We start from the raw sequence: 56,938 nt of genomic DNA, 5'->3' as shown, positions 1-56,938 counted from the left end.
AGCGGGCGCGCCGAGTTTCGGGCGAGCCGGTTGCCGGATTCCATCCTGCCCGAGTGCACCAGCCACGCGGAGCAGATGCAGGATCAGCCCGTGCTGCTGCTGCAGAGCCTGCGCTCCCACGATCAGTACAACACCACCATCTACGGCATGGACGACCGCTACCGCGGCATCAAGGGGCGGCGCAACGTGGTCTTCATGAACGAGGAGGATGCCCGTCGCCTGGGGCTCGCCGAGGAACAGCAGGTGGACATGACCGCCATCTGCAACGACGGGCGCGAGCGGGTGGTGCGCGGCTTTAGCGTCATCTTCTACGAGATCCCCAGGGGCAACATCGCCGCCTACTACCCGGAGACCAACCCCCTTGTGGCCATAGAGAGCATAGGGGAGGGCTCCTTCACCCCCACCTCCAAGTCGGTGCCGGTGCTGGTGACTCCAAGCCAGCCACAGGCCGCCAGCCTCGCCGCCAATCTGTAAGCGACCACGCCCGACCCCCTGCCCAGGCAGGGGGGTTTTCATGTCCGGTATTCGCCCGGCGCCATCCTTTGGCGAAGCTGTACGGCGATTGTATGGCGCACCATCTTGCGGTGGCTGGGGGCGGGGGATGCCGCTATGCTGCGGCCCTCTCCTGGCCCCGCGATGCAAGGTGGCGGCCGGCAACCTGAACCTCGACGCGCCTGCCGGGCAGGGTGGCCTCGCGCCGCCGGTTTGCCGTGCGCGATCCTGTGCGGATATCACACATGCGCAATGCAATTTCCCCCCTGATGGCCGGCCTGGTCCTCACCCTGGCGGCCAGCCCCGCGATGGCGGCGGATCCCGCCGGTGTAGAGACACAAACGCGTCAGGACGACAGCGAGGCGCAGGGAGCGGCCAAGCAGGGCGAGCGTTCTCCCTGGCTGTTCGTGCCCTTGTTGAGCTCCAGTCCCAAGCTGGACACGGCGGCAGGCATGATGGTGGGTTACCTGCACCAGTTCGATGAAGGCTCGCGCCCGTCGCTGTTTACCCTGTCAGGCAAGTACACCACCTCGGAATCCCTCATCACCAGCGCCTTTGCCAAGACGTCGTTCGGAGCGGATCACCACCGCATCGTCGGTGGCGTCATTCTTGGTGACATCAACAACAGCTACGAGGATTACCTCGGCACCGGCCGTGCCCTCGAGACCAACGACAACTTCCGCTCCGCCTTCCTGCGTTACCTCTATCGGGTGGAGGGGGACTGGTTCGTCGGCGGCATGGCGGCGTACTCCAACTACGAGATACAGGGACAGGATCTGCAATCGGATCAGATCCTCGATGAGCTGGGGCTGGAGGGCTTCACCTCGGGGGGGTTGGGACTGGTGGTACAGCACGACTCCCGGGACAGCGACTTCAGTGCGACCCGGGGCTGGTACCTCAACGTCAACAACCTGGCCTACCGGGAAGGACTGGGGGGAGAAGCGGATTTTGACATCTACCGGGTCGACTACCGGGGCTACTGGAGTCACGGGGATGGTCATGTGCTCGCCTGGCGCAATCGCAACCAGTTCTCCCACAACGCACCGAGCGGCTCCTATTCCCCCATCTACCTGCGTGGCTACACCCCGGGGGAGTATCTGGGCCAGCACATGTCGGCGGTGGAGGTGGAGGAGCGCTACAAGCTTGCCGAACGCTGGACCCTCACCGCCTTCGCCGGGGTAGCCTGCCTGTACGGCGATGCCGTGAACGGGGAGTCCCTCGACTGTGGCGACCGCGACAACGTCTACCCCGCTTGGGGGACTGGGATCCAGTACCTGCTCAAGCCGGAGGCGGGCATAGTCGCCAACCTCGAGTATGCCATGGGCAAGGACGACAACGCCGGCATCTATCTGAAGATGGGCTACAGCTTCTGACGTGGGGCTGTGTCAGGCGCCGGCCACCACCACGCAGTTGCGGCCTCTGTGCTTGGCCTGATAGAGCGCCTTGTCCGCCTGCTTGAGCACGGCACCGAGATCGCTGGCATCTCCCGGCCAGTGGGCGACCCCGAGGGAGATGGTGATGCACCCGGCCTGCCCCATCTCGTGGCCCGCCACCGTCATCCGCAGCCGCTCGGCGATCCGCTCTGCCTGTACCCCGGAGACCCCGGGCAGCAGCAACAGGAACTCCTCGCCACCGCTGCGGCACAGGGCGGCATCGGCACGCAGGTCCTGCTGCATCAGGGTCGCCAGGGAGACGATGACGGCGTCCCCGACGTCGTGGCCGAAGTGGTCATTGATGGTCTTGAAGTGATCGATATCGAGGGCGATGACCGCCAATGGCAGGGACTGCGCCTGATAGTCATCCAGCATCTGCTGCATCGCCCGCCGGTTGAAGAGGCCCGTCATGGGGTCGGTGTGACTGTCGTTGTGCAGCTTGTCGATCTTGGTGTTGAGCAGCCCCAGCCCCTTGAGGATGGCCTGCTTGAGCTGGGCCGCCTCGAAGTACCAGGCGCGGATGCTGGAAATGTTGGAGGCCGCCTCCTGCTGATCCATCAACCTGGCCCGGTTGGCCAGTTGCCGCAGGGGCCGGGAGATGACGGTGGCCGAGAGCCAGATGATGAAGAGGATGAAGAGGGTGACCGGGATCATCCCCTTCAGGATGTCGAGCATCTGCTGATCCAGCCCGGCCAGGGTGGCGTTGCGGGGGCGCTGGGCCACCACCCCCCAGCCAGCCCCGGTCACGGGGGCGAAGCCCGCCAGCATCTCTGTTCCCCGTGTGTTGAGCACGGCTTGTGCCCCTTGCTTCCCTTGCAACACCTCGTCCACCACCGCATTGTCACTTATCTTCTGGCCGATGCGTTTGGGGTCCGGGTGATAGATCAGGGTCTTCTGCCGGTCGACCACGTAGAGGTAGGAGCCATCCTGGTAGTAGTGCTGGCCCAGCAAGCTGGAAAGCACGCTGGCGGACTGCAGGTAGATGCTGCCGGCGACAAAGCCGAGAAAGCGCCTGTCCGCCGAAAACACCGGGTAGGAGAGGCTGATGAGGTAGTTGCCCGAGAGGGAAACGAGAGGGTCCGAGATGAGTGGCTGCTGGCTGGCGAGACTCTGGCGGGCGCTGCGGGAGGTGAGCTTGGCCCCCTTGATCTTCAAGGTCTCGGGGGAGACGGCGACGACGACGGACTCGGTATTCACGACGGCTACCGAGTTGAAGGTGTTGGTGCGCTCGCGCAGCTGGGTCACCTCCTGTTCCAATCCCTTGACGTTGTTGGCCTGCAGCAGCGGCGCCAGCTGAGTGGCGCTGTAGGCAAGCTGCCCCTGGGCCGCGCTCAGCATGGTGTCGGCGGAGGCGGCGAGCTTGGCAGCATAGACCCGGTTGGCCTCCAGGGTACTGTCGATCAGCAGTTGCCTTTGTGCCTGATGGATGGCGTAGAAGCTGTTGCCGAAGGTGGCCAGCACGCCGAGCACGGCCAGGGCCAGGATGAGGCGATGGAGATCAAACCTCAGCAGCCAGTGGGATAGCATTGGAGAAACGAGTCCTTGTCGGTTGGCGCCGAACGCCGGGGCCATGGTGCAATTTTACGGGGGCTGCCCGCTCAAAAGCTACCGTTAATGTGGTTCTCGAACGATTCCATGTCGTGAATGACGGCCATGGCTGCGTCATGATCCTGCACCGCCCTGATCACCCAGGGCGGTGAGAGCGGGATCACCGAGCTCGGCCACCGTCTGCCAGAAGGGGGCGATGAGGGGGTTATCCCCTCCCGGCGGGCGAATGAGGCCGATGATCCAGCTCGCCTCGGCCTCCCCTAAGGGCAGGGTGATCACGTCCGGGTGCTCTATGGTGGTGGAGGAGGGCACCAGGGTCCAGGCGATGCCCGCCGCCGCGGTGGCGATGCCGGCGGCGAAGTCGTTGACGTACTGGATCTCCTGAAACCTCAGTCCGCTCTGTGCCAGGTAGTGCACGAACTGATCGTGGAAGGAGGGGGCCTTGTCCCGGCGCAGGATGGCGAGCGGCTTGTCCAGCAGATCCGCGAGTCCCGTCACCTCCTGGTAGCTGGCGGGCAGCACGGCGACGAAATGGGCGCGCACCACGTGCAGTACTGGCCAGCCCCTGGGGGCGGGCAAGCGGCAGAAGCCGAGATCCAGCCTGCCTTCACTGAGCGCCAGCAACTGGTGATGGGTGGAGAGATCGTTGAGCTCGATGCCGACCCCGGGGCGGCTGGCCCGAAAACGGGCGATGGCGGCGGGCACCAGCAGCTTGGTGGCGACCCCGAAGCCGATGCGCAGGGTGCCACCATTGCCCGCCAGCACATCGCGGGCGGTGCGACCGAGCTGCTCGCTCTGGGCCACTAGGGCGCAGGCATCCCCGTAGAGGGCGCGTCCGAGGGGGGTGAGCCGGGTACTGCTGGCGTTGCGCTCGAACAGCTCGCCGCCAAACGCCACCTCCAGTCGCCGGATCTGTTTGCTCAGGGCCGACTGGGTGATGTGCTGGCGCGCCGCCGCCTGACCGAAGTGCAAGACCTCCCCCAGGGTGACGAAGGCCTTCAGATCCCGCAACTCCATCACGACTCCTTCATTCCTGCTTGGAATATTGAATGGCAAAAATTGTCATTGGACGGAATTCTAGAACTGTTCGATGCTGATGCCAATTCGTTTTGACGCTCGCCAGTGCCCCCAGGGGGAGAGGCGGCACCATCCTCAAGCAGCAGGAGACAAGCCAGATGCACCATCCCAAGTTCAACGACTTCCCCGCGGATTTCCTCTGGGGGGCCGCCTCAGCCGCCTATCAGGTGGAAGGGGCCTGGAACGAAGACGGCAAGGGCCCCTCGGTGTGGGATCTTTTCACCAAGTTGCCGGGCAAGACCTTCGAGGGCAGCAACGGGGACGTGGCGGTAGATCACTACCACAGGGTGGAGGAGGACGTGGCGCTGATGGCCGAGATGGGGCTCAAGGCCTACCGCTTCTCGGTGAGCTGGCCGCGCATCTTCCCCAATGGGCGCGGTGAGGTGAACGAGGCGGGGATCGCCTTCTACGAACGGCTCATCGACGCCCTGCTGGCCCACGGCATCGAGCCTGTGCTGACCCTCTATCACTGGGATCTGCCCCAGGCGCTGCAGGACGAGTACGGCGGCTGGGAAGACAGGCGCATCATCGACGACTTCGAGCGCTACTGCGTGACTCTCTATCAGCGCTTCGCTGGTAAGGTGAAGTACTGGGTGTCCCTCAACGAGCAGAACTACAACCTGACCAACGCCTACCAGCTCGGCACCCATCCGCCCGCAGTGCAGGACAGGAAGCGCTTCTTCGCCGCCAACCACATCGCGTTTCTCGCCAACGCCCGGGTCATCAAGGCGTTCCGCCAGCATGTGCCAAACGGCCTCATCGGCCCGAGCTTCGCGTATTCCCCCGCCTATCCGGCCTCCTGCGCCCCGAGCGACATGCTGGCGTTCGAGAATGCCGAGGAGTTCACCAACCTCTGGTGGCTGGATGCCTACTGCTTCGGTCGCTACCCCCAGGCGGCGCTCGCCTACCTGAGAGAAACCGGTGAGGCACCCGAGATACTGCCAGGGGATCTCGAACTGCTGCGCGAAGGCACCCCCGACTACATAGGCGTCAACTACTACTACACCCTGACCTTCACCGACAATCCCCTCGGCGGTCAGACCATGCAGCGCATCAACACCACGGGGCAGAAGGGCACCACGCCGTCGAGCGGCGTTCCCGGTCTCTACAGGACCACCCCCAACCCGCACCTGGAGACCAGCAACTGGGACTGGGCCATTGATCCCACCGGGATGCGCATCGCCCTGCGTCGCCTCTCGTCCCGCTACGGCCTGCCGCTGATGATCACCGAGAACGGCCTCGGCGAGTTCGACAAGCTGACCGCGGACGGCCGGGTGCAGGATGACTACCGCATCGCCTATCTGCAAAGCCACCTCAAGGCCTGCCAGGAGGCGATGCAGGACGGGGTAGCGCTCATCGGCTACTGCGCCTGGTCCTTCACCGACATCCTGAGCTGGCTCAACGGCTATCAGAAGCGCTACGGCTTCGTCTATGTGGAGCGCGACGAGCAGGGGGGATCGCTGCGCCGCATCAAGAAGGAGAGTTTCCACTGGTACAGCCAGGTGATCGCCTCCGGTGGCAAAACCTTGTAAGGCGCCCAGTGCGCAGCGCATGTTCTGCCAAATGCCAGAAGGCCCCCTCAACTGAGGGGGCCTTCTGTTTTTGTGTTGTTGGCGCAAGGCGGCCTAGATAAACATGCCTCCCGAGGCCTCGATGCGCTGGGCGGTGAGCCAGCGGCAGTCATCGGAGAGCAGGGCGGCGATGGCACCGCCGATGTCGTCGGGCTGGCCGACCCGGCCGAGCGCCGTCTGGCTCGCGATAAAGGCGTTGACTCCCTTGTCGTCGCGCACCACGCCGCCGCCAAAGTCGGTCTCGATGGCGCCGGGGGCCAGCACGTTGACGGCGATGCCGCGGGGGCCCAGCTCCTTGGCCAGATAGTGGGTCAGCACCTCGACGCCCCCCTTCATGGCGGCATAGGCGGCATAACCCGGCATGGCGAAGCGGGTGAGGCCGGTGGAGAGGTTGATGATGCGCCCGCCATCACGAAGCAGCGGTAGCAGCTTCTGGGTCAGGAAGAAGGTCCCCTTGAGGTGGATGTTGAGCAGGGTATCGAACTGCTCCTCCGTGGTCTTCTCGAAGCTGGCACGAATGCCGATCCCGGCGTTGTTGACCAGATAGTCGAACTGAGGACGTTGCCACTCCCGAGTGAGCAGTTGTTTCACCTCCTCTGCGAAGGCGACAAAGGAGGCGCTTACCCCCACATCCAGCGCCAGGGCATGGGCCTGAACCCCGAGCGCCCTGGCCTCGGCCACGACGGCCGCCGCCTCGTCGGCCTGGCTGCGGTAGGTGATGATGAGATCCACCCCCTTGGCCGCGAGGGCGAGGGCGCTGTGTTTGCCGAGGCCACGACTGGCGCCGGTGATGAGGGCGATGGGTCTGGTCATGGTGTGACTCCTGTGGGTGACAAGGGCTCGGTACGAGCCGACCGGATCACTGTATTGTTCCTTTATTGCCGGATAAATAGCGCGATAATGAAATCACTGTTCCGTTTGAAGAGACAATCAGGCCATGGATCAACTGGATGCGATGAAATTGTTCGTGCGGGTCGCCGAACTCGAGAGTTTCACCCGCTGCGCCGAGCAGCTGGGCATCCCCAAGGCGACCCTCTCCGCCGCCATCCGCAGGCTGGAGGAGCGCATGGGCACCCGGCTCCTGCTGCGCACCACCCGGCGGGTGCAGCTCACCACGGATGGCCAGCTCTGCTACGCCAGGTGCCGGGATCTGCTGGCGGACATGGAGGAGTTTAACGGCCTGTTTCGCCAGGGGGGCCAGATCTCGGGGCAGTTGCGGGTGGACATGCCGAGCCGGATGGCGCGCCATCTGGTGATCCCGGCGCTGCCCGCCTTCCTGGCGCAGCACCCCGACTTGCAGCTGATGCTGAGCAGCACGGACCGGCGGGTGGATCTGGTGCGCGACGGCTTCGACTGCGTGGTGCGGGTGGGGGCGCTGGAGCCCTCCAGCCTGGTGGCGCGGCCGCTTGGCCACTATCGCCAGATCAACTGCGCCAGCGCCGCCTACCTGGCCCGTTACGGGGTGCCGCAGACCCTGGCGGATCTGGCCGGGCACCGGCTGGTCCATTATGGGTCGGGGCAGGGACGCAGCGAGCCGGGGTTTGAGTACCAGCTGGAGGATGGCAGCCGCGCCCTCTTGCCGATGGCGGGGGCCCTGATGGTCAACGACAGCGAGACCTACCTGGCGGCGGCGCTGGCGGGGCTTGGTATCATACAGATGCCGAGGGTGGGGGTGGAGGGGCTGCTTGGGCGCGGCGAGCTGGTGAGTCTGTTGCCCCGGTGGCAGGCGCCGCCGCTTCCCATCCACGCCCTCTATGCCCATCGCCGCCAGCTGGCGCCCAGGGTCCAGCTCTTCATCCACTGGCTGGCGGAGCTGCTCGCCAGGGCCCTGGTCGAGGGATCAGAGCCGGCTGCGCCTTGAGCGGTATTCGCTGGGGGAGAGGGCGAATGCCTCCTTGAAGAAGCGGGTGAAGCTGCTCTGGCTGGCAAACCCGAGGCGCCCGCCCACCTCCTGCACCTGCAGGGCTGGGTCTTGCAGCAGCCGGCAGGCCTCCTCACGTCTCACCTGCTCCAGCAGGGCCGAGAAGTGGCACCCCTCCTCGCGCAGGTGGCGGTTGAGGGTCCAGCGAGTCAGCCTGAGAGTCTCGCAGACCCCCGCCAGCAGGGTGGGGGAGTCGACGCTCTCCTGCCAGAGCCGCTGACGGATGAGCCCGAGCACCCGCTCCCTGTAGTGGCTGCTCGGACGCAACAGCCGCATCTGGCTGTCTAGCTCCCCCAGCAGCAGGGGTTGCAGGGGGCCGTTGCAGCCGCCGTGGGCGAGATCGAGCAAGGCCGCGGGGAAACGCAGCTCAAAGCGCTCTCCCCGTTGCAGCCGCTCTCCCAGCCAGGCCCCCAGCTCGCGCCACAGTCTGGGCCGCACCGGAGTGGGCAACACCAGCTGGCCCTGGCCGGGGTGGTAGAACTGCAGCAGGGCATAGAGGTGACCGAGATTGGCCAGGCTACTCATGGCGATCACGTCCGGGTGATCGGACTCCGAATGGTAACTGAGCCTTGCCTCTCCCTCTTCCTCCCGCAGCACTATCCGATCGCACTCGCCGATGAGGGGGCGGTAGGCGAGAAAGAAGTGCAGGGCCTGGCGCAGGGTGGCGGCGTTGCAGCAGAGGCTCGCCAGCGGCAGGTAGTCGGCAAAGAGCCCCGCGAGCGAGGGGGGCGACCACTTGTGGGACATGTCCAGATGGGGGGCGACCCGGGTCAGCAGCCGGAAGTGGCGCTGGGCATCGATCCGCCCCTGGGGGAGCAGCAGCTCTTCTCTGGCAATACCGGCTTCTTGCAGGAGCTGGGCCGGATCCCGGCCCTCTCTCTGCCAGTGGTTGAGGCAGTGCAGGGCTATCCGGTTGGAGACTGTCTTCACGGCGAAAATCCTTGTCGGCGGTGGCCCACCATCATCCGCCAACGGCCATGAATTGCCGTGAGCCAGGTTCGGCTTCATGTTTCAGAAATGTAACCAAGGGTAACCCTGCAACCCTTTTCACACTTTTCGAACTTGCTCCCAACCGGCAATTCCCTGCACCCGCAGGGCAAGTGAGGCGGGCCGATTTTGCATACAGTGGCCATTCCGACACACACAAGGACGATAACAATAATGAAACACCACTCGCTCTCCCGAACCCGCGTCGCCCTCAGCATAGGGGCCCTGCTGCTGGCAGGGTGCAATGACAACGACTCCACCCCCAAGCCGGCGCAGCCCACCCTGGGCCACCGCACCGTCAGCCTGATCGAGCAGGATGGTCTGCAATTCAAGGATCTCGATGGCAGCGGCACCCTGACACCTTATGAAGATTGGCGCCTCGGCGCCGCCGAGCGGGCCCGGGATCTGGTGGGCAGGCTCTCCCTGGCCCAGAAGGCGGGCCTGATGATGCACGGCACCCTGGTGCTGGACGCAGACGGGCGGGTCAACCTCACCGCCATGGACAAGATGTTGCGCGAGGATGGCGTCAATACCTACATCACTCGCATGGCGGGGGATCCGGCGGCCATCGCCGACGACAACAACCGGCTGCAGGCCCTGCTGGAAGGGGTGGGGCTCGGCATCCCCATGACGGTGAGCACGGATCCCCGCAACCACTTCACCCATGATCCCAACGCCACCAGCATAGGCGCCGGGGCCTTCTCCCAGTGGCCCGAGACCTTGGGGCTCGCCGCCATCGGCGATGCCGCCCTGGTGCAGCGATTTGGCGACATCGCCCGTCAGGAGTACAGGGCCGTCGGCATTCACGAGGCCCTCTCTCCCCAGGCGGATCTCGCGACCGAGCCGCGCTGGGGCCGCATCAACGGCACCTTCGGCGAGGACAACCTGCTCGCCAAATCCCTGGTCAAGGCCTACATCGAGGGCTTCCAGCAGGGGAGCGACGGCATAGGCCCGGAGAGCGTGGTCACCGTGGTCAAGCACTTCGCCGGGGCAGGTCCTCAGAAAAACGGCCTGGATGCCCACAACCCCTGGGGCAAGGAGCAGGTCTACCCGGGCGGCCAGTTTGCCTATCACCTGGTGCCCTTCGAGGGGGCCTTCGAGGCCAGGGTGGGGGCAGTGATGCCCTATTACGCCCTGCCCGAGGGGCTGACCTACGAAGGGCAGACCATCGAGGAGGTGGGCTTTGGCTTCAACCGCCAGATCCTCACCGACTTGCTGCGGGGCCACTTCAAGTTCGACGGCGTGGTGCTGAGCGACTGGGGCATCGTCAACGACTGCGACAGCCGCTGCGAGCAGGGGCTGACCCAGGATGAGGTGACGGCGGGCGTCAGCCCCTGGACAGTGCCCTTTGGCATGTCCTGGGGGGTGGAGAAGCTCACCAAGGCCGAACGCTACGCCAAGGCCATCGACGCCGGGGTGGATCAGTTCGGCGGCGTGGAAGATCCCGCTCCCTTGCTGGCGGCGGTGCAGAGCGGCCTGGTGACCGAGGCGGCCATCACCACCTCGGCCGAGCGGATCCTGGAACAGAAGTTCGCCCTGGGACTGTTCGAGAACCCCTATGTGGATACCCAGGCCGCGGTGGCCCTGGTGGGCAAGGCCGAGTTCCAGCAGGAGGCCCAGGCCGCCCAGGCGGCGTCCCACGTGTTGCTGAAGAACGAGGGATCCCTGCTGCCGCTCAAGGCGGACGGCAAGCGGGTCTACCTGCATAACGTCAATGCCGAGGTGGCCGCGGCTAACGGTTACACCGTAGTGACTGAGCTGGCCCAGGCCGATCTCGCCATAGTGCGGGTCAATGCCCCGGGTGAGCAGGATCCCCGTTTCCCGTTTGGCAGCATCCACTTCGGTCAGCTTGATTTTGCCAGCGCCGATCAGGTGGTGCAGGAGACGGCCCACGAGGGGGTCTACCGCGGGGCGGACGAGTACGCCGCCATCCAGAACATCGCGCAGGCCGGGGTGCCCATGGTGCTCTCCGTCTATCTGGACAGGCCCGCCATCCTGACCGAGGTGGCACCGGCAGCCCAGGTGCTGCTCGCCAACTTCGGGGCCCTGGATCAGGCGCTGTTCGACGTCATCATCGGCAAGGTCAAGGCCAGCGGCAAGCTGCCCTTCGAGCTGCCCTCCAGCTGGCAGGCGGTGCAAAACCAGCACCCGGACGTGGCGAAGGACTCCGCGAACCCGCTCTACCCCTATGGTGCCGGTCTGGCCTATTGAGGGCGAGCCCGACATCCATCATCAAGGCGCCTCCGGGCGCCTTTTCCATGGGGATCATCCATGGGGCATAGCTGATTGCCCTGCCCGGGACAGGCGCCGCATCCTTGAGTACCCCACGAGGGGAGGGGCATGGGTCCTTTTTCCGGTTGGAGGATCCCGAGGTTTTGATCCGCGCGATGGTGGGGGCTGCGGGAGAGCGGGTTGTCGCCGATATGCGCGGACTTCTGTTTGGTATCAATGGCCATCGACGGGAACATGTCGGCAATCAGTTCACTGAATACCCTAGCTAAAGATGAGATACGTTCTCAACTGATCCTTGCCATTAATGTCAATGATGTAGTTAATGGGGTGCTATTTGCTCAAAAATGGCAGGCATATAACAAACATTTCAGATCACTGTTAGTTGTTATACTCTTGAGCAGGAGCATATGGAGATGTCAGTGACTGCTATCCGGACTCCTGAAAGCTGCAAATCCAAATAGTAATAAAAAGCAGTGTGAGGTGTACATGTATAATGAACGAACATTCGACCCCAATTTCTTATCTGAAATCGGCCCCGACAAGAATATCAATATCCCCGTTTCTTTTATCCAGGATCTTACCCAGGCTGCGTCACTTCAGGATGTATTGAATGTCATGGCTAATTGGATTTTCTATCTTTTTTCTGCGGAGCGGGCCAGCATAACAATCAAGGAAAATGATACCTCTTTGAAACTTTATTCCGTGATGGGAAGCAATGCCATACCAATGGAATCTCTGGTGCCGATAAAGGGCACTATGGTAGGACGAGTATTTTCAACCAGCATGTTGACCATATGCGATGACCTGAGCCAATCCAGTGATCTGGATTGTAATATATTGTCCCGGTATGGCATGGGGTGTTGCATGGATGCGCCAATGATACAGGGGCTAGGGTGCATAGGGACGCTAAATGTAGCGCATCGGGAGAAAGCCTACTACACCTCTGAACATGCGATAATATTGCAATGTTTGGCGAACTGGCTTGCGCTTAATATAAAGTTGCATCTTCAATTTACCGAGATGGAATTGCAGGCATCGACAGATTACCTGACAGAAACGGCAAACCGAAGGGCCTTCATGAGTGAGGGTGAACGCAGGCTGATGATATCCAAATCGACCAATATACCTCTGGCCATCGGTATACTGGATCTGGATCATTTCAAGAGCCTCAATGACAAATATGGCCATGATGCCGGTGATTACGCCTTGAAAGAAGTCGCTAATGTTGTCAAGAAAAACATGAGAGCCGAGGATATCTTTGCCCGTATTGGTGGTGAAGAATTTGCAATGATTATTACGGGTCACCCTCCTGACAATCATGCAGACTTATTTGATAATATCCGGGCAGTTATTGAGGCACAGGTCATTTATTATGATGGGGCGCCAATAAAATTAACCGCCAGTATAGGTTTTTCATCGCTGCTGCGTCAGGATACAGAATTAAGCTCAATACTCAAACGGGCAGATGATGCGTTGTATGCTGCGAAAAGGAATGGCCGTAACCGGGTTGAATTCAACGATGGATAGCCTCCTCTGCACCGTTCTGGTTATGGTCGGGACATCCTGATATCGGGCTCGCATGAGCGAGAATAGCCGGTTTCTCCCCTGTACCCGTATCATCCCTCCGCTGGTTTGATGGTGCAAAACCAGCATCCGGACGTGGCGAAGGACGCCGAGAGTCCCCCTGTCCCTATGGTGCCGGCCTGTCTATTGACAGGCAAGCGAGGCCATCGACCATCTCCGCTTGGGAAAGCAAAGGGTGATTTCAGCTATTCTCCGATGCATTAAGGGATATCATCCGCGACTGCGGGTGGTGCGCTGGCTGGTCGAAGGCTGTCACCAGCTCTGGAAAAGTGCAGGCACCCGGGTCGATGTGTCGAGAGTGCCGCGCCGGAGCGATATTGAGCACATGTGCGTCATCATGGCGTTTATCACGGTGTGGTTGCGACAACTGTGCGTTATCAGGAGCGCGCAGCGTGGTGAAAAGGGGCTGAGCCCGAACGGCGGGCAGTGGCTGTGATTGAAGGTGGAGAAAACAGCATTACCGGCGGCGACACCGGCCATGCATTGGGTCTGCAGGATGCTGGCCATCCTGGGCGGCAGGAAAGACAGGAAACGAGCGGGAGGCCTCCATCGAAAGGTGATGGGAAGGATGGTTCAAGTTACAAACCATCCTTGAAGGCTAAGAGTGGGCCTTGTCTCTTGTCCACGACGCGTCGTGCTCAAGAGACCGGCCCGGGGCTGGTTTCGTTGGGCCGAAGGCTCGTGCCCGTCAGAGCTGCTTGTAGAAGAACTGGGTCGCTGCCAGGGTGCCGTCGGCGCTCTTGGCGAAGTTCGGGATCTGGCCTGCCTCTTGGTAGCCCAGCTGGCGGTAGAGGGTGGAGGCGATGTCACCGACCCGGGTATCCAGTACCAGCAGGGTGCGCCCGGCCTCGCGGGCTCCTTGCTCCATGGCATTCATGAGGGCGCGGCCCACCCCCTTGCCGCGTGCCTGGCTGTGTACCATCAACTTTTCCACCTCGGCCCTGTGGCCCCCGTTGGCCTTGGTACACAGGGAGAGCTGCAGGGCGCCTACCAGATGGTGCTGATCGAAGGCCACCCAGAGCTTGCGCACTCCGTCGGCCAGCTCCCCTTCGATACCTTGCCAGTACTCCAATCCCCGCTCTTCCTGCAGGGGAGGCAAGAAGCCCACCGAGGCGCCACTGGCCACGCAATCTTGCAGCAGGGTGATCAGCGCAGGCTTGATGCCTCTGGTGCTATCGACCTCAAGGATCTCCATTGAAACTCCTCTTCTTGTATTCCATTGCCAATCAATTCGGGATTAACGGTTCAATCTTGCTCTGTCAGCCGGAGCTAAAAGGCTGTCCACGAGTCATCTCCCTAACGGATCAAGCCCTGCTCTGCCAGCCATTGAAACAGCAGGCGGGAGACCGGCGAGATGTCATCCAGATGGCGGCTGTCCAGCCAGCGTAGCTCGGCGATCTCCGCCGAGGCGGTGGGGCTGCCGTCAGCCTCGCCGGTGTAGCAACGCAGATTGACATTCACCCCTTGCGGCTTGCCGTCGGCCTGGGCGCTGAACTCGCAGGCGAGGCGCAGGGTCTCGGGTTTGAGGCTGACCGCCAGCTCCTCCGCTATCTCGCGCACCAGGGCCGCCTGGTCGCTCTCGCCCGGCTCACGCTTGCCGCCGGGGATGTAGTAGAGGGCCTTGCCGTGGGAGCGGGCACAGAGCAGTTGCCCCTCCTTGAAGGTGAGCCAGGCGAGTTTGTCGATCATGGGGCTGATTCCTCTTGTAGAAGGTGGGCTGACTGCTCGCACAGGGTACGATAGGAGCGGGTCTCCCGCATCTCGGGGCCGAGCCCCAGCCGGGTGGCCAGCGCCAGCAGTTGCTCCCGGTAGACGGGCAGCGCGGTCTCCTCGTCGGTCATGATGGCGGGCTCGGCAAAATCGCCGATCCCGGCAAGGTGATCCACAGTGACGTGGAAGGGGCCAAGGAAGTAGATGCTGCGCCGCTTGTCGATGGTCAGCACCGGCTGGTAGCCCAGGGTGCACACCATGCTGATGGCCTTGTCCGAGTCCGTGATATTGACCGCCTCGCAGCGATCGGGCCCCGGTCCCTTGACGATCCAGAGCCGGATGCCGGAGGGGGCCATGGTGCGGATCACCAGGCTTTTCTGCTCCCTCGCCAGGGCGCGGTCCGCCGTGTCGAAGTAGCAGTCCTGCTCATGATTGTCCGCCACTATCACCTCGGGGCCGAGGGACTCGAGGGCACGGAGGAAGGCCGCGCTATCCGCCAGGCGGTATTTGAACTCCACCTCGAAGCGACCCTGAAAATGTGTGGTCATGGCTCGGCACCGGCACCCAAACGGAAAATGAATAGGGCAGACTAGCAAAAGCGCGGGGCTCGCCCAAGCACCGGGATCACAGCCTGGCGCCGACTGCTCTCTTTATGACCATCTGGTGAGGGAAAATCCGCCCTGGTGCACAGCTTGCGGCCGGGCAACTGGGCGCCGCCTGGGGGCTGTGCTCTAATAAGCTCCCTCTTTGGCGGTAGTGCTGCCGCCCTGAACATCGACAACGAGGCGGCGGCCCGGGCCGCGCCAATGGAGCCACAGATGCAGATCACCAGATTGAACCGCTTTATCGGATTGGGGGTGGCGGGCAACTTCGCCGGCCATCTGGAGCAGGCAGGGGAGGCGGCAGATTTCGTCGCCGTCAAGGTCGCGGACAAGGTTGCCCCCAAGGCGCTGTTCCCCTTCTATGTGCCGGATCATCCGGGCCAGCTCGGCGTCTTCCCATTGAGCGGTGAAGCCATCTTCCTGCCAGAGGCGGCGGTGAGCGGTGACGAGAAGGTGCAAATCGAACCCGAGGTGGCGCTCTGGTGCGAGCTGGAGTACGCAGGGGAGCAGGTGGTGGCCATCCATCCCAAGGCGTTTGGCGCCTACAACGACTGCTCCATCCGTCGCCCCAACGCCAAAAAGATCAGCGAGAAGAAGAACTGGGGGGAGGAGAGCAAGGGACTGGCCGCGAGCCTGCTGCCGCTGTCCCACTTCGGCGCCGGGTGCGAGCTAGACGACTATCGCATCGCCTGCTACCTGGGACGGAATGGCGAGCTGCATCCCTATGGGGTTGACAGTGCGGCGGTGGATTACAGCTACTTCCATCGGCAGCTGCTCGACTGGGCCATCGACAAGTTCAACCATCAGCAGGATGAGGGCCCGGCCGAGCATATCCAGGGGCTGCTGGCCCAGGCGGGGCAACCGGCCCATGCGCTCATCAGCATAGGGGCCACCCGCTACACCCCCTTCGGCGAGACCCACTTCCTCGCGCCTGGTGACACTTCCTGCGTGGTGGTCTACCCGGCCAGCCGTTACGGCGAGGCGGATATTCGCGAAGCCATTCGCTGCCGCACCTTTGGCCCGGATGTCTCTGCCCTGTTGCAGGCGGTCAGGGTTCGCTGATCTCTTCCTTCCCCCGCGCCCGTGGGGGAAGGTTTGCCACCTCTTCCTCTTCGCCAGCTGCGGCGCCGGGCTGACATACCGTCATGAGTTGTTTTAACATTCAGCCTCTGTCGCACCCCTGCTAGAGACCCATGATGCTGGAGTTCAAAACGATCGGACTGTTTCTGATCACCGCGGTGGCCGAGATCGTCGGCTGCTATCTGCCCTATCTGTGGCTGACCCAGGGGCGGAGCCCCTGGTTGCTGCTGCCCGCGGGTCTGAGTCTTGCCCTGTTTGCCTGGCTGCTCTCCCTGCATCCGACCGCCGCCGGCCGTGTCTATGCCGCCTATGGTGGCGTCTATATCTTTGTGGCCATCCTCTGGCTCTGGGCGGTGGATGGCATCAGACCCACTGTGTGGGACTGGGTCGGCTCCGGGGTCGCCCTGACGGGCATGGCCATCATCATGTTTGCCCCCAGATCCGCATAGGGCGGCGCTGGGGAACACAGAAGATCAGGAGGGTTGTCATGGCGGTGATCAGAGAGTGCAAGGAGCAGGATCTGGCGGGTTTGCTCGGCCTTTACGCCGAGCTCAGGCCCCGGGATCCCGTGCTGACGCCATCGGTGGCGAGGGCGGCGCTCAGGCAGCTGCTGGCCGAGCCCGGGGTGCGGATCCTGGTGGCCGAGGTGGAGGGTCAACTGGCCGCCACCTGCCAGCTCGGGGTGATCCCGACCCTGACCAACGGCGGCAGGCCCTTCGCCATCATAGAGCACGTGGTGACGGCTTCTGCGTTTCGGCGTCAGGGGTTGAGCCAGCGGGTATTGGCACAGGCCCTGACCCTGGCCTGGGAGCTGGATTGCTACAAGGTGATGCTGCTGTCGGGGGAGGGGCGCGAAGAGGCCCATCGCCTGTACGAAAAGCTGGGCTTCAAGGCCGGCATCGAGAAGGGCTTTGTCATCAAGCAGGCCGAAGCCAGGGCAACCCCCTGACGCTGGGCCCCGCATTGCCAACTTTTACCAGAGATTGAGTCACAACATCATGAAGATTGAGCAAGCGCAAGCCGCGGATTACCAGGCCCTGATCGCTCTTTGGGAGGCCTCGGTGCGCGCCACCCATCACTTCCTGCAAGAGGCGGATATCATCGCCCTCAAACCCCTGATCCTGGAGCACTATTTTGCGGCAGTGGATCTGGTCTGTGCCAAGGGAGAGAAGGAGGAGATAGCCGGTTTTTGCGGCGTGCACGATGGCAATATCGAGATGCTCTTCATCGCCCCCGAGGCGAGAGGGAGCGGGGTCGGCCGCCTGCTGGTGGCTTACGCCATCAATGGGCAAGGGGCGAGAAGGGTGGATGTCAACGAGCAGAATGCCCAGGCCCTCGGCTTCTATCAGCACCTGGGTTTCGGGGTGACGGGGCGCTCCCCCCTGGATGGTCAGGGCAAGCCCTATCCCCTGCTGCACATGGCCCTGGCCGCCGAATAAGGGCGCCAGAGCATAAAAAAACCGCCCGAAGTGGGCGGTTTTTTGTGTCAGGTCGGCAGGAGGTTGCCTCACTCCTCGCTGGAGTTGTCCTGATAGTCGTCGCGTTGGGCCTTGGGCAGGCGGCGCATGGGGGTGAAGCCGATGTCTTCCCCCACGACCTCGCGCTTGCGAGCCGGGGCCGGCTTCTTGGGGCCGTCCCCTTTGGCCTTGCCTTTGGCCACGTCAGGCTTGCCCTTGGCATTGTTGCTCTTGGCGTTGGCATGGCCGCGGGCACGGGGCGGGTTTTGCACCGGCTTGCTGCCTGGCAGGGTCTGGCGGCTCGGTTTGCCGCTCGGCTCGTACCCTTCCATGATCTCCACTGTCAGGGATTGGCCGATCAGGGCTTCGATATCCTTGAGCTGGCCCAGCTCGTCCTGGCTCACCAGGGAGATGGCTTCGCCACCACGGCCGGCGCGGCCGGTGCGGCCGATGCGGTGGATGTAATCCTCCGCCATCTGGGGCAGCTCGAAGTTGATCACATGGGGCAGCTGATCGATGTCCAGGCCGCGTGCGGCGATGTCGGTGGCGACCAGCACCCGCACCTTGCCCTCGCGGAAATCGGCCAGCGCCCGGTTGCGGGCACCCTGGCTCTTGTCGCCGTGAATGGCGACCGTATTGAGGCCATCCTTTTGCATCTGCTGGGCGAGGCGGTCGGCGATCTGCTTGGTTCGCACGAACACCAGCACTCGCTGCCAGTTGCCACGGCCGATCATGTGGGAGAGCATCTCGCGACGGCGTTCCCGGTCGACCTGGATGACGCGCTGGGTCACCTGATCGGCGGCGGTGTTGCTGGGATCCACCTCGATCAGGGTGGGGTCATTGAGCAGATCGTCCGCCAGCGCCTTGATGTCGTTTGAGAAGGTGGCGGAGAACAGCAGCGTCTGACGCTCTTCCGGCAGCGCATTCATGATGCGGCGAATGTCGGTGATGAAACCCATGTCGAGCATGCGATCCGCTTCATCCAGCACCAGCACTTCCAGGGCGCTCAGGGTGAGTGCCCCCTGGGTCAGCAGATCCAGCAGGCGGCCCGGGGTGGCGACCAGGATGTCGACCCCGAGCTTGATGGCGTCCAGGTTCGGCTTGATGCTGACGCCGCCGTAGGCAATAAGGGTACGGAACGGCAGATGATGGGCGTACTTGATGATGCTCTCGCCCACCTGGGCGGCGAGCTCCCGGGTCGGGGTCAGCACCAGGGCGCGAACCTGACGGCGACCGCCACGGCCGTGGTTGGCCAGCAGACGGTGCAACATGGGCAGGGTGAAACCGGCCGTCTTGCCTGTCCCTGTCTGGGCACCGCCCAGCACGTCCTGACCGGCCAGAATGGCCGGGATGGCTTGCTGCTGGATGGGTGTGGGTTGTTCGTAACCCAGCTCCTTGACGGCCCGCAGGATGTGCGGTGACAGACCCAGTTCATTGAATGACATGTTCGAGAGAAACTCCGAGCCTTGGGCTCAACGGGTGACGGCAGCCTTGGCCCGTCACGACATGGAAGAAGGTGGGTAGCGGGTCAGGACACGGCCTGATCCCTTCAGGCCCGTCCCGCGGGCGCTACGACACGAAAAAGATAATGGGCGCGTAATATAGCAGAAGTGACGAGGACACGCAGTAACGGCGTCACGAATGAGGACCCGGAGCACAAAGGGGGCACGCCGAGTCCGATGGGAGAGGGCCATGGCCGTTCTTCGCCCGGGGTGCCTGGCTCACAGCAGCCCCTGGATGGCCCCCGCCAGATCCTCGGGTTTGGTCTGGGGGGCGAAGCGGTCCACCACCCGGCCCTCCCGATCGAGCAGGAACTTGGTGAAGTTCCACTTGATGGCCTCGCTCCCGAGCAGCCCGGGTTTTTGCTGCTTGAGCCAGCGATAGAAGGGGTGGGCCTGCTCGCCGTTGACCTCGCACTTGGCCATCAGGGGGAAGCTCACCGGGTAATCCAGCGAGCAGAAGCGGGCTATCTCCTCGGCATCGCCGGGCTCCTGGTGGCCGAACTGATCGCAGGGAAAGCCCAGGATCACCAGTCCCGCAGGGCCAAACTGGCGGTGAAGGGCCTCCAGCCCCGTGTATTGGGGGGTGAAGCCGCAGCGGCTGGCCACGTTGACCACCAGCAGGACCTTCCCTTGCAAGGCGTCTCTCGGGAACTCGCTGCCATCGAGTCGTTGCAGGGGAATTGGGGGCAAGGGCATGGGGTTCTCCTGGGCCGTGGATGCAAGGGGAAGGCCCGTGTCGGGCGCTGCTTGCACGTTAACGGGCCCGGAGCGGCGGGGCAAGGGGAAACCACGACTGATCCTATTGATTGCGGGACTTCTCAAGAGAAGCAATCCGGTTTGTGCCAAGGGGGGGAAGTCGCTACAAAGCGCACTCTCTCCACTCGCTGCGAGTCAATCTTGGACTATCAAGCCGTCATGGATGCCATTTACACCCGGGGATGGGTGATTGTGGATGATTTCTTAACCGCCGCCGAGGTGGATGCCTTGCGGGCCTGCCTGCCCGATGAGTGGCAACCTGCGGGGATAGGGCGGGAGGGGCTGCATCAGGGCAACCCTGAGATCCGCCGGGATCAGATCCACTGGCTGGATCCCGATCAGGGCGCCCCCGTGGCCGACTATCTGGCCCGCATGGAGTCCCTGCGTCTGGCGGCCAATCGCAACCTGATGCTGGGGCTGTTCGACTACGAGGCCCACTTCGCCCGCTATCGCCGCGGCGACTTCTATGCGACCCACCGCGACGCCTTTGCCGGGCGATCCAACCGCCGTCTCACCTCGGTGTTCTACTTGAACAACGGCTGGCAACCCCAGGCGGGGGGCGTGCTGCGGGTCTATGACAACGACGAGCAGTTTCTGATGGATGTCTCCCCCAAGGGGGGGCGCTTGGTGCTCTTCCTGTCGGAGGAGTTTCCCCACGAGGTGCTGCCCGCGAGCGAGGAGCGCTACAGCATCGCCGGCTGGTTTCGGGTCAATGGCAATGGCGCCGGTCGGGTCGATCCCCCTCGCTGAGTCCGTTTCGTCCCGTTTTTGACACAGGCGCCGCTTTTTACGGGCCAGTATGGGGGGATGGCGTCCCCATCGGCTGACAAGGCTTCCTCTCCCTTGCTACACTGGCCGCACTTATGTTCGTATCTGGCTTCGCCCGTTGTTTCGTGCGCAGGTCGCGCGGCCGGATTTTCCCCGGCCATGACGAAGCCGCTTCTCCCAAGGGATCACATCTAATGAAGAACATGCATGTCTTGCTGCTGTGCGGCGGCGGTGGCGCCGAGCACGAAGTCTCTCTGCGCAGTGCCAATTTCCTCGAACAACAGCTCGGTCTTTTGCCTGGGGTCGAAGTGACCCGGGTCGAGATGTTCGCCGACCGCTGGCTCAGTGCCGACGGCCGCGAGTGCAAGCTGGGGCTGGACAAGCTGCTCTCCTTTGACAGCGTGGCCCGTCCGGTGGACTACGTGGTGCCCTGCATCCACGGCTATCCGGGTGAGACCGGCGATCTGCAATCCTTCCTCGAGCTGGCGGGCCTGCCCTATCTGGGGTGTGATGCCGAGGCGAGCAAGATCTGCTTCAACAAGATCAGCACCAAGCTGTGGCTCTCCGCCATCGGCATCCCCAACACCCCTTATCTGTTTTTGACCGAGCAGGGCGACGCGGCGCTCGCCGAGGCGAGAGCCGCGCTGGCCAAGTGGGGCAAGGTGTTTATCAAGGCGGCCTCGCAAGGGTCATCCGTGGGCTGCTACTCCGCCTGCAACGAGGCCGAGCTGGTGCAGGGGATCAAGGACGCCTTCGGTTACTCCGAGCAGGTGCTGATCGAGAAGGCGGTCAAGCCCCGCGAGCTGGAAGTGGCTGTCTACCAGTACGGTGACGAGCTGGTGGCCACCTATCCCGGGGAGATCTGCGTGCCTCAGGACAAGTTCTACACCTATGAGGAGAAGTACAGCAGCGCCAGCCACACCGAGACCGCGCTCAAGGCCGAAGGCCTGACCCAGGCTCAGTCTGACGCCATCCATGCCTACTCCCTCAAGGCTTTCCGCCAGCTGAAGTTGACCCATCTGTCACGAATCGACTTCTTCCTGACCGAGGATGGCGAGATACTGCTCAACGAGATCAACACCTTCCCGGGCATGACCTCCATCTCCATGTTCCCGAAACTTTTGGAGCATCACGGCCACAGCTTCGCGGCCTTCCTCGAGCAGAATCTGCGCCCCGTCTGAGGGTGCCGACAAGGCATGTCAACAAGCGAGGGGCCCAAGGGCCCCTCTGTCGTTTCTGCGGCGTTGCATGACCCTCAGGGTTGCTGGCAATCCCCGGGGAAGGGAGTGAACAGCCAGATGTGCGCCCCTTGCGGATCGGCGATGAGTGCCATGCGCCCGACGGTGGGGATGTCCATGGCGGGCACCACCAGGCTGCCGCCATGCCGGGTCACTTTGGCCAGCCTGGCATCGACGTCATCCACCGCTATGTAGGTCGCCCAGTGGGGCGGCACGCCAGCCATCTGGGGGTTGTCCCGGGTGGACTGTACTCCGGCCACCGGTCGGCCATTGACCACCAGCATGGGGTAGTTGCCTCCCTCCATCTCCATGAGCTGACTCTCCCATCCGAGCACCTCGGTGTAGAAGCGGATCCCGGCCTCGCCATCCGGCACATAGAGCTCGTGCCAGGTAAAGGTGGATCCTTCGGCCAGGGCGTGCTCCCTGGCCATGTCTGGTTCTGCCATCTTGTCCTCCTTGTCCCATCGGCCTTCCCGTGCGTGGGATGATGGGATGAGGACCAAGTATAGAGCGGTGCGTCGGGCCTGTGCGCCTGGCTGGGCAGATGCCGCGCACCTTGCTCCCGGCAGACCCGCTCGCTACAATCTGCCCCCTTTTTCCCGCAGACCCTGTCGCCGAGCCGCGCCCCATGAAGCCCATTCCCGATCATGCCGTCAATCGCCTGCGCATCTGGCGCAAGAGCATCTCAACCCGTCCCTTTCTCGCCCGTGGCGGCAGCGTGCCCCGCTGCGAGGCCTGCCAGCTGCGCCATGCCTGGTGTGCCTGCGAGTGGCGCCCCGAGCTCAAGGCCGAGGCGGGCTTCTGCCTGTTGATGTATGACAGCGAGCCCATGAAGCCGTCCAACACCGGCCGTCTCATCGCCGATGTCTTGCCCCAGACCACCTGGGCCTTTCTCTGGAAGCGCACCCAGCCCCATCCCGAGTTGCTGGCCCTGCTGGCGGATCCCGCCTGGCAGCCCTATGTGGTGTTCCCCGCCTGCGAGAAGAACCCGGCCCGGGTGACCGAGCAGGTGGTCCTGGCCCCCGGCAAGAAGCCGCTCTTCATCCTGCTGGACGGCACCTGGCCCGAGGCGCGCAAGATGTTCAACATGAGCCCCTATCTGGATGGTTTCCCCGTGCTGTCGGTGCGGCCGGATGCGCTCTCCACCTATGGCATGCGGGTCGCTCACTGCGATGAGCACCTCTGCACCGCCGAGGTGGCGGCCTGCGTGCTGGAGGTGGCCGGCGAGCTGCAGGCAGGGCAGGCGTTGCAGCATTGGTTCAATCTGTTCAGCAGCCGCTATATGGCGGGCCGGGTCAGCCGGGCCCCGGGCGAGGACGAGACCTCGCTGTTGCAGGCCCTGGAGACGATCAAGGGGGAGGTTGCCGAGTCTGACGCTGAGCGGGGCGAGGCAGCGCTGGTTTAACCCTGTTCAGCAGCCGCTATATGGCGGTCGGGTCAGCCGGGCTCCCGGCGAAAGCTCGCTGTTGCAGGCTCTTGAGGCGATCAAGGGGGAGGGCGCTGAACTGGCTGACCCTCTCCTGCAGGGATCGGACGCTGCCTGAGCCACCGGGGCAGACTGATGAAAATCAGGAATCAATTGGCTGCCATTGTTTCGTTAGCCTCATGAGCCCGCCCCCGTTAGGATAGCGACCTGCATTGTGCTCAAACAGGACACCCGGGATTGCCGCAGGTGGCCGCATCAGACGAGGTTTATGGATGGAACTGGAACTGCTCACCCTGGTTGCCCTGTTCGGGGTTGCCCTCATCGCCGGCTTTATCGACGCCATCGCCGGAGGCGGCGGCCTGCTGACGGTGCCAGCCCTGCTCGCCACCGGCATGCCGCCCGCCCTGGTGCTTGGCACCAACAAGTTGCAGAGCAGTTTCGGCTCCTTCTCCGCCACCTGGTTCTATGCCCGCAAGGGGCTCCTGGAGTGGGGCATCATCTGGCCGGCAGTCATCTGCACCTTCATCGGCGCGGCCCTCGGCACTCTGGCGGTGCAGACCATAGACGCCGCCATCCTGGAGCGGCTGCTGCCCTTCCTGCTGGTGGCGTTTGCCTGTTACTTCTACTTCTCCCCCAGAGTGAGCGATGCGGAGAGTCAGCGCCGCCTCACCCCCATGATGTTCGCCCTGCTGGTGGGGGGCGGGGTCGGCTTCTATGACGGCTTCTTCGGTCCCGGCACCGGGTCCTTCTTTGCCATCGGCTTCGTGGCGCTGGCGGGCTTTGGCATGGCGCGGGCCACGGCCCACACCAAGTTGCTCAACTTCACCTCCAACATCGCCTCCCTGCTGTTCTTCGCCCTCGGTGGCAAGGTGGTGTGGAGCGTCGGTTTTTGCATGGCGTTGGGTCAGTTCATCGGGGCCCGCTTCGGTTCCAAGCTGGTGCTCAAGAAAGGGGTCAAGCTCATCAAGCCGCTGCTGGTGACCGTCTCCCTGGTGATGTCCGCCAAGCTGGTGTGGAGCCAGTATCCCGAGCTGTTCAGCTGGCTGGTCTGAGTCAGCGCTAGCTTTGGCTCACCCGGGCGAAATGGGCCCGGATCTCCTCGACCAACCGCTGGATCCGCGCCCGTTTCAGGCTGCTTGGGCGATAGACCAGGTGCAGTGGGCGCGCCAGCCCCGGCAGGGCGCGCGCCCGTTTCCCCTGATCTCCCACCAGGGCTAGCAGACCGGCCGGCAACAGCACCGGGCCTATGCCGGCCTTGGCCAGCTCGATCAGCGCCAGGTAGGAGTCGAGCTCCATGGCTGGCACCAACCCGAGCGCGGCCAGGGGATCCCGCAGATAGCGATTGGAGGGGTTCTCCAGATCCATGGTGAGTATCTTGCGCACCTTCTCCTGCGCCAATAATTCCTCATTCACCTCTGCCTCGCTCAGCTTGCCAGTCAATGTTGCTTGCAAGGCGATCTGATGCTCCGGCTGCACCACCTCATCCCCATCGTCCCCCACCAGATAGAAGGGCTCTTCCAGCAGCAGCTCGGCGCACAGGCCGTGACCGGGGGGCAGGCGACCGGCACAGATGCCGAGCAGGGCGTCCCCCCCGCGTACCCGCGTCAGGATCACCGGCGTATGGTGAGTGGAGAGGGCAAGGTGGGGATCCCGGCCCAGGTAGTCGTGCATGAAGCGGGCGAGGTAGCCCGCCAGCAGGGTTTCGGAGCAGGCGACAGGCAAGGGAGTCTTGTCGGTGAGGGTCTGGCTGTCCGCCAGCACCCCCTTCATCTCCGCGAGGCTCGGGGCTACCCGGGCGAGCAGCTCCCGGGCCTGGGGGGTGAGCCGGATCTGGCGGCCATCCGGCTCGATGAGCCGCTTGCCAAGGCGCTGCTCCAGCTGGGTGATGCGTTTGCTCACCGCCGACTGGCTGATATAGAGGCGGCTCGCGACCTTGGCCATGGTGCCCTCGCTCGCCAGCAGGCAGAGTGTCTCCAGCCCTTCCAGTAACATCGTCTCTCCGGTCATCCTCTGTAGGGAGCCGTTACCTTAGGGGCTGGTGGCATCAGGGGCAAGTACCGTTTGCAGCCCTCGATAACGGCCAGCGCCACGTCTTGACGGGCGGGGCGAAGATCACCAGGTTGCCGATGAGGCTCACCACCACCCCCATGATGGAGACCGTCTGCCAGACGAAACCCTCATACAGGGTGGAGAGGCTGAGCGCTACCAGGGGAAACAGCACGGTGGCATAGGCGGCCTTGCTGGCGCCGATGCGCCCCACCAGGGTGAGGTAGGCGGTGAAGGCGATGACGGAGCCGAAGATGGCCAGATAGACCATGGCCGCGAGGTAGCGGGGCTCGGTCGGCAGGGTCAGCGACTGACCGAGCACCATGACCCAGCCCAGCAGCAGCGCCACCCCGTACACCATGCCCCAGGGCACCATCTGCAACACCTGGTAACCCTGACGCTGACCACGGGCGGAGACAAGGTTCCCGAGAGAGAAGCAGAGGGTGCCGCCGCAGGCGAATAGCAGCCCCTTCCAGCCGTTTGCACCCAGTTGCGCATCTGCAAGCACGGGCCAGAACAGCAGCAGGGTACCAAATAGGCCCAGCAGTGACCCCTGCAACCAGCGCAGGCCGGGGCGTTTGCCCTCGAACAGCCAGAGGTTGAGGCCGTTGAAGATGCTGGCGCTGGCGAAGATCACCGCCGACAGACCGCTCGGTATATAGAGGGTGGCGTGATAGAAGCAGAGAAAGTTGGTGGAGAAGAGCAGGGCGCCGAGCAGGGCCGCATAACGCTGACCCGCCCAGGGTAGGCGAGGGAACCTGCCGCTCACCGTGAGCAGGGCAAACAGCGCCAGCGCCGCCAGGGCGAAGCGATAGAGCACCGAGACCTCGATGGGAATGGGGCCGAGCTGCCAGGCGATGGCGATCCAGGTACTGCCCCAGATGAGGACGGTGGAAACATACAGCAGGAGATTCATGAGCGGATCCGATGAAAAGGAGAGTGACATGGGGATCAGCATGGATCGGACGGCGTGAGCTGGCTTGCACCATCTTGCGGTTTTTTGTGGCCGGCAGCAGCGCTTGGCGAGCCGCCGCGATAAGATGACGGCACGGGAACAAGGATGGGGCAGACAGGTGCAGCAGAGACGACAGGCGGGGGTGTTTGATGCCCTGGTCAGCACGGGGGCGCGGCTGGAGGACTCCTGCTGGCTGGAGCCCGGGCTCGGGGTGGCCAGCTGGCGCAACCGCTACGATCAGACCCGCTACCACAAGCCGGGTCACCACACCATCAGCGTCTATCTGCAGGGGGGCGAGCAGACCGAGCGCCTCGACGGTCCCGGCGGCCATGGCGGTACCGGCAAGGTGTGCATCATGCCCGATCACCACAGATCCGAATGGCTGGTACGCGAGGAGTTTCGCTTCTTCCACCTCTACTTCACTCCCGCCCACTTCACCCGCATCGCCGAGCAGGTGTGCGACAAGGAGGGGCGCCACCTGGTGTTGCAGGACAAGACCTTCATCGAGGATCCCCAGGCCGCGGCCCTGGTGCAGGCACAGCTGATGAAGCTGGACTGGCAGCACGGGGTCGATCGCATGGCGCTCTCCCACGGTGCCTGGATGCTGATGTTGCACGCCTACCGTCACCATACCCGGGAGGCGCCCAGCCTGCCGGAGGTGCGGGGCGGCCTGGCGCCCGTCGTTGTCCGGCGGGTGCAGGAGTATCTGCGGTCCCACCTGGCGGACTCCGTGACCTTGAGCGATCTTGCCCGGGAGGCTGGCCTGAGCGAATACCATTTTGCCCGTATGTTCGGCCAGAGCCTGGGCTGCCCGCCCCATCGTTACCTGCTGGGGCTCAGGCTCCAGCGGGCCAAGCAGCTGCTGGCAGGAAGCGATCCCCTGGCCAGCATCGCAGCCCAGTGCGGCTTCTCCTCCCAGGCCCACTTTGGTAATCGTTTTCGGGAGGCCTTTGGCCTGAGCCCGGGGCAGTGGCGCGCACAATTGTCATTCTCCTGTCACAGATAACGCTGAGACTCTGGGTAAAAGAGGTGTACCCTCTGCCTCTTACCCACAAAAAGGAATGCCCATTGAATCATCGCAAACGTCAGACCCGCACCCGCCACCTCTGGTTCAGCCACTGGAATGCTCCGCAAGACCGCATCTCTGTTCCCACCCCACCCGAACCCGCAGTGCCTCACAGTTCCCGCTGAAAACCCCAAGACCCGATAGGATTTTTCCGGCAACTTTGCCACTATTGCGCCATCAGGATGGACTGGATATGGCCGCATGTTTCTGGAACGCATTGAAGTCAAAGGTTTTCGCGGGATAAATCGGCTCTCGCTCGGGCTGGATCACACCACGGTTCTCATCGGTGAGAACGCCTGGGGCAAGTCCAGCCTGCTGCGTGCCCTCTGGTGCCTGCTGGGGGATGCCGAACCCTATCAATTCAGTCGCGATGATTTCCATCAGCCCGAAGACCCCGAGCTGAGCCCGTCGCGCACCCTGCAACTGGTGCTCACCTTCAGCGAGTACCGCCCCCAGATGTGCCAGCACTCCCGCCGATTGGCGCGCCTGGGTTCGGCCTGGATCCCCCACAAGGACAAGTTCCACCGGGTGCACTATCGCGCCAGCGCCGAACTGCAGGACGACGGCAGCGTGCAGAGCACCCATGACTTTCTCGATGGCATTGGCAAGAGCCTGGCCATCGACAACAACGAAGAGCTGGTGCGGCTGCTCATCACCATGAACCCGGTGTTCCGGCTGCGGGATGCCCGTACCGCCCGCGACGGCATAGAGCGGCTGCCCTGGGACGATCTCTCCGAGCAGCGACTCGGGGAGCTCGCCGGCAAGTTGACCGATGAGCCCCAGCGCATCGGCGAACCCGAGCTGAAAGAGGCGCTGCAGGCGGTACAGCAGTTGATGGAGCACTACTTCAGCGCCCTGGCCCCCATCAAACACAAGCCCCGCAGCCAGCGGGAGATCGTCAATCGCCCCATGACCCTGCGCAATCCCGGCAACTTGCAGGTGCTGCTGCGCAATGCCGATAACCGGGCCCTGCAACTGGCCATGGCGGGCATGGCCGCCATGCTGCTCCATGCCCGCGGCAACCGCGAGCTGGAGGAGGGGGCCAGGCCCATCCTGATGCTGGAAGATCCCGAGAGTCGCCTGCACCCCACCATGCTGGCACTGGCCTGGGGCCTGCTCGAGCAGTTGCCCGGTCAGAAGCTGCTCACCACCAACTCGGGGGACCTGCTCTCTTCCCTGCCGCTCAATCAGGTGCGCCGCCTGGTGCGACGCCAGCATGACATCCTCTGCCACCAGTTGGGGGGGGAACGTTACAGCAGCGATGACCTGCGCAAAATCGCCTTCCACGTGCGGATCAACAGACCCATGTCGATGTTTGCCCGCTGCTGGTTGCTGGTGGAGGGGGAGACAGAGATCTGGCTGCTCTCCGAGCTCGCCCAGATCTGTGGCTACAGCCTGCGGGCGGAGGGGGTGCGCATCATCGAGTTTGCCCAGTGCGGTCAGGCCCCTCTCATCAAGGTGGCCCGTGACTTCGGCATCGAGTGGCACCTGCTCACCGACGGCGACGAGGCGGGCGCCAAGTACGCGAGCTCGGCTCGTTCCCTGCTCAAGGGGGAGCGTGAACGGGACCGGCTGACCCAGTTGCCCTCGGCGGACATAGAGCACTACCTCTACCAGAACGGATTCGAGGCGGTGTTTCGGCGCGAGGCGGGTGTCGGTGGGCGCTCCACCCTCAACGCCGGGCGCATCATCTCCAAGGCCATTCATCACCGCAGCAAGCCCGGCATGGCGCTGGCCGTGGTGGAGGAGGCGGAGCGCCTTGGCAGCGAACACATTCCCCCCATGCTCAAGCAGATGTTTGCACGGGTGGTGGCCCTGGCCCGCGGCCAGAGCTAGTCTCGCAGGCGTTGGGAATAGGGGCGGGTTTGGGTATACTCGCCCCTCATTTTTGCTGCCGGGGCCTCTTGGTCCTGTCCTCTGTTTGCTGCCGGAGACCCTATGTTCGTCCAACTTCCTTTTTGGCTCTTTTCCCTGACCGGCCTGATGGCCCTGGGGGCCTTGATCGCGCTCGGGATCGTCTTGTGGCGTGGGGATCTCTGCCCGGGCCAGCGCTCGCGGATCACCAACCAGCTCTTCTCCATCTGGGTGATCACCGGCCTCTCCCTGATGCTGGGAATTGAAGCCGGGGTGACCGGCTGGCTTCCCTGGTGCGGGGGCGCCGCCCTGATCCTGGGGATAGTGCTTTCCCTGGCCCAGTCCCGCCTCGAGGGCAAGCGTGCCATTCCCGCCACCCTGCTGTGGCTGCCCGCCATGCCGCTCGCTCTCTATGGCCTGGGTCTGCTGCAGATCCAGGGCTGGCTGAATGGTGTGCTGCAGATTGTGCTGCTGGGCTCGGCCTTCGCCCACCTGATGCTGCTGCGTGCCCGCCACCGCCTGCAGGCATTCAACCTGCTGCTGCCGCTGGCGGGGCTGTTGGCCGCCATGCTGAGCCTGATCTGGCTGGCGGTGCTGGTGAGCGGGCAGGACAATGGCGCTGGGCTCGATGCCCTGATCCCCGGGGTGCTGACCCAGGCGGGCTTGCTCATTGCCGCCCTGCTGCTCTGGTTCAGCCCTATCTACCGGCAGCAGGAGACGGCCCCCGTGGTGTTGTCCGTGACCCTGTGCGGTCTCATCATCGCCCAGATAGCGGCGACCAGCGTGCTGCACCAGCTGGCCTGAGTCGCACAGTGGCAAGCCAGGGAGTAAGCCCGCGTCTGTGTAGACGCGGGCTTTTTCATACATAGAGAGGGGTATGTGGCACGCCGGAGCCGGTAGCGCAGCCTGGCAGGCGAGGGCCTTGAGTGGCAAGGTCGGCACCTAGTTGACTGAAAAAACTACGGTTTGTTGCAAAAGAACACAACATGTGATGGTTTAATCCCCTGGTAAACTTTTTTTAGGATAATTACTTGCAATCTCAGCGTTGGAGCCTATTATTGGCGACCTCAGACGCGGGGTGGAGCAGCTCGGTAGCTCGTCGGGCTCATAACCCGAAGGTCGTCGGTTCAAATCCGGCCCCCGCAACCATCTGAGTGTCGACATCGACGACAACCTTAGGGTGATAGCTGATGAAGACGATTCGAACTGGCTAGTGCTCGGTCACTTCGGAAAAATACGGACGCGGGGTGGAGCAGCTCGGTAGCTCGTCGGGCTCATAACCCGAAGGTCGTCAGTTCAAATCTGGCCCCCGCAACCAACTATTTGTGCTCATGGCAAGGCTGATGCCAAGCGGTGAACGTAAAGACAGCACACTACTTCTGCTCGGTAGTGCGCGGTGATGAAAGCAGTACAATTCGGACGCGGGGTGGAGCAGCTCGGTAGCTCGTCGGGCTCATAACCCGAAGGTCGTCAGTTCAAATCTGGCCCCCGCAACCAACTATTTGTGTTCATGGCAAGGCTGATGCCAAGCGGTGAACGTAAAGACAGCAAACTACCTCTGCTCGGTAGTGCGCGGTGATAACGGCAGTAGAATTCGGACGCGGGGTGGAGCAGCTCGGTAGCTCGTCGGGCTCATAACCCGAAGGTCGTCAGTTCAAATCTGGCCCCCGCAACCAACTATTTGTTCTCATGGCTAGGTTTTGTACCACAGCGATGAGGCGAAGACGCAAGCTGCTACTGCTCGGCAACTTGCGGGCAAGGTCCGGTAACGGACACACAATTCGGACGCGGGGTGGAGCAGCTCGGTAGCTCGTCGGGCTCATAACCCGAAGGTCGTCGGTTCAAATCCGGCCCCCGCAACCAACTTGTCATCTATTCCTCTCTTTATATCCATCTCGACTCCCTCGTATATCACCCTGATCCAGCACATTAATTTATGTGGTGGCGATCCTTTGTCCCATTTGTTCGGTATCATTCTGGCTTCTGTTCATGGATGAGGCCTCTCCCTGTGATGCACGCTTTCAACTACCTTCCTCCCAAGATAACCATGCAGACCACCACCCTGAATGAGGTGATGGCGAGCAACATTCCCGTCAAACTGCTGCTGGTAGCCGAGACCGGGCGCGATGCCCTGCTGGCGCAGCCGGCCTTCGCCGGGGTGGCGTCCCAGATAGCCCTGGGTCTGCCGGCCCCTTACCGGCTGGCGGATGGTCAGGGTCTGCAACTGGTGCTCTTCGTGGACTCGGCGCCCGTTGTGGATCACCGGCTCTACAAGCAGATCCGCACCTGGACAGCCCCCCTCGCGGGCCTCAAGGTGGCGCAGCTGGCGCTGCACCTGGAGGGCTTCGATGAGGCGCCCCGGGCGCTGCTGGCCGAGCTGGTGCTCGCCACCCTGCTGGCGGCCGATGTGCCGCTGCCCACCCAGAAGCGCGCTGACGAGGCGCCCATCGGCTATCAGAGTCTGACCCTGTCTCCCCCCTGCGTCCTTGATCTGGCCCGCATCGAGGCCGAGGCGCAGGGCAACGGGCTGGCCCGTCACCTGGCCGTCCTGCCTGCCTCAGAACTCAATGCCGGCAGTTACCGTGCCTTCGCGCGGCAGCTGGCGCAACAGGAGGGTTGGCAGTGGCAGGAGTTCGACGAGGCGGCCCTCGCCAAACTCGGTGCCGGCGCCTTCCTGGCGGTGGCCAGGGGCTCGGAGGACAACCAGGCTGCCATCGTCAGGCTCAGCTATTGCCCGGCCAATCCGGTGCGTCGCATCGCATTGGTGGGCAAGGGGATCTGCCACGACTCCGGGGGCTATAACCTGAAAGTGAGTGGCAGCATGTATGGCATGCACCTGGACATGGGGGGCAGCGCGGTGGCGCTCGGGACCCTGCATGCCATCAGCCGGGCCAAGTTGCCCGTTGAGGTACACTGCTGGCTCGCCATCGCCGAGAACCACATAGGCCCCAAAGCCTATCGACCGGGGGAGGTGGTGACCGCCCTCAATGGCACCACCATAGAGGTGGTGGACACGGACGCCGAGGGGCGCATGGTGCTGGCGGATGCCCTGGCGCTCGCGGCCCAAGGGGAGCCCGATCTGCTGATCGACTACGCAACCCTGACCGGTGCCTGCAAGCGGGCGCTCGGCAGCCGCTACAGCGGCGCCTTCACCAATCGCCCCGACTGGCTTCCCGAGCTGATACGCCTGGGGCAGCAGAGCGGTGAACGGATCTGGCCCTTCCCGCTGGACGAGGATTTCGATGACAACCTCGATAGCGAGTGGGCCGATCTGTTACAGTGCGCGCCGGGTACCTCGCCGGATCACATCGATGCGGCCCGCTTCCTCAGCCGCTTCGTGCCCGGGCAGACACCCTGGTTGCACCTCGACTTGAGCGGTTTTCGCAACAAGGGGGGCAACGGCGTGGTCGGCAGCGAAGTGACCGGGTTTGGTGTCAGGCTGTCGCTGACCCTGCTCGCCAGCCCGCTTGGGATGGCCGAGCCTGGCACTCAGGCAACGATATGAATTGCCAAGTACAACCAATAAGGACAAGCGTGAAACAAGCAAGCTATGACTGGGTGCTGTTCGATCTGGACGAGACCCTGCTCGATTTCCCGGTCGCCCAGGCACTGGAGCGTACCCTGCAGATCTATGGCGTGACGCCGACGCCCCCCAGGATGGCGGCCTATCACGAGCTGAACCACAGGCTGTGGCAGCAATACAATTCGGGTGAGATAGATGCCACCCGGCTGCAGCAGACCCGTTTTTCGATGTTTGCCGAGCAGGTGAACGTGGCGCCCATGGCGATGAACGACACCTTCCTGCAGCAGATCATCGCCCTGAGCGTGCCGCTGGAGGGGGTGGAGGAGACCCTGCTGGCCCTGAAGAGCCGGGTCAGGATGGGGATCATCACCAATGGTTTCAGCCTGCCCCAGCGCGGTCGTCTCGACAAGCTGGGCTGGAATGAGTGGTTCGAGCCCCTCGTTATCTCCGACGAGGTGCAGGTGACCAAACCGGCCGCCGCCATCTTCCAGCACGCTCTGGATCTGATGGGACAACCGAGCCCGGCGCGGGTGCTGATGGTGGGGGACAACCCCAAGACCGACATCGCCGGTGCCGCCGCCCAGGGGCTGGCGACCTGCTGGTACAACCCCGCCCGCCAGCAGGGGCCCTGCGAGGCGACCCACGAGATCCATCACTTCGCCCACCTCTCTGACATAGTGCTGGGGCGCTGAGCCAGGCCCTAGGCGACTTCGCAAAGACAAGAAAGGCAGCCCTCGGGCTGCCTTTTTTCATCGCTGGCGTACTCAGGTGCCGAGGCGGCTGAGCAGCCAGGCCTCGAGCAGGGCGACGCCGGGAGCCAGCACGGCCTCGTCGAAGTCGAACTCCGGATGGTGGTGAGGCGCCGCCAGATTGGCCCCCAGAATGAGGTAGGCGGCCTCACCGCCATTTTGCTGTACTCGCTCGATGAGAAAACCGGCATCCTCGCTGGCGCCGAAGCGGCGGGTGTGGATGGTCTCAAGCTTGAGCGCCTCGGCCAGCGGCACTATCTCCTTGAGCAGGGCCGGGCTGTTCTCTATGCCGATGGCTTCCCCCTGCTTGCGAATGAGGTAGCTGGCCCCCTGCATCATGGCGGCCCCTTCCACTATCTGCTGCACCTGGCCGAACATGTAGTCATTGAGAGCCGGGGTCGTGCCACGGGTCTCTCCCTGCAGGCGGGCGTGACCCGGGATCACGTTGCGACCGCTGCCCCCATTGAGCTGGCCAATGTTGATGCGGGTCATGCCGTCCCGGTGGCGGGCAATGCCGAGCATGGCGGTGGTGGCCATGCAGGCCGCCGCCAGGGCATTGCTGCCGGCGTTGGGCTCGAGTCCCGCGTGAGCGGCGCGCCCCATAAATTCCACGTCAAATTTTGTTGAACAGAGAAACTCGGTGGGATTGATCACCAGTTCGCCGCTGTTGGCGTGAATGCCGATGTGAAGCGCCAGCAGGGCATCCACGTCATCGAGCTGACCGCCCGCCGCCAGCGCCTTGCCGCCGCGGCATCCCTCCTCGGCAGGCTGGAAGAACAGCTTGATGCGGCCGTTCAGACCATCGGCCAGGGCGGCGATCCGCTCGGCCAGCACCAGCCCGATTGCGGTGTGGCCATCGTGGGCGCAGGCGTGCATCCAGCCCGGGTTGGCGGAGTGCCAACCCTCCTGGCAGGGTTGGTGTGCCGGCTCCCGGCTCTCTTCCACTTCTACCGCATCGATGTCGAAGCGAAAGCCCAGGGTAGGGCCGGGGCGGCCGCTGTCCCAGACCCCCATCACCCCGGTGATCTCGTCGATGCGGGCCAGCCAGTCGGGGTGGGCCCCCTGACGCAGGGCACGCTCCTTCTGGGCTGCGACGTCTATCTCCCGTCCCATGATGAGGTTGCTGGCCAGCAGCTTGTCCCCCAGCATGACGGAAAAACCGAGTTCACAGAGGTGGTGGGCGATGAGGGCGCTGGTGCGAAATTCACACCAGGCGGCTTCGGGGAGACGGTGAAGGTCACGGCGCCAGTGGCGCAGAGCATCCTGAGTCATGGTGATTCCTGCATGGCAAATCCAGCGGACATTGTGACGGGCAGGGGGGCAAGAGTAAATCCCGCAGAGACAGATGCGGCAAGGGGAGCACTGAGGCTCCCCTTGCAAGAACGGCGATCATGACGTTCAGGTCGTTAAATGCTCACTGATGGACAATAACTCCTGACTGGCATCCTGTTCTTGCACAAGGCTTCAAAAAACCACCTTTGCGGGCGTTTTTTCGGCCTGGTGGCGCTATCAAGACGCAGGCCAAGCAACTGCCTGACCGATTAACCGCCTTAGAGCTGTGCCAGCGAGGGCAGAGAGACGGCAACCAGAGTGAAAAACACGGTAAAAACGGCGGTAACAACGAACTCTTTCATTATTTTGTCTCCCTTGGCTGACTGATGATGAGAGCAAGATACCACAATGACAGGGGATAACAATGAAAAATGTATTTATGTGGCAAAATTAAGTCGCTGGTGTCGTAGTGCTGTGTTTTTGTAATTTTGTGGGCGTTTTATCACCCATTCATGAGGCGGTGGATTTTTAGTATATGATATTTATCACTATGTTGTTTATATACAGTCACTTATGGTTTTTTGTTTGCGTTTTTTGATGGGGCTTGTACGAGACCATTTTGGTGGTCATCAACTTTTGTGGCGAGAAATGGCAGGGTGGTGCGCCTGAAAGTGTCGCCAATGATGGGTTGGCTGGCTGGTGTTGTCATTTTCCTTATCCCATCATTTTTATCTGCCCGTCATGGGGTAAACTCAGTAGGGACAGCGCTTTATCGTCATCACCTCCCGGCATAATTTCAATTCATCGGGGAAAACAGGGTAAAACAGCAGGCATTCGGCAGGGACAAGCCCCGCTGCCCCGCCCGCCGAGCCGCTCTTTTTGAGTGGGCATCATGGTGGGAGAGGTGGGCTTTCATTCACAGATGCCCAGAGGTAAGTATGCAGAAACTGACACCCAGGCAAGGGGCCCCTGTCAGAGGAGCAGGGCGAGGGGGCAGAGTCTGCTGGAGAGAGGGAAACCTCAGTAGAGCGCGGCGACACGAAAGAGAACGCCTGTATCGCCGTCTATCAGGCAGAAGCACAACTGGGCAAGCTGGCTCGTTACAGGTCGGGGAGGGCGGTTGCCTGTGTTTGCCGGGGCACTGATGCAGGCATAAAAAAACCCTCCGATGGAGGGTTTTTGTCACAACAACCTGTCTGAAGCGCGATGGCTTAGAACAGGGTGGTGGAGAGATCGTACAGCTCCTGATCGAACGGGCGCTTGAGGTTCTCGATGCAGTCGATGATGTCGTGGTGCACCATTTCGTTGCCCTGGATCCCGACGCAGCGGCCACCCTGACCGGCCAGCAGCTGCTCGACGGCAAAGGCACCCATGCGGCTGGACATGATGCGATCGCGGGCGGTCGGCGAGCCGCCACGCTGGATGTGACCCAGTATGGTGGCGCGGGTTTCGCGGCCTGTCATGGCTTCGATGTCCTTGGCCAGGGCATTGACGTCGGTGACGTGCTCACAGATGGTGATGATGGCGTGCTTCTTGCCTTTGGCTTCGCCTTCCTTGATCTGTTGCAGCAGCTTCTCTTTGTCAAAAGCCACTTCCGGCACGATCACGTACTCGGCGCCACCGGCAACGGCGGCGGACATGGCCAGATCGCCACAGTGGCGGCCCATGATCTCGACCACGGAGATGCGGTGGTGGGAGCTGCAGGTGTCACGCAGACGGTCGATGGCGTCGACGACCACGTTCAGCGCGGTGTCAAAGCCGATGGTGAAGTCGGTACCGGCGATATCGTTGTCGATGGTGCCCGGCAGACCGATGCAGGGGAAACCCTCTTCGGTCAGCTTCTTGGCACCCATGTAGGAGCCGTCACCACCGATCACCACCAGGGCATCGATGCCGTGTTTTTTAAGGTTCTCGATCGCCTCGGCACGCACTTTCGGGTCTTTGAAGGCGGGGAAACGGGCGGAGCCCAGGAAGGTGCCGCCGCGGTTGACCACGTCGGAGACGCTGTGGCGCTCGAGCTTGACGATCCTGTCCTGATGCAGACCGAGGTAGCCATCATAGATGCCGTAGACTTCCAGGCCATGATGCAGACCGGCGCGCACCACGGCGCGAATGGCTGCGTTCATACCCGGTGCGTCACCACCACTGGTCAAAACACCAATACGTTTGATTTGTTTGGTCATGAGTGCCTCTGGATCTGAGTTGTCGAATATCAATATCTGAAAAATACGGCCAGCCGTTTTTACTATATCGGCTTTCCTATGGAAGAAGGGGACCCATAGGAAAGCGATATCAAGAGAGGGGCCAGGCCCCTCTCTTGTGTCACTTACTGGGCGGCGCCAGCGATGATCTGGGAGAAGTCGTCCACTTTCAGGGACGCACCACCCACCAGGCCACCGTCGATGTCCGGCTGACCGAACAGGTCGGCAGCGGTCGCGCCAGTGACGGAACCACCGTACAGGATCTGTACCTTGGCAGCCACGGCGACGTCGAAACCGGCCAGGTACTGACGGATGTGAGCATGCACGGACTGAGCGATTTCCGGGGTAGCGGTCTTGCCGGTGCCGATGGCCCATACCGGCTCGTAAGCCACTACGGCGTTGGCGAAGGAGGCGATGCCGCAACGGTCGATGACGGCTTTGAGCTGGGTCTCAACCACGTTCTTGGTCACACCGGCTTCGAACTGCTCCAGGGTCTCACCGATGCACAGAACCGGTACCAGGCCAGCTTTCTGGATGGCTTCGTACTTGGCAGCCACCACGTCGTCGGTCTCTGCGTGCAGGGTGCGACGCTCGCTGTGGCCGACCAGGGAGTAGGTGCAACCGAAAGCTTTGAGCATGGAGGGGGCGTTCTCGCCGGTGAAGGCGCCGGACTCGTGAACGTCGGCGTTCTGGGCACCGTAAGCAATCTTGCTGCCAGCGGTCAGCTGTTCAACCAGACCCAAAAAGATAACCGGCGGGCAGACGGCGACTTGCACGGAAGGATGAGCGGCAGCAGCCGGGGTCAGTCCTTTGATCAGAGCTTCGACAGAAGCTTTGGTGCCGTTCAGTTTCCAGTTACCCATTACCAGGTGCTGTCTCATCTTCTCAATCTCCTAGGCATTTGATTGCGCAACATTATATGAATTGAACCGAGCCCAAGATAGCTGACCCGGCGGCAAATGACGTAATTTTTTTTCGCTTTCCTGATCCAAATCAGGAATGCAAGAACCGATCGCTCATTCGTTAACCTGCCCCCGCAAACGGGCCCACCATACCCCAATCCATTCGTGAATGGCAGCCTCGGAATACATCAGGTAACGCCCCTTGGGCAGGTAGCTGTAGAGGGGTTGCGGCTCCTGACTCTGCTTGGCGGTATAGTCGGTGGGGGCCGGCACCGCATCGAGTCCCTGACCGCGATAGAGCGCCATGGCCCGGGGCAGGTGGGTGGCCGAGCTTACCAGCGCCACCCGCTTGCCCTTGAGGTGGGCGCTGATGCTGACCGCCTCGTCGTGGGTGTCTTTGTTGTTTTCAAACAACGTCATTCGGGAGCGGGGGATGCCGAGGCCCGCCGCCATGCGGGCATTGACCTCGGCGTTGGAGAGGGGATCCCCCGACACATAGCCCGAGAAGACCAGCTCCGCTTGCGGGTAGGCCTGGGCCAGGCGCACCCCTTCCAGGGTGCGGGCCAGCGCAATATTGTTCTGCCAGGACCGCTCAGGTACCGCCGGATCGCTCACATGGCCGTTGCCGAGCACCACGATGGCGTCGATATGGGGATGCTGGCCTACGTCGAACGGCGGATAGGTCTGCTCCAGGCTTCGCGCCAGTTCATAGCTGACGGGCCTCATCCCCATCAGGGTAATGAGGAGCAACGAGAAGGTGGCCAGCAGTTTGCCGGTTTTCTGAAAGCGGGTGAACCAGAGTAGCGCGAGCGCCAGCAACAATAAGGAGAGGGAGAAGGGCAGCGGCATCAGCAGCTGGCCCAGCCACTTCTTGGCAGTAAACAGGTTGAGCTCAAACACAGCAGCGTCGTCCTTGAGTTTTCAGCAAATTCCGGATGTGACAGAATACCCCTCTTTTTGGTCTGGCCCAATCCTGCGGCCGAAGATGAGCATTGTCTTGAAGCAAGATCAGAGTTTTGACGGGCGCGCCGACAAGTTCGCCCGCAACATTTACGACTCCACCAAGGGGCGCATCCGCACCGCCGTGGTGTGGAGCGACATCGAAGCCTGCCTGACGCGTCTTGGCAACCGGCCGCTGCGCATTTTGGATGCCGGCGGCGGCTTTGGCTATTTCGCCCAGAAGCTGGCGGCCATGGGCCACCAGGTAGAGCTGTGCGATCTGTCGGCAGAAATGCTGGATCTGGCCCGGGAGCAGATCGCCGAAAAGGGGCTGGAAGACAGAATTCGTCTCATCCATTGCCCCATTCAGGATCTCAAACAGCATGTGACCGGCACCTTCGATCTGGTGCTCTGTCACGCGGTGCTGGAGTGGCTCGTCGAGCCCCGTCAGACCCTGCTCGGTCTGTTCCCTTTCGTCAAGGCAGGGGGCATACTGTCGCTGCTTTTTTACAACCGTCACGGCCTCTTGTTCCAGAGCCTGGTAGTGGGCAATTTTGACTATGTGCGCCAGGGATTGAACAAGAAGCGCCAGACCGCGCTCACGCCCACCAACCCCCAGTTGCCGGAACAGGTTTACGACTGGATAGGACGGGGGGGCCTCAAGATCATCGGCAAGACGGGGGTGCGCGTCATTCACGACTACATGCGCCACAAGCAGGAACAGGTCGAGAAATTCGACGATCTGCTGGCCATGGAGCAGCACTATTGCCGTCAGGAACCCTTTGTGTCCCTTGGGCGCTACATCCATGTGATGGCCCAGAAACCAGCCGGTTGAGACGAACCGGCGTGAATGTGATGCGGGATCGAGCCGTCGGGGTGCCACCGACCCCGGCCTATATCACCACGGCGGGCGAGTGACCCGTCGGTTATAACAACGAGATGATAACGTCATGATGAGTACATCCCGTACCCTGCCAGAGACGGTGGGATGGGTCAGACAGGAGGGGTTGTCCCTGAACCTCCCCACCGACAGGCTGGCCTTTCTGATCGCGATCAAGACACTCTCCGAGGATGAATCGGATCTGTCGGAAGCCGCGCTGCACGACGCCTTCGGTTACGTGAGCAACGCCTTCGGCCAGATGGACGAGACCCTCTCCGGTCGCGCCAACAACGCCATCAACGATCTCATTCGCCAGCAACTGCTGTCGCGCTTCACCACCGACATGGTGGCGGGGGAGAGCCTCTATCGCCTGTCGCGCCTTGGCATGAGCATCGTCGACTTCTTTCTGGAGAGCCGTCAGGTGGACTCCATCAAGCTCTCCATTTTGCTCGAACACCTTGCCGCCGAGCTCGACACCGCCCGCAAGGCGGCGCTTGAGACAAACACCCGCGAACAGTGGGATGCCGAGGTGCTGCCGCGCCTCTCCTTCTCGCTGGAAGAGACCCTGGGGCGCATCGATCTCACCCAGCGCGCCATGGACGAGCAGCAGAATCAGGTCAAGAACGAAATAGCGGCCCTGCTGACCCAGAACTGGGTCGACGCCATCCACAGCTGCGAGAAGCTGCTGCGCGAGACGGGCCAGACTCTGCGCGAGCTGCAAGACACCCTGGATGCCGCCGGTCACCGCCTGCAGGCGGGGCTGCTCAACATTCAGGAGGCGGCGCAAGGGCGCGACGACCTGTTCCATGTCGAGGAGCTGACCCATGCCCTGCAGGGGCGTCTGGACGTCATCACCTCCTGGGGCCAGCAGTGCATCGAGCTCTGGTCCCGTTATGACAGGCATGTCCACAAGTTCATCCGCAACGCCATCGACATGGACAAGAATCGCGCCTTCAGCCAGCGGCTGCGCGAATCCATTCGCAACTTCGAGCAGCACAATTTCTTGCTGCGGGTGGCCGAGGAGCCGCGCCTGCTGGAGCTGCGGGACGAAACCATCGCCATCCACGACGAGGAGGTGACCGGCGAGGTGCCCCTCGAGATGGAGTTCATGGAGATGGTGGACATCAATCAGGCGCTGGCAGAGCGCATCGAACGCTATCTGGCCCGCTATCCCGAGCAGGGGCAGCAGCTGGATCTCGCCGACGTGCTGCGCGAATACCTGCTCGATTTCCCGGCCCACGCCCACTTCGACGTGGCGCGTCTGCTGATAGACCAGGCCGTACGCCTCGGCCATGCCAGCGGTGAGCGCGAGCACCACCGCCAACCCGCATGGAAACCCATTAACCAAGCTGGATCCAAGGTTCAGGCCTATGTCATTGATCAATTCTGAGTTTCCCTTGCCCCTGCGGCTCGCAGAGGCCATCGCCAACCCCTTGTTTCCGCGCATCGACACCGCCCTGCGCTCGGGGCGCCACATCAGTGCCGACGATTTCGAACAACATTCGGCGCTGGTGGAGTTTCATGGCGAGCTGGAGATCTTCTACGGCCGCTATCAGGTCGAACTCATCAAGGCGCCGGAAGGCTTCTTCTATCTGCGCCCGCGCCCCAGCGCCGACATCGGCACCACAGTGCTCTCCGAGCTCGATATGCTGGTGGGCAAGGTGCTCTGTTACCTCTATTTGAGCCCGGACCGGCTCGCCTCGGAAGGGGTGTTCACCATGGGCGAGTTGCAGGAGGAGGTACTCGGCCTCGCCGACGAGAAACAACTGCTGAGGATGGTCAACAGCCGTTCCGGCGGCACCGATCTGGACAAGAAGAAGCTGCTGGAGAAGATCCGTACCTCCATGCGCCGCCTCAAGCGCCTCGGGATGATCACCGCCCTTGGCAACAGCGACAAATTCCGGGTCAACGAGTCCGTGTTCCGCTTCGCCGCCGATGTGCGCTCCGACGAGGATCCCCGCGCCGTCCAGCTGCGGATGATCCAGGAAGGGGAGGCCATCTTCCACGACGACGAGATGCCGAGCAGCGATTCGCTGTTTGACGACATCGAGGGGGATTTGGATGAAGAGCAACTGGAGCTGGAGGTGGAAGATGATCTGCAACGTTAATGTTCTGGCACCGATGGCGTCGGCCGGTTTGATGGAGAGTGCGGCGTGAGAGGCAAATTCAAATCCCTGACCATGGTCAATTGGAACGGCTTCTTCGCCCGGACCTTCGATCTCGATCAGCTGGTCACCACTCTGTCCGGCGGCAACGGCGCGGGCAAGTCCACCACCATGGCGGCCTTTATCGCGGCCCTGATCCCGGATCAGTCCCTGCTCCACTTCCGTAACACCACTGAGGCGGGCTCCAGCAGCGCGTCCCGCGACAAGGGGCTCTACGGCAAGCTGCAGCGCGGTCACTGCTATTCCCTGTTGGAAGTGATGAACAGCCGCGAGCAGCGGATCTGGGTCGGCGTGCACCTGGAGCAGGTGGCCAACCGGGACAACAAGGTCAACATCACCCCCTTCGCCCTGGTGGACGTGCCAGAAAACCTGCAACCCACGGATCTGTTGCTGGAAAAACTCCATGATGGCAAGGGCCGGGTGCGCGCCTTCACCGATCTGAAAGGGGCTGCCGCCGAGCTGGGGGCCATGAAGGTCGCCAAATTCAATACGGTGACCGACTATCACAACTTCATGTTCGAGTTCGGCATCACCCCGAAGAAGCTGCGTGATCAAAAAGATCGCGGCAAGTTCTATCGCCTGATCGAGGCCTCCCTCTACGGCGGCATCTCCTCCTCCATCAGCCGTTCCCTGCGGGAATACCTGCTGCCGGAGAACTCCGGCGTGCGCAAGGCGTTCCAGGACATGGAGGCGGCCATCTACGAGAACCGCCGCACCCTGGAAGCCATCAAGGAGACGCAGGGTCAACGGGATCTGTTCAAGAACCTGATCACCGAGACCACCCACTACGTGGCGGCGGAGTATGTGCGGGGGGCCGCCGAGAAGAACCGTCTCTCCGAGCTGGCCCTCAAGGCCCGGTCCGAGCTTGCGGGCAAGCGCCGCCTGCTGGCCGAGGAGAAGCAGCGCGCCATCTATCTGGCGGACGAGGTGGATCAGCTCACCAACCGCGAGAAATTGCTGACCGACGAGCTGGAGTCCGCCGCCGAGCACCTGGCCAAGGTGATGGCCGCCGTGGCCCTGCAAAAGAAGATCGCCCTGTACCGCGCCGATCTGGCGGAGCTGGTCGACAAACTCGAGCAGCAACAGGCGATCGTTGAAGAGATCCATTGTCAGCTGCTGGAGGTGGAAGAGCGCAAAGAGCTGGCCCAGGCCGAGGTGGACAGCCTCAAGACCCAGCTCGCCGACTACCAGCAGGCGCTGGACATTCAGCAGACCCGCGCCATCCAGTACCGTCAGGCGGTGCAGGCCCTCGATGCTGCCCGCGAGCAGTGCGAGCTGCCGGGGCTGAGTGCCGAACAGGCGAGCGACACCCTGCATCAGTTCCGCGCCGCCGAGCAGAGCCTCACCAGCCGGGTGCTGGGGGCCGAGCAACAGCTGGCGCTGGCCAAGGCGGCGGTGGCCGAGCACGAGGCGGCGCTGGCGCTGCTGCTCAGCATCGCCCCCGAGACAGTGCGCGAGGCCGCCTGGCCCACGGCGCAGGCGCTGCTCAAGCGTCATATCGAAGACAAGGCCCGCATCGCGCAGGGGCAGGGGCTGCGCGCCGCCCTGGCTCGCCTCGAGAAAGAGAGTGAAAGCCAGAAGCATCTCTTCAAGTTGCGCGACGAGTTACAGCAGGCCTCTGGCCAGCTGATCGCCAGCCAAGACGAGCTGGAGATCTTCCTCGAAGCCCAGCGCTCCCGTCAGGAAGAGCTGAGTGATCAGCAGGCGGAGGTGAATCAGCGCCGCGCCAGCCTCGAGCATCAGGGCGCCCAGCTGGGCCGCGATATCGCGGAGCTCACCAGGCTGGCCCCGCGCTGGCTGAAATCCTTCGAGAAGCTCGAGCAACTGCGCGAGCAGAGCGGCCTGCCGCTCGCCACCGCCGAAGAACTTTCTTCCGGCATGCAGAGCGTGCTCGACAAGGAGCGCGAGTTCGAGCAAGAGAGCAACCGCATCGCGGCGCAGAAACAGGCGCTGGAGCTGCAAATTCGCAACCTGCAGCTGGGGGCTGGCGAGGCGGATCCGCGCCTGGCCCGCATCGCCGAGCAGGTGGGGGGTGTGCTGCTCTCCGATGTCTATGACGACATCTCCATCGACGATGCTCCTTACTACTCCGCGCTCTACGGCCCGGCCCGCAGCGCCCTGGTGGTGCTTGACCTTGAGGGCGCCATCGAGCGGCTGAAAAAGCTCGAAGATTGCCCGGAGGATATCTACCTCATCCAGGGCAACCCCGACTCCTTTGACGAGGATCTGGTGGAGGCTGACGAGCTCGGCGACGCCGTGCTGGTACGCACCAGCAAGCGTCAGGTGCGTTTCTCCCGCTACCCCGAGTTGCCGCTGTTTGGCCGCGCCGCCCGGGAAAAACGGATCGAGCAGCTCGACCTCGAGCGCGAGGGCCTCATCGAGGGCTACGCCAAGGCCGCCTTCGAGCAGCAGAAGTACCACCGTCTCTACGGGCATTTTCGCGACTTTATCGGCCAGCATCTGGACATCGCCTTCCGCCCGGATCCCGAGGCCGAAGTGGAAGCCAAGCAGGCTGAGCTGCGCAAGTTGCAAGGGGCCATGGCCGAGTGCGACAAGCAGCTGGCCGAGGCCAAAGCGGCCGCAGCCCAGCTGACCCGCCATATCCAGCTGGTGCAGGGGATGCTGCCCTTTGCCCATCTGTTTGCGGAGGCCGACCTGACCGCCCGTGTCGAGGCGGCTCACGCCGACGTGGAGGCGCTTAAAACAGCCGAAGCCTTTATCGCCAGGCACGGCAAGGCGCTGGAGAAGCTCGAGACCCTGGTGCAGGTGCTGCGCCAGGATCCGCAGGATCTCGCGGCCCTGCAGGCGGCGTATGATGAGGTGAGCGACCTGCTGGCCGAGCAGAAGCGCCGTTGCTACGTGCTCGATCAGCTGGTGGCCCGCCTGCCGCACTTTGCCTATCAGGATGCGCAAGATCTGCTCGGCAAAGCCTCCGAGATGAGCGAGCGGCTCAAAGAGAAGCTGAAAGCGGCCGAGCTGGCGGCCCGCACCGCCGGTGAACAGCACAAGCAGATTGCCCAGCGCCACACCGAGGCGCTGCAGCTGCGCACCGCGCTCGATTCCAGCGCCTCGGCCAAGCGCCAGACCCTGACCGAGTTCGAGCAGGAGCTGGCAGCCATGGGGCTCACCCTGTCGGACGACATGGAGGAGAAGTCCCGCGCTCACAAGAAAGAGATCGAGGAGCTGCTCATTCGCACCCGTTCCCGTCGCACCAGCGCCGAGGCCCAGTTGCAGGTGACCAAGCGAGAGATCGAATCCCTTGGCGGTCGTCTCAAGCTGGAGGGCAAGGACTACTACAGCGCCCGTAAATCCCTGGTGGGTCACAAGGCGAGCTGGTCGCGAGTGGTGCGACTGGCGCGGGAGACCGACGTCGAGAAGCGCCTCAACAAGCGCGAGCTGGCGTACCTCGACAGCGACGAGCTGCGCTCTATGTCGGACAAGGCGCTCGGCGCCCTGCGGGTTGCCGTGGCTCACGACGAGGCCCTGCGCGATGCGCTGCGACTGTCGGAAGGCAACCGCGGCACCGAGCAGAAGGTCGCCTTCTACGTGCAGGTCTACCGTTACCTCAAGGATCGCATCCGCAACGACATCATCCGCTCGGATGATCCGGTGGAGGCCATCGAGGAGATGGAGATCGAGCTGGCGCGCCTCGCCGACGAGCTCAAGCAGCGGGAGAATCACCTGTCGCTTTCTTCCCACGAGGTGGCGGCCAAGATCACCAACATCATCCGCCGCGAGCAGAACCGCATCCGGGTGCTCAACCAGGGCCTGCAGAACATCGCCTTCGGCCTGGTGCGCGGGGTGCGCCTCAACGTCAACATCCGCGAGGCCCACACCCGGCTCTTGACCGCGCTCGCCGATCAGAGCGCCATGCACAACGATCTGTTCGCCGACAAGGAGCTCAGCTTCTCCGAGGCGATGGCCAAGCTGTTCCAGCGCCTGAACCCGCAGATCGAGCAGGGGGAGCGCAACTATCAGGTGATGGGGGATGTGCTGCTGGACTATCGCAACTACCTGGAGCTGGAGATCGAGGTGCAGCGTGGTGCCGATGGCTGGCTGCGGGCCGAGAGCGGGGCCCTCTCCACCGGCGAGGCCATCGGCACCGGTCAGGCCATCCTCTTGATGGTGCTGATCAGCTGGGAGGAGGAGTCCCGCCGTCTGCGTGGCAAGGACATCGCCCCCTGCCGCCTGCTGTTCCTGGACGAGGCGGCCCGTCTGGATGGCAAGTCCATCGCCACCCTGTTCGAGCTGTGCGAGCGCCAGGACATGCAGCTGCTTATCGCGGCGCCCGAGAACATCAGCCCGGAGAAGGGCACCACCTACAAGCTCATCCGCAAGGTGCAGGGCAAGCACGAACACGTGCACGTGGTGGGGCTGCGGGGCTTCGGTTTCGCCGATGACAAGCTGATCGCCTGATCTCTTTCCCTGACAGGGGCTGACGGGTGGACACACAAACGGGAGGCTTGGGCCTCCCGTTTTCCATGGGAAATATGAGAGAGTAGGCTCCTGTTCGCGGGATCCAGACTGGTGATGAAGAGGGGGCGGCCATGGCACGTCGACCCGACATCGCATCGAGGAAATAAAACATGACGTGGAATCTACAAAAAGGGCTGCTGGCCTCCCTGTGCCTGCTGCTCGCGGCCTGCAGCAGCCAGCCTGATGCGGGCAGTGCGGGCAACTGGCGCGGTTATACCCAGACGGGGCTGGCTTCCTACTATGCCGATCGCTACCACAACAAGCGCACCGCCAGCGGCGAGCCTTACCAGAAGAGCGCCAACACCGCCGCCCACATGACGCTGCCCTTCGGCGCCATGGTGAGGGTGACCAATATCGCCAACGGCAAGAGCGTGGTGGTACGGGTCAATGACAGGGGCAACTTCCCGAGGGGGCGAGTGATCGATCTCTCAAGATCTGCGTTCAGCACCATAGGTAACACCCGCTCCGGCCTCATCAAGGTCAAGGTCGAGGTATTGTAGGGGGATGCCGCGGGGCGCCATAAGCTCCGCCCATCGCACCGCTGGCAACGGCAAGACCCCGCTCTTCGCATCTCGGCGTTGACAGCCTCCAGCCTTCAGCCGTATCTGTGTGATTGCATGACTGCCTTCAGGCAGGCACCCGGCTGATCTCTTGCTGCCCCTTGCCAGGGCGCCCATACAGAGGTTGTTGAGATGACGCACCGCACGCCCATTCAGGCCACACAGATCCCGGAGAGTACGGCAAAGTCCCTCTATCCGGAGCCTTTTGCCTCTCTGGTCAAACACCGTACCAGGCGCAAACTGGGGGAGCACTTCGGTCTTGCGAATTTCGGGGTGAACCTGACGACCCTGGCACCGGGGGCCATCTCGGCGCTCAAGCATCACCACAGCAAGCAGGATGAGTTTGTCTATGTGCTCTCGGGGACGCCCACGCTGCGCTATGGAGAGGATGAGTACCCGATGTCGCCGGGGGAGTGCATTGGCTTCAAGGGCGGCAACGGCCTGGCCCACCAGTTGCTCAACTACGGTGTGGTGGACGCCGTCTATCTCGAAGTGGGCGACCGACTGGCGGGAGACACTGTCGACTACCCCGATGATGATCTGGCCCTGGTGCAGGGCGCCGATGGCGCCTGGATCGCCAGACACAAGGACGGGACCCCCTATCAGGAGCCCCTCACTGTTGGGAAAGCATGATAAGCCTATGAAATTCATACCCTTGCACGAGGTACGCGCAGAGGATCTTCTGCCCCTGCTCAACGACGAGACGCTGCGAAAGCACCTGATTGACCACCCTCCCTTTGATACCGCCAGAGTGCGCGCCTGGATGGATGAGAAGAGGCGAATAGACGGGCTGCCCGGTTGCCGCGTGCGCGCCGTCCTCATTGATGGTGTCCTGGTGGGGTGGTGCGGGCTCCAGCCTGATGACGAGGGGGTCGAGATTGCCATCGTGATCGCCAGGGCGGGTTGGGGAAGGGGCATGGCCATCTTCCATGAGATGATGGGCTGGGCGCGCAGCATGGGCCATCAAGAGGTCATCTTTCATCTGCTGGACACGCGTCCCCCATACAAAGCCCTCGCCAGGCGCGCCACCAGGGTGAAGAAGACGACACTCTCTGGGCACTCCTTCACCAGCTATTACTTCTGCGTCGAGACCTGGTGCAGACCGTGACGGCTAACCGCTGCCACCTGTTGCTCGCACTGTCAGTGCCCACGTGCCGAGAGCCTGGTCACCCGGACCCGGTGCTCAGCTTGTCCGAGACTTCCGCGCAATGTGGCTTCGCTATGATTGACATGGCGACGTGACAGGCATGCAAACCCTGGCCGTCACTGGCGGACCGATGGGCGGTCGTTGCAGGAGGAGTCATGAAGAGAACGCTGATCCTGATGCGTCACGGCAAGTCCAGCTGGGAACAGGCACTGCCTGATCGGGTGCGCCCGCTTGCGGAGCGCGGTCTGCGCGACGCCCCCCTGATGGGCAGACGTCTGGCGCACGCGGTAGGGGTGCCCGACCTTATCCTGTCGAGCCCCGCCTGTCGGGCCTTGTCGACGGCCCGGCTTGTCGCCCATGAGCTGGGCTACCCGGCGAACGGGATTGTCATCGACGAGCGCCTCTACGGCAGCGATGTCGGGACCCTGCTTGCGGTGATGGATGAGCTTGAGGACGATCTGAGGTGCGTGATGCTCGTTGGTCACGATCCCGAGTTCACCGATCTTGCCCACTTCTTTTCCGGCAAGATCACCCGGATGCCGACCTGCGCCGTCGCCCGCTTCACCTTTGATGCCCCCTCCTGGTCGGCCGCTGTATCACAAACGCCGGTGACGGTCGTGCTCGACTATCCGAAAAAGGGGTAAGTGAATAGCAAGAGGAAGTGCAGGGTTGCCGCTCACCGGGGGCTGGGAAAGCCATGGGCAAGTAATCAAGCAAGAAGGGGAGCCCAGGCTCCCCTTCACATTCCCGTGATGTTGTTTATTTGGCGGTGATCGGTCCCTTGGTGCCCGCATCGTTGTCGACCCAGCCATCTTCCCCCTTGAGGCGACGATCCCCCTGTATGCGATAGATGACCATGCCTTCCTTGAACACCAGGGCCCCGTCGGATTTTTTGGCCTTGACCTGCTTGTCGTTGACCCACACCTGATCCTTGCCATCGATGCGGATGGTGGCGACGGTGGCGCCCGTCTCGGGGAAGGTGGCAACCCAGTTACCGGCGTAGGGGCTGGCGCTGGTGGCCGCCGGAGCATCACCAAATCCGGCGGCCGCGTTCTCAGCCTGGGTCTTGTCGATGTCGCAGCCGCTGAGCTCGCTCACCTGGGTGCAGCCGGAGCGCTCCAGCTTCTGTGCGTAGCTCATGTTCAGACCGCCGTCCGTGGCCGGGGCGGCAGCACCGAATCCCGCCTTGGCATTCTCCTCCTTGGTCTTGTGAATATCGCAGCCCTGGGCCTCGGTCACCTGAGTGCAGCCGGAGCGTTCCAGCTGCTGGGCATATTTTGCGTTGATGGCGTGAGCCGGGGCCATGCCAAGCAGGGTCAGGGTCACGAGCAAAGCAGCAGTTCTAGGCATAGTTAATCCCTCAAAGTGTGAGTCTTTCCGGTGCATCGCAGCCTTGACTGCCATGAGCAACAGCCTGTGTTTGCGGCAATATCCTGGGGGCGAGAGCCTGTCTCACGTTAGCACCTGTAACAGGTGTCGCACAGGAGGGCCGATGAATCTGTGCCATTCAGAGGGAGTCCGTGAACCTGTGGGCTCAGCTCTGGGGCACCCGGATCCCCTTGTCGAGATAGAGGCTGCTGTAGTGGGCACGATGGGTGACGAACATCACCTGGTGGCGGCTGCCGTCGGAGAGGATGACGAAATCCCCGGCCTGGGCCGGGCTTTGCAGCAAGATCTCGTGCTCGGGAGCCGTCAGCTTGTCGACCTCTTCCCTGAACGTAAGGGTGTATGAATACATATGGCACTCCACTGCGGGCTCATATACAGACACGTCTTCCCAACTCTAGTTGTCAGTACCCGGATCCGCGGCGCTCAAGCGGCACCTGTGCGGACGATAATTTTATGGGTAAGCTGGGCCTCTGATGCGGGCGCCCGGGAAGGGACCGCAGGGATGAGCTTGTGAAAGCCACTTTTCGTGAAGCAAGAAGCCAAGGAGTTGTCATGACGGAGCTGGTCACTGAGTTGGTGCGGATCGCCGCCTTTTCCGACGGATCCCGGGGGGGTAATCCCGCCAGCGTCTGGATCGGGGCCCAACTGCCGACGGCGGAGGAGATGCAGCGCATCGCCGCAGAGGTTGGATTCTCGGAGACGGCCTTCGCCGCCCCGCTGCACGGTGAGGGGCAAGAGGCCTGCGGACGGCAATGGCGGGTGCGCTACTTCTCTCCCGAGGCGGAGGTGCCGTTTTGCGGCCATGCCACCATCGCCCTCGGGGTGGCGCTGGCGCGCCGCTTCGGGGCAGGGGATCATGCACTCTGTCTCAACCAGACCAAGATCCGGGTCTCGGGCTGGCAGGATGAGCAGGGGCAGTGGCAGGCGGCGTTGCAATCCCCGCCGACCCACAGCAAACCGGCGCCGGCGGATCTGATGCGCGAAGCCCTGGCGCTGTTTGGCTATGATGCAGCCAGCCTGGATCCCCGCATCCCCCCAGCGCTCATTCACGGCGGCGCCGATCATCTGGTGCTGGCGCTAAGCGATCGCGCAGCGCTCTCGGCCATGCACTATTCGCTGGCGCAGGGGCGCCTGCTGATGCGCCGCGAGGGCCTGGTGACCATGCTGTTGGTGCATGTGGCCGGGGATCGGCTGTTTCACACCCGCAATGCCTTCGCCTATGGCGGCGTCTATGAGGATCCGGCCACAGGCGCTGCGACCGCAGCCTTCGCCGGTTACCTGCGCGATCTGCACTGGCCCCACGGCGGTGCCATCGACATAGTGCAGGGGGAAGACATGGGCATGCCGTCGCGGCTGCATGCCGAGATCCCGGCCGAACCCGGCAGTGCTGTGCGGGTGTCCGGCGGGGCGCGCTGGATCTGAGCCGGCAGCACGGGCAATACCAGGTCAGTTGAGGCAGGCGGAGGGTGTCGATGGGATTGTTCGAGCGAGCGGAGATCCGCGCCCTGAGCGAGAAGTTGCTGGCACTGGCGGCGGGGCAGGGGATCCTGCTCAACAGTGTCGCGGGGCGGGAGCTGGACGATATGTTGTGGCGGGTCGGCGGTGTGCAGCCGGTGGGACGCAGTGCGCGCCGCCAGCTCACCGAGCGAGGCAGGGCGTTTTTGACGACCCAGCTCGCGCAAGCAGCAGAGGAGCAACCCTGGTCGGGGGAAGTCGCGTTGGCGGCATTGGGTTGTCAATTACCCGCATCCATCAACGGTGCCACCTTGAGCGGCCTCTGGCTGCGTGACTGCAAGGCCGTGCTATCGCCACCGCAGTTGGCGCGAGTCGCCGAACTGGGCAGCCAGGTGCTGACTGACGAGGCGATCCGGCTGCGTACCCTGACCTCGCTGAGCCTGATCGATAAAGAGGGACGACTCCACAACATGACGCCCGTCATCAACCTGCTCGGGGAGCTCGCCTTGCCAGAGCGAGCCTTGACCGGGTTGCGAGGCATTGAGTGGCCGGGGCGGCAGATAGTGACGGTGGAGAACAAGGGGGCCTTCGTGGATTATCCGCTACAGCCAGGTGAGCTGCTGCTCTATGTACCGGGCCGCAACACCGCATTGGCAAAACGGGTGATGCCCCTGTTGCCGGCGGCCATCCCCTGGGCCCACTTTGGCGACCTGGATCAGCGGGGGCTGGAGATCGCCGCCGAATTGGCCCAGGCCACCGGCCGGCCCTTGGCGCTCTGGCTACCCCGCAATCTGGCCGATTATCTCCCTCACTATGCCCGCCCCCTAAGCCTCCCGTCGGCAGGATCGCAGAGCAAGATCCCTTGGCAGAGCAATGCCTGGGAGAGGGTATCCGGCTCCGCATTGACAGAGGCGCTCAACTATTTAGCCCTGAACAAGTGTTGGCTGGAACAAGAAGTGCTGGTGACCGCCAGGCACTGGCAGTCATGGCCATTGGAGTGAATATTGGCGTCATCGAGAAACAAAGAACCGCCGTCAGGCGGTTCTTTTCATGGTGCTGCGTTAACTTCCCGACCGATGGTATCCAGACAGGCACCCGTATCGGCTCAGGGTCGACCGCTGAGCAAGATGGCACCGCCGAGCGTGATGAACAGCCCGCCTGTGATGCGGCCGAACAGGCGCTGGCCGTTCCCCGGCTTTAAATAGTTGCCGGCGCGTCTGGCCAGGGCTACATAGCAGAGATGCACCAGGCTGACGATGGCACAGATGGTCAGGTACATGATGAAGAACTGGATGGGCAGCGAGCTTTGGTGATCGAGAAACTGGGGCAGCAGCGCGCAGAGGAAGATGATGGTCTTGGGGTTGCTGGCCGACACCAGAAAGGCTTCCCGCAGCAGGGAGCCGTTGCTCCGTGATGGAAGACTGACGCCAACCCGTTGCACCTTCTGACTCCCCGAGCCGGTCGCCCGCAGCGACTTGTAGCCGAGATAGATCAAGTAGCCACCGCCCGCCAGCTTGAGGGCGAGGAACAGGGGCGGCAAGGTCTGCAGCAGGGCCCCTACACCCATGGCAACCAGAAAGATGAGAATGCCCTGACAGAACAGATTCGCGCCTATGGTGAGCAGGGCCGGACGCCAGCCGAGCTGCAGGCCGTTTTTTACCACCAGCAGCACATTGGGCCCCGGGGTCAGGGTTGCCAGCAGATAGGCCAGCAGAAACAACATCCATGTATCCAAACTCATGATATCTCCTTCGTAAAGAGCACATCATGCTCCGCCCCAGGGGCCGCGTCCAGTGGCTGCTGCCGCCAGGATGTGGCTGTTTTTCAGGTGCTTAACCAAGCGCCAGTCCATTGGGAAAAGGGACGTCCGGAGACGTTGCCTGACTGGCGCAATAAAAAAACCGCCCTCAGGCGGTTTATTTATGCTGCCGACCCTTATTTCAGGGCTTTCTTCAGCTTCTTGATCTTGCCTTCGTGCTTGGCAATCTTCTCCTGGCGGGCGGCGATTTTCTTCTTGATATCTTTCTTGCTGGCTTTGGCCATAGGTCGTGCTCCTTGTTTCAAGCGGACATCATGGGGTCATGATGTTCAGGATCTGTCCATGTGAGGAGCCCAGAGTGCCACATGAATTCCATCCGGGCCAGTGCTTCAGGGTGCCGGGAGTGGATCATCCTCTGACGGAAAATACGGCAAAGGGGTGGCTAGCTCATCGGGACTGGTTTGCAGGATAGCCCAGTTTCCCCGCGGCGCCACTGTGGCCGCGCCGACTTAGGCTTTGGCCCGGCAACAAAAAAGCGCCCCCGGGGGCGCTTCTTGCATCATTCAAACCACAGGCCTAAGGGATCAGGCCTTCTTCAGGTAGGCCGCGACCAGCACTATCTGCACGCCGTTGACCTTGCCTTCGATGTGCAGCGGGTTGTTGGTGAGGCGAATGCCCTTGACCAGGGTGCCGCGCTTGGCGGTGAAGCCGCCGCCCTTGACCTCCAGATCCTTGATCAGGGTGACGGAATCCCCCTCCTGCAGCACGGCGCCGTTGGAGTCGACGGTGGGCACGCTGTCGTCATCGTCGCTTGCGCTGCCCGCCTCGGCCCAGGCCTTGGTCTCTTCTTCCATGTACATCATGTCCAGCATGTCCTGGGCCCAGATCTCGCCCTGGGCGGACAGGGCTTTAAGCTGGCGCCATGCCATCACTTGCACCGCTGGCACCTGGCTCCACATGCTGTCACCCAGGCAGCGCCAGTGGTTGACCTCGGTGGTGTCCGGCTGCTCTAGCTGGCCACGGCAGGTGGAACACAGCACCACGCTGTGGTCATCGTCACTGGCGGGGGAGTGTGGCACCGGGAAGGCAGTCAGCGCATGTTCTGCGCCACACAGCTCACACTTGGCGTCCGCACGCGCTTGCAGGATGGCATTGATGTCCACTAGATAGCCTCTTATCTGAATTAATACAGTGACTTACGTAAGTGCGTCGGTCGATTATCGGAATAAATGTTAGGACGATTATCACCGTCCGAAGGCTGCCAGTATACACAATGTGGGGGTATTTGGACAGAGCCTGTGATGTGCTACAAGTGTGCAACAACTATCACAATAGCGGTAAGGTTGAAGGGCAGGTTAGGGCTGGGCGAGGTTTGACTTCGGTTGTGCTTGCTTCGTCTCTTCATTGATATGGACGTTAATATCAAGTGCGTAATACTCAGAATGCAGCAGCCAAGGAATCGTCTATGAACAAGATTCACCTCAAGATAAATGCAACCCTCATTGCTCTCGTCGTAACAGCGGGAGCAGTCCCAGTGCATGCCGCCTCCCGGTTCACATGCGACTTCCCAAAAATGAATGGCCCTCTAATCTTTCAATGGAACGGTGACAGTGCAGTCTTGGTAGGAGGTTCTGGCCATGCGGAAGTGACCCCTATTGAAGGAGTTGGGGGTGTTGTTACTTTTGTAGAGGTTACACCCGGTGGTTCAGTGCAAGTGACTGCGATAGAGCGTGACGGTGGCGCTGTTCATGGGAGGCATACAATTATCCCTGATGGAAAAGTCTTGGAGTCACAGGTGCGAGGAGTATGCACACGTGAGCAGGTGGGTGAGTAAATCGATTTTTACGACACAATTTTCCGTGGTAGGGGTTACGGTGTTTTCGTTTGGTACTTTTCAAAATACTCACCAGCCAGTGTTTGAGCATCGGCCAATTCCGCAGGGGTTAGCTTTTTGGCGACTTTGTCACGGATTGTGGCCGCTTCAATATAACCATTGGTAGAGGCTACGGAAAACCATACATATGCCATTTTGTTGTTCTCTGGTAACCCATCGCCATTGTAATAGAGCACCCCGAGACTGAATTGAGCTTCACCAAATCCCTGTTCAGCTGCCTTGCGAAACCACGACGCAGCTTGACGGTAATCTTGTGTTACCCCTTTACCTTCGTAGTACGCCCTTCCGAGCATGTACTGCGAGATAAATGACCCTTGACTAGCTGCTTTCCGGAAGAACGAAACAGCCAGACGGTAATCTTGCGTTACCCCTCGGCCTTCCTTATACATCATCCCGAGATTGTGTTGAGCTTCCTCATCATCCTGCTCTGCTGCCTTGCGGAACCATGTCTCAGCTTTGAGGTTATCCTGTGTTATCCCGTCGCCGAAAAGGTACATTGCTCCCAGATGAGACTGTGCGCTGGCATCCCCCTGTTCTGCCGCTTGTTGAACTTCAGCAAATGGCGCGTCCCGCAAGTCTTTCGCCTGAACTGTAGCCCCACCAAAACAAAGCCCCACCAAGAGCAACGCCAATACTGTTTTCATCACTGAATTCTCCATAACGCTGGAAGTGACCACACTGTATCACTGGTACTGAAAGGCATGTGTTTATTGAGTCACAGTTCAATAATGGTTGATAGGATGGGTAGGTGATTAGGATGAGTTTTTACAACACAATTTTGTCTGGGGGCACCTTGCTGGACTGTCCCCCCCTGTTTCCCCCCATAGGCCCTCAGTCCGGCACTCTACAGTCCAAGACCCGCCGAGCCCAAGAGCTCGTCAGCCCGCCGCCATCCTGCCTGTATCGAATCCTCCAGCATCGTATGCCATCACGCTTGTGTTGTATTGGCTATGCTTAGGATGATCATAGCGGAGCTCACAGGGGCTCTCCTGCTGCATACGGTAATGACAACAAGCATTCGTTTGATGTCATCAGCTGACAGGTGGTGCCATGCCATGACAACAAGTGGTTATTGACTATTGATGTCATGGTGACATAGGATGCAGGCAATTGATGTCATCACTTGCTGTCACTGCCTACTGCTTACCGGAGAGAGTCATGTCACGTACCTTTGCTTACTGCCGGGTGTCCACCACCGAGCAGACTACCGAGAACCAGCTGCTTGCACTCCGTGCTGCTGGCCTAGACATCCGCCCTGACCGTGTGGTCGAAGAGACTATCAGCGGCGCCACAGCTGCTACCGCTCGCCCTGAGTTCATCCGCCTGCTGGATAAGCTGGAAGTAGGGGACACGCTGGCTGTGTTGAAGCTCGACCGTCTAGGCCGTGACTCCATCGACGTACAGCAGACCATAGCTCTTCTGACCCAGAAGGGCATTCATGTCCGCTGCCTTGACATCCCTGTCGATGACCTGTCCAGTCCGAACGGGAAGCTCATGCTGCAACTGATGGCTGCCTTCGCAGAGTTCGAGCGGGGACGCATCAGGGAGCGCACCGTAGAGGGGCAGGCACGAGCCCGAGCAGAAGGGAAGGTCATCGGTAGGCCAGTGGCTACGGATACGCGAGAGGCGGTGCAGAAGCGGCTTGCTGAGGGGATGTCGTGGTCAGAGGTAGCGGCTGACATGGGTATATCAGTCAGGACAGTGGCGAGGCATGCAGCTGGACTAACGAAGTGAGTACGAATGGTCTCGTTTGAAAATAGTCCAATAGTATATAAAGGGACTGACCGATGGGAAGTTCCGCATACCGACTTGGCGTTGCTAGGGTTCAGGCCTCAATTGAAAATAGTCCAATAGTATATAAAGGGAAGGGTGTCACCGCCCTGACCGCCCCGAGCGAAGGGCCCACGGAACAAGCGCCGGGCGTAGGCCCGCTACACGGTGCTTCATGAGCCCTGTTTACCTCCGCTTCCAGAGTTCGGGGTAATCCTATTCACGAGGTGGAGTATTTAGAGGGAGGCGGTGTCGAGTTATTGACTCTGGTGCCTTGCTCCCAACTCAAGCTAAGACTTGTTTGGCGGTCGCCTGCTATCTCTAGTTATTCCTCTCCAACGTAAGACTTATTTTCGAGAATTCCTGACGATGAAAGGGTTACACTAAACCGCTTAAATAGAGAAAAGAAATCCAGCAAACTCATGTCTATCCGTATCTCTCTCTGTAGTGGTCTAATCATCCCGGACACCATTTTAGGTGGTACAGTCGCCACCATGACTTGAGGTGTTCAATGACAAGATTACGTCGCTCATTTACTGCTGAATTCAAACT

General features: G+C 62.2%; 51 protein-coding genes and 5 tRNA genes (1 of these 56 cut by a window edge). 35 read left to right on the top strand and 21 right to left on the bottom strand.

What is annotated here, in order from left to right:
• Together ACB039_RS02695 and ACB039_RS02690 are read left to right on the top strand one after the other, a co-directional pair.
• On the top strand, positions 1-474 hold the final stretch of the coding sequence (locus tag ACB039_RS02695) for an FdhF/YdeP family oxidoreductase (RefSeq protein WP_371165077.1). It extends 1,824 nt beyond the left edge of the window; the window shows 474 of its 2,298 coding nt (coding positions 1,825-2,298); its start codon lies beyond the left edge, outside the window; the stop codon is at positions 472-474.
• 263 nt (positions 475-737) lie between these two features.
• Positions 738-1,865, top strand: coding sequence for a hypothetical protein (locus ACB039_RS02690; RefSeq protein WP_371165076.1), 1,128 nt, complete (start codon positions 738-740; stop codon positions 1,863-1,865).
• Positions 1,866-1,877: 12 nt separating this feature from the next.
• On the opposite strand, the gene ACB039_RS02685 is transcribed toward ACB039_RS02690, so the two are convergent.
• Both ACB039_RS02685 and ACB039_RS02680 read right to left on the bottom strand, forming a co-directional pair.
• Positions 1,878-3,452: a diguanylate cyclase gene (locus ACB039_RS02685; protein ID WP_371165075.1), complete on the bottom strand. Its 1,575-nt coding sequence runs from the start codon at positions 3,450-3,452 to the stop codon at positions 1,878-1,880.
• Between the two features lie 135 nt (positions 3,453-3,587).
• Entirely contained in the window at positions 3,588-4,490 is a 903-nt protein-coding gene (locus ACB039_RS02680; protein ID WP_371165074.1) for a LysR family transcriptional regulator, read from the bottom strand.
• Between the two features lie 158 nt (positions 4,491-4,648).
• Between ACB039_RS02680 and ACB039_RS02675 the strand changes: the two genes are divergently transcribed.
• Positions 4,649-6,082: a glycoside hydrolase family 1 protein gene (locus ACB039_RS02675; RefSeq protein ID WP_371165073.1), complete on the top strand. Its 1,434-nt coding sequence runs from the start codon at positions 4,649-4,651 to the stop codon at positions 6,080-6,082.
• Positions 6,083-6,175: 93 nt separating this feature from the next.
• Here ACB039_RS02675 and ACB039_RS02670 read toward each other — a convergent pair whose 3' ends face one another.
• Entirely contained in the window at positions 6,176-6,934 is a 759-nt protein-coding gene (locus ACB039_RS02670; RefSeq protein ID WP_005332063.1) for an SDR family NAD(P)-dependent oxidoreductase, read from the bottom strand.
• A 124-nt stretch (positions 6,935-7,058) separates the two neighbouring features.
• Between ACB039_RS02670 and ACB039_RS02665 the strand changes: the two genes are divergently transcribed.
• Positions 7,059-7,982 (top strand): LysR family transcriptional regulator, encoded by a 924-nt coding sequence (locus tag ACB039_RS02665; protein ID WP_005332061.1) that lies wholly within the window; start codon positions 7,059-7,061, stop codon positions 7,980-7,982.
• Here the strand turns inward: ACB039_RS02665 and ACB039_RS02660 are convergent.
• Complete coding sequence (locus ACB039_RS02660; protein ID WP_005332060.1) at positions 7,962-8,972, bottom strand: AraC family transcriptional regulator; 1,011 nt, start codon at positions 8,970-8,972, stop codon at positions 7,962-7,964. The genes ACB039_RS02665 and ACB039_RS02660 overlap by 21 nt on opposite strands.
• Positions 8,973-9,203: 231 nt before the next feature.
• Between ACB039_RS02660 and ACB039_RS02655 the strand changes: the two genes are divergently transcribed.
• Entirely contained in the window at positions 9,204-11,240 is a 2,037-nt protein-coding gene (locus tag ACB039_RS02655) for a glycoside hydrolase family 3 protein (RefSeq protein ID WP_371165072.1), read from the top strand.
• A gap of 507 nt (positions 11,241-11,747) precedes the next feature.
• Positions 11,748-12,788, top strand: a complete 1,041-nt coding sequence (locus ACB039_RS02650) for a diguanylate cyclase (RefSeq protein WP_371165071.1) — start codon at positions 11,748-11,750, stop codon at positions 12,786-12,788.
• A 745-nt stretch (positions 12,789-13,533) separates the two neighbouring features.
• On the opposite strand, the gene ACB039_RS02645 is transcribed toward ACB039_RS02650, so the two are convergent.
• The 3 genes from ACB039_RS02645 to ACB039_RS02635 form a co-directional block, all read right to left on the bottom strand.
• Positions 13,534-14,040 carry a GNAT family N-acetyltransferase gene (locus ACB039_RS02645; RefSeq protein ID WP_042648525.1) on the bottom strand — a complete coding sequence of 169 codons (507 nt, stop codon included), beginning with the start codon at positions 14,038-14,040 and terminating at the stop codon, positions 13,534-13,536.
• 101 nt (positions 14,041-14,141) lie between these two features.
• On the bottom strand, positions 14,142-14,534 hold the full coding sequence (locus ACB039_RS02640) for an NUDIX domain-containing protein (RefSeq protein ID WP_263686329.1): 393 nt from the start codon (positions 14,532-14,534) through the stop codon (positions 14,142-14,144).
• Positions 14,531-15,103: a class IV adenylate cyclase gene (locus ACB039_RS02635; RefSeq protein WP_371165070.1), complete on the bottom strand. Its 573-nt coding sequence runs from the start codon at positions 15,101-15,103 to the stop codon at positions 14,531-14,533. The genes ACB039_RS02640 and ACB039_RS02635 overlap by 4 nt, the downstream gene beginning before the upstream one ends.
• 270 nt (positions 15,104-15,373) lie before the next feature.
• Here ACB039_RS02635 and ACB039_RS02630 point away from each other — a divergent pair, with 270 nt between their 5' ends.
• From ACB039_RS02630 to ACB039_RS02615, 4 genes are all read left to right on the top strand, one after another.
• Positions 15,374-16,219 carry a DUF5718 family protein gene (locus ACB039_RS02630; protein ID WP_371165069.1) on the top strand — a complete coding sequence of 282 codons (846 nt, stop codon included), beginning with the start codon at positions 15,374-15,376 and terminating at the stop codon, positions 16,217-16,219.
• A gap of 134 nt (positions 16,220-16,353) precedes the next feature.
• The gene (locus tag ACB039_RS02625; RefSeq protein WP_371165068.1) at positions 16,354-16,686 is read left to right on the top strand and encodes a YnfA family protein; all 333 of its coding nucleotides are present in this window, start codon (positions 16,354-16,356) and stop codon (positions 16,684-16,686) included.
• Positions 16,687-16,724: 38 nt separating this feature from the next.
• Positions 16,725-17,186 (top strand): GNAT family N-acetyltransferase, encoded by a 462-nt coding sequence (locus ACB039_RS02620; protein WP_371165067.1) that lies wholly within the window; start codon positions 16,725-16,727, stop codon positions 17,184-17,186.
• Between the two features lie 49 nt (positions 17,187-17,235).
• The gene (locus tag ACB039_RS02615) at positions 17,236-17,676 is read left to right on the top strand and encodes an acetyltransferase (RefSeq protein ID WP_371165066.1); all 441 of its coding nucleotides are present in this window, start codon (positions 17,236-17,238) and stop codon (positions 17,674-17,676) included.
• Between the two features lie 68 nt (positions 17,677-17,744).
• Here ACB039_RS02615 and ACB039_RS02610 read toward each other — a convergent pair whose 3' ends face one another.
• Positions 17,745-19,139, bottom strand: a complete 1,395-nt coding sequence (locus ACB039_RS02610) for a DEAD/DEAH box helicase (RefSeq protein ID WP_371165065.1) — start codon at positions 19,137-19,139, stop codon at positions 17,745-17,747.
• Between the two features lie 276 nt (positions 19,140-19,415).
• Positions 19,416-19,892, bottom strand: coding sequence for a glutathione peroxidase (locus tag ACB039_RS02605; RefSeq protein ID WP_371165064.1), 477 nt, complete (start codon positions 19,890-19,892; stop codon positions 19,416-19,418).
• A gap of 201 nt (positions 19,893-20,093) precedes the next feature.
• On the opposite strand from ACB039_RS02605, the gene ACB039_RS02600 reads away from it, so the two are divergent.
• Both ACB039_RS02600 and ACB039_RS02595 read left to right on the top strand, forming a co-directional pair.
• Positions 20,094-20,702, top strand: coding sequence for a 2OG-Fe(II) oxygenase (locus ACB039_RS02600; protein WP_042648122.1), 609 nt, complete (start codon positions 20,094-20,096; stop codon positions 20,700-20,702).
• A 212-nt stretch (positions 20,703-20,914) separates the two neighbouring features.
• The gene (locus ACB039_RS02595) at positions 20,915-21,901 is read left to right on the top strand and encodes a D-alanine--D-alanine ligase (protein WP_043129759.1); all 987 of its coding nucleotides are present in this window, start codon (positions 20,915-20,917) and stop codon (positions 21,899-21,901) included.
• A gap of 74 nt (positions 21,902-21,975) precedes the next feature.
• Here the strand turns inward: ACB039_RS02595 and ACB039_RS02590 are convergent, their stop codons facing one another.
• Positions 21,976-22,404, bottom strand: coding sequence for a VOC family protein (locus ACB039_RS02590; protein WP_043129760.1), 429 nt, complete (start codon positions 22,402-22,404; stop codon positions 21,976-21,978).
• 182 nt (positions 22,405-22,586) lie between these two features.
• Between ACB039_RS02590 and ACB039_RS02585 the strand changes: the two genes are divergently transcribed.
• Positions 22,587-23,363: a tRNA-uridine aminocarboxypropyltransferase gene (locus ACB039_RS02585; RefSeq protein WP_043129762.1), complete on the top strand. Its 777-nt coding sequence runs from the start codon at positions 22,587-22,589 to the stop codon at positions 23,361-23,363.
• Between the two features lie 293 nt (positions 23,364-23,656).
• The gene (locus ACB039_RS02580) at positions 23,657-24,436 is read left to right on the top strand and encodes a TSUP family transporter (RefSeq protein ID WP_371165063.1); all 780 of its coding nucleotides are present in this window, start codon (positions 23,657-23,659) and stop codon (positions 24,434-24,436) included.
• Positions 24,437-24,443: 7 nt separating this feature from the next.
• Here the strand turns inward: ACB039_RS02580 and ACB039_RS02575 are convergent, their stop codons facing one another.
• Together ACB039_RS02575 and ACB039_RS02570 are read right to left on the bottom strand one after the other, a co-directional pair.
• Positions 24,444-25,376 (bottom strand): LysR family transcriptional regulator, encoded by a 933-nt coding sequence (locus ACB039_RS02575; protein WP_371165062.1) that lies wholly within the window; start codon positions 25,374-25,376, stop codon positions 24,444-24,446.
• A gap of 52 nt (positions 25,377-25,428) precedes the next feature.
• Positions 25,429-26,346, bottom strand: coding sequence for a DMT family transporter (locus ACB039_RS02570; RefSeq protein WP_042648116.1), 918 nt, complete (start codon positions 26,344-26,346; stop codon positions 25,429-25,431).
• Positions 26,347-26,470: 124 nt separating this feature from the next.
• On the opposite strand from ACB039_RS02570, the gene ACB039_RS02565 reads away from it, so the two are divergent.
• From ACB039_RS02565 to yjjG, 10 genes are all read left to right on the top strand, one after another.
• A complete protein-coding gene (locus ACB039_RS02565) occupies positions 26,471-27,391 on the top strand; it encodes a helix-turn-helix domain-containing protein (RefSeq protein ID WP_049832180.1) in 921 nt (306 codons plus the stop codon).
• A 261-nt stretch (positions 27,392-27,652) separates the two neighbouring features.
• Positions 27,653-29,287, top strand: coding sequence for an ATP-dependent endonuclease (locus ACB039_RS02560; protein ID WP_042648114.1), 1,635 nt, complete (start codon positions 27,653-27,655; stop codon positions 29,285-29,287).
• Positions 29,288-29,389: 102 nt separating this feature from the next.
• On the top strand, positions 29,390-30,109 hold the full coding sequence (locus ACB039_RS02555; RefSeq protein ID WP_371165061.1) for a hypothetical protein: 720 nt from the start codon (positions 29,390-29,392) through the stop codon (positions 30,107-30,109).
• A 268-nt stretch (positions 30,110-30,377) separates the two neighbouring features.
• Positions 30,378-30,454, top strand: a tRNA-Met gene (locus ACB039_RS02550).
• A gap of 92 nt (positions 30,455-30,546) precedes the next feature.
• A tRNA-Met gene (locus ACB039_RS02545) sits at positions 30,547-30,623 on the top strand.
• 102 nt (positions 30,624-30,725) lie between these two features.
• Positions 30,726-30,802, top strand: a tRNA-Met gene (locus ACB039_RS02540).
• Positions 30,803-30,904: 102 nt separating this feature from the next.
• A tRNA-Met gene (locus ACB039_RS02535) sits at positions 30,905-30,981 on the top strand.
• Between the two features lie 110 nt (positions 30,982-31,091).
• A tRNA-Met gene (locus ACB039_RS02530) sits at positions 31,092-31,168 on the top strand.
• 145 nt (positions 31,169-31,313) lie between these two features.
• On the top strand, positions 31,314-32,810 hold the full coding sequence (locus tag ACB039_RS02525; RefSeq protein ID WP_371165060.1) for a leucyl aminopeptidase family protein: 1,497 nt from the start codon (positions 31,314-31,316) through the stop codon (positions 32,808-32,810).
• Positions 32,811-32,839: 29 nt separating this feature from the next.
• Complete coding sequence (gene yjjG / locus ACB039_RS02520) at positions 32,840-33,520, top strand: pyrimidine 5'-nucleotidase (protein ID WP_043131948.1); 681 nt, start codon at positions 32,840-32,842, stop codon at positions 33,518-33,520.
• Positions 33,521-33,592: 72 nt separating this feature from the next.
• On the opposite strand, the gene ACB039_RS02515 is transcribed toward yjjG, so the two are convergent.
• From ACB039_RS02515 to elyC, 4 genes are all read right to left on the bottom strand, one after another.
• Entirely contained in the window at positions 33,593-34,849 is a 1,257-nt protein-coding gene (locus ACB039_RS02515) for an amidohydrolase (RefSeq protein WP_005326086.1), read from the bottom strand.
• A 1,211-nt stretch (positions 34,850-36,060) separates the two neighbouring features.
• Positions 36,061-37,032: a 6-phosphofructokinase gene (gene pfkA / locus ACB039_RS02510; protein WP_005326082.1), complete on the bottom strand. Its 972-nt coding sequence runs from the start codon at positions 37,030-37,032 to the stop codon at positions 36,061-36,063.
• Between the two features lie 143 nt (positions 37,033-37,175).
• Positions 37,176-37,931 carry a triose-phosphate isomerase gene (gene tpiA, locus ACB039_RS02505; RefSeq protein ID WP_201035094.1) on the bottom strand — a complete coding sequence of 252 codons (756 nt, stop codon included), beginning with the start codon at positions 37,929-37,931 and terminating at the stop codon, positions 37,176-37,178.
• A gap of 135 nt (positions 37,932-38,066) precedes the next feature.
• The gene (elyC, locus tag ACB039_RS02500; protein ID WP_201035495.1) at positions 38,067-38,837 is read right to left on the bottom strand and encodes an envelope biogenesis factor ElyC; all 771 of its coding nucleotides are present in this window, start codon (positions 38,835-38,837) and stop codon (positions 38,067-38,069) included.
• A gap of 112 nt (positions 38,838-38,949) precedes the next feature.
• Here elyC and cmoM point away from each other — a divergent pair, with 112 nt between their 5' ends.
• The 8 genes from cmoM (at position 38,950) to ACB039_RS02460 (ending at position 48,763) form a co-directional block, all read left to right on the top strand.
• A complete protein-coding gene (gene cmoM / locus ACB039_RS02495; protein WP_283941271.1) occupies positions 38,950-39,726 on the top strand; it encodes a tRNA uridine 5-oxyacetic acid(34) methyltransferase CmoM in 777 nt (258 codons plus the stop codon).
• A 115-nt stretch (positions 39,727-39,841) separates the two neighbouring features.
• On the top strand, positions 39,842-41,161 hold the full coding sequence (gene mukF, locus ACB039_RS02490; protein WP_041205839.1) for a chromosome partition protein MukF: 1,320 nt from the start codon (positions 39,842-39,844) through the stop codon (positions 41,159-41,161).
• Positions 41,142-41,879 (top strand): chromosome partition protein MukE, encoded by a 738-nt coding sequence (gene mukE, locus ACB039_RS02485; protein ID WP_041205837.1) that lies wholly within the window; start codon positions 41,142-41,144, stop codon positions 41,877-41,879. Before mukF ends, mukE begins: the two co-directional genes overlap by 20 nt.
• A 45-nt stretch (positions 41,880-41,924) precedes the next feature.
• Positions 41,925-46,352, top strand: a complete 4,428-nt coding sequence (gene mukB, locus ACB039_RS02480) for a chromosome partition protein MukB (RefSeq protein ID WP_371165059.1) — start codon at positions 41,925-41,927, stop codon at positions 46,350-46,352.
• A gap of 170 nt (positions 46,353-46,522) precedes the next feature.
• Positions 46,523-46,912, top strand: a complete 390-nt coding sequence (locus ACB039_RS02475; RefSeq protein ID WP_201035091.1) for a septal ring lytic transglycosylase RlpA family protein — start codon at positions 46,523-46,525, stop codon at positions 46,910-46,912.
• Between the two features lie 192 nt (positions 46,913-47,104).
• A complete protein-coding gene (locus tag ACB039_RS02470) occupies positions 47,105-47,605 on the top strand; it encodes a cupin domain-containing protein (RefSeq protein ID WP_371165058.1) in 501 nt (166 codons plus the stop codon).
• A 7-nt stretch (positions 47,606-47,612) separates the two neighbouring features.
• The gene (locus ACB039_RS02465) at positions 47,613-48,080 is read left to right on the top strand and encodes a GNAT family N-acetyltransferase (RefSeq protein ID WP_201035089.1); all 468 of its coding nucleotides are present in this window, start codon (positions 47,613-47,615) and stop codon (positions 48,078-48,080) included.
• A 194-nt stretch (positions 48,081-48,274) separates the two neighbouring features.
• Positions 48,275-48,763: a histidine phosphatase family protein gene (locus ACB039_RS02460; RefSeq protein WP_371165057.1), complete on the top strand. Its 489-nt coding sequence runs from the start codon at positions 48,275-48,277 to the stop codon at positions 48,761-48,763.
• Positions 48,764-48,878: 115 nt separating this feature from the next.
• Here the strand turns inward: ACB039_RS02460 and ACB039_RS02455 are convergent, their stop codons facing one another.
• Positions 48,879-49,469: a hypothetical protein gene (locus ACB039_RS02455; RefSeq protein WP_371165056.1), complete on the bottom strand. Its 591-nt coding sequence runs from the start codon at positions 49,467-49,469 to the stop codon at positions 48,879-48,881.
• 184 nt (positions 49,470-49,653) lie between these two features.
• On the bottom strand, positions 49,654-49,857 hold the full coding sequence (locus tag ACB039_RS02450; RefSeq protein ID WP_005326065.1) for a hypothetical protein: 204 nt from the start codon (positions 49,855-49,857) through the stop codon (positions 49,654-49,656).
• 203 nt (positions 49,858-50,060) lie between these two features.
• On the opposite strand from ACB039_RS02450, the gene ACB039_RS02445 reads away from it, so the two are divergent.
• Positions 50,061-50,930 carry a PhzF family phenazine biosynthesis protein gene (locus ACB039_RS02445; RefSeq protein ID WP_371165055.1) on the top strand — a complete coding sequence of 290 codons (870 nt, stop codon included), beginning with the start codon at positions 50,061-50,063 and terminating at the stop codon, positions 50,928-50,930.
• Positions 50,931-50,980: 50 nt separating this feature from the next.
• Positions 50,981-51,964 (top strand): Wadjet anti-phage system protein JetD domain-containing protein, encoded by a 984-nt coding sequence (locus tag ACB039_RS02440; protein WP_182785525.1) that lies wholly within the window; start codon positions 50,981-50,983, stop codon positions 51,962-51,964.
• 104 nt (positions 51,965-52,068) lie between these two features.
• Here ACB039_RS02440 and ACB039_RS02435 read toward each other — a convergent pair whose 3' ends face one another.
• The 3 genes from ACB039_RS02435 to ACB039_RS02425 all read right to left on the bottom strand — a co-directional run bounded on the left by ACB039_RS02435 (position 52,069) and on the right by ACB039_RS02425 (position 55,260).
• On the bottom strand, positions 52,069-52,704 hold the full coding sequence (locus ACB039_RS02435; RefSeq protein WP_371165054.1) for a LysE family translocator: 636 nt from the start codon (positions 52,702-52,704) through the stop codon (positions 52,069-52,071).
• Between the two features lie 602 nt (positions 52,705-53,306).
• Positions 53,307-53,885: a PhnA domain-containing protein gene (locus ACB039_RS02430; protein ID WP_371165053.1), complete on the bottom strand. Its 579-nt coding sequence runs from the start codon at positions 53,883-53,885 to the stop codon at positions 53,307-53,309.
• A gap of 706 nt (positions 53,886-54,591) precedes the next feature.
• Positions 54,592-55,260, bottom strand: a complete 669-nt coding sequence (locus ACB039_RS02425; RefSeq protein ID WP_371165052.1) for a tetratricopeptide repeat protein — start codon at positions 55,258-55,260, stop codon at positions 54,592-54,594.
• A 514-nt stretch (positions 55,261-55,774) separates the two neighbouring features.
• Here ACB039_RS02425 and ACB039_RS02420 point away from each other — a divergent pair.
• Entirely contained in the window at positions 55,775-56,350 is a 576-nt protein-coding gene (locus tag ACB039_RS02420) for a recombinase family protein (protein ID WP_371165051.1), read from the top strand.
• Positions 56,351-56,938 lie beyond the last annotated feature (588 nt).

The organism is Aeromonas sp. S2(2024), from assembly GCF_041402505.1.
GTDB lineage: Bacteria > Pseudomonadota > Gammaproteobacteria > Enterobacterales > Aeromonadaceae > Aeromonas > Aeromonas media.
This window is presented reverse-complemented; position numbering and strand designations above follow the sequence as displayed.

Bases quoted from the DNA above. Each gene is read 5' to 3' on its own strand.
- ACB039_RS02670 (WP_005332063.1), bottom strand. From the start codon at position 6,934: ATGACCAGACCCATCGCCCTCATCACCGGCGCCAGTCGTGGCCTCGGC.
- ACB039_RS02615 (WP_371165066.1), top strand. From the start codon at position 17,236: ATGAAGATTGAGCAAGCGCAAGCCGCGGATTACCAGGCCCTGATCGCT.
- ACB039_RS02675 (WP_371165073.1), top strand. From the start codon at position 4,649: ATGCACCATCCCAAGTTCAACGACTTCCCCGCGGATTTCCTCTGGGGG.
- ACB039_RS02690 (WP_371165076.1), top strand. From the start codon at position 738: ATGCGCAATGCAATTTCCCCCCTGATGGCCGGCCTGGTCCTCACCCTG.
- ACB039_RS02590 (WP_043129760.1), bottom strand. From the start codon at position 22,404: ATGGCAGAACCAGACATGGCCAGGGAGCACGCCCTGGCCGAAGGATCC.
- ACB039_RS02460 (WP_371165057.1), top strand. From the start codon at position 48,275: ATGAAGAGAACGCTGATCCTGATGCGTCACGGCAAGTCCAGCTGGGAA.
- ACB039_RS02560 (WP_042648114.1), top strand. From the start codon at position 27,653: ATGTTTCTGGAACGCATTGAAGTCAAAGGTTTTCGCGGGATAAATCGG.
- ACB039_RS02645 (WP_042648525.1), bottom strand. From the start codon at position 14,040: ATGGAGATCCTTGAGGTCGATAGCACCAGAGGCATCAAGCCTGCGCTG.
- ACB039_RS02575 (WP_371165062.1), bottom strand. From the start codon at position 25,376: ATGTTACTGGAAGGGCTGGAGACACTCTGCCTGCTGGCGAGCGAGGGC.
- ACB039_RS02445 (WP_371165055.1), top strand. From the start codon at position 50,061: ATGACGGAGCTGGTCACTGAGTTGGTGCGGATCGCCGCCTTTTCCGAC.
- ACB039_RS02685 (WP_371165075.1), bottom strand. From the start codon at position 3,452: ATGCTATCCCACTGGCTGCTGAGGTTTGATCTCCATCGCCTCATCCTG.
- ACB039_RS02640 (WP_263686329.1), bottom strand. From the start codon at position 14,534: ATGATCGACAAACTCGCCTGGCTCACCTTCAAGGAGGGGCAACTGCTC.
- ACB039_RS02475 (WP_201035091.1), top strand. From the start codon at position 46,523: ATGACGTGGAATCTACAAAAAGGGCTGCTGGCCTCCCTGTGCCTGCTG.
- ACB039_RS02595 (WP_043129759.1), top strand. From the start codon at position 20,915: ATGAAGAACATGCATGTCTTGCTGCTGTGCGGCGGCGGTGGCGCCGAG.
- ACB039_RS02620 (WP_371165067.1), top strand. From the start codon at position 16,725: ATGGCGGTGATCAGAGAGTGCAAGGAGCAGGATCTGGCGGGTTTGCTC.
- mukE (WP_041205837.1), top strand. From the start codon at position 41,142: ATGTCATTGATCAATTCTGAGTTTCCCTTGCCCCTGCGGCTCGCAGAG.
- ACB039_RS02425 (WP_371165052.1), bottom strand. From the start codon at position 55,260: ATGAAAACAGTATTGGCGTTGCTCTTGGTGGGGCTTTGTTTTGGTGGG.
- ACB039_RS02630 (WP_371165069.1), top strand. From the start codon at position 15,374: ATGCAGATCACCAGATTGAACCGCTTTATCGGATTGGGGGTGGCGGGC.
- mukF (WP_041205839.1), top strand. From the start codon at position 39,842: ATGATGAGTACATCCCGTACCCTGCCAGAGACGGTGGGATGGGTCAGA.
- ACB039_RS02580 (WP_371165063.1), top strand. From the start codon at position 23,657: ATGGAACTGGAACTGCTCACCCTGGTTGCCCTGTTCGGGGTTGCCCTC.
- ACB039_RS02680 (WP_371165074.1), bottom strand. From the start codon at position 4,490: ATGGAGTTGCGGGATCTGAAGGCCTTCGTCACCCTGGGGGAGGTCTTG.
- ACB039_RS02605 (WP_371165064.1), bottom strand. From the start codon at position 19,892: ATGCCCTTGCCCCCAATTCCCCTGCAACGACTCGATGGCAGCGAGTTC.
- pfkA (WP_005326082.1), bottom strand. From the start codon at position 37,032: ATGACCAAACAAATCAAACGTATTGGTGTTTTGACCAGTGGTGGTGAC.
- ACB039_RS02625 (WP_371165068.1), top strand. From the start codon at position 16,354: ATGCTGGAGTTCAAAACGATCGGACTGTTTCTGATCACCGCGGTGGCC.
- ACB039_RS02635 (WP_371165070.1), bottom strand. From the start codon at position 15,103: ATGACCACACATTTTCAGGGTCGCTTCGAGGTGGAGTTCAAATACCGC.
- ACB039_RS02440 (WP_182785525.1), top strand. From the start codon at position 50,981: ATGGGATTGTTCGAGCGAGCGGAGATCCGCGCCCTGAGCGAGAAGTTG.
- ACB039_RS02465 (WP_201035089.1), top strand. From the start codon at position 47,613: ATGAAATTCATACCCTTGCACGAGGTACGCGCAGAGGATCTTCTGCCC.
- tpiA (WP_201035094.1), bottom strand. From the start codon at position 37,931: ATGAGACAGCACCTGGTAATGGGTAACTGGAAACTGAACGGCACCAAA.
- ACB039_RS02450 (WP_005326065.1), bottom strand. From the start codon at position 49,857: ATGTATTCATACACCCTTACGTTCAGGGAAGAGGTCGACAAGCTGACG.
- ACB039_RS02555 (WP_371165061.1), top strand. From the start codon at position 29,390: ATGTTCGTCCAACTTCCTTTTTGGCTCTTTTCCCTGACCGGCCTGATG.
- ACB039_RS02665 (WP_005332061.1), top strand. From the start codon at position 7,059: ATGGATCAACTGGATGCGATGAAATTGTTCGTGCGGGTCGCCGAACTC.
- ACB039_RS02585 (WP_043129762.1), top strand. From the start codon at position 22,587: ATGAAGCCCATTCCCGATCATGCCGTCAATCGCCTGCGCATCTGGCGC.
- ACB039_RS02570 (WP_042648116.1), bottom strand. From the start codon at position 26,346: ATGAATCTCCTGCTGTATGTTTCCACCGTCCTCATCTGGGGCAGTACC.
- ACB039_RS02650 (WP_371165071.1), top strand. From the start codon at position 11,748: ATGTATAATGAACGAACATTCGACCCCAATTTCTTATCTGAAATCGGC.
- ACB039_RS02435 (WP_371165054.1), bottom strand. From the start codon at position 52,704: ATGAGTTTGGATACATGGATGTTGTTTCTGCTGGCCTATCTGCTGGCA.
- ACB039_RS02565 (WP_049832180.1), top strand. From the start codon at position 26,471: ATGACGGCACGGGAACAAGGATGGGGCAGACAGGTGCAGCAGAGACGA.
- ACB039_RS02470 (WP_371165058.1), top strand. From the start codon at position 47,105: ATGACGCACCGCACGCCCATTCAGGCCACACAGATCCCGGAGAGTACG.
- ACB039_RS02515 (WP_005326086.1), bottom strand. From the start codon at position 34,849: ATGACTCAGGATGCTCTGCGCCACTGGCGCCGTGACCTTCACCGTCTC.
- ACB039_RS02655 (WP_371165072.1), top strand. From the start codon at position 9,204: ATGAAACACCACTCGCTCTCCCGAACCCGCGTCGCCCTCAGCATAGGG.
- ACB039_RS02455 (WP_371165056.1), bottom strand. From the start codon at position 49,469: ATGCCTAGAACTGCTGCTTTGCTCGTGACCCTGACCCTGCTTGGCATG.
- ACB039_RS02420 (WP_371165051.1), top strand. From the start codon at position 55,775: ATGTCACGTACCTTTGCTTACTGCCGGGTGTCCACCACCGAGCAGACT.
- ACB039_RS02610 (WP_371165065.1), bottom strand. From the start codon at position 19,139: ATGTCATTCAATGAACTGGGTCTGTCACCGCACATCCTGCGGGCCGTC.